Below are 43,268 nucleotides of genomic sequence, written 5' to 3'. Positions count from 1 at the left end.
GAGTTCCCGCACCTCAAGAGCCGTATGCCCACCCTGTGGTCGTCGTCGTTCTTCGTCGCCTCGGCCGGCGCCGTCAGCGCGGACACGGTGGAGAAATACATCAACACCCAGTGGGAACGTCCCTGGACGAAGAAGCAGAAGGAGGAACGGCCTTGATACGTGCCTACAAGTTCCTCCTGCGGCCCACCGTCCGGCAGAGCCAGGCGCTCGGCGAGATGCTGCGCGATCACTGCTCGCTCTACAACGGCGCGTTGCAGGAACGCCGCGACGCATACCGGCACAGCTCGAAGACCTCAATCAAGTACGGGCAGCAGTCCGCGCAGCTCAAAGAGATCCGGGCGTTCGACCCCGAGCGGCAAGGCCGCTGGTCGTTCTCCAGCCAGCAGGCCACCTTACGCCGCCTGGACAAAGCGTTCCAAGCTTTCTTCCGGCGTGTGAAGGCCGGGGAGAAGCCCGGATATCCCCGCTTCCGTGGCGTGAACTGGTTCGACACCGTTGAGTTCCCCAAGGACGGCGACGGTTGCCGCTGGGACTCCACCCCGCACGACCCCGTCACCCGCGTACGGCTGCAAGGCGTCGGGAACGTCCGGGTGCACCAGCACCGGCCCGTGAAGGGCCGGGTCAAGACCGTCAGCATCAAGCGCGAGGGGCGACAGTGGTACGTCGTCCTCGCCTGTGACAACGTGCCCGCCGAGCCGCTGCCGGCCACCGGTGCCGTGACCGGAATCGACATGGGCGTCACGCACTTTCTCACCACGTCCGAGGGTGCCCACGTCGAAAACCCCCGGCACGGCAAGCGCAATGCCGATGTCCTCGCCGACGCTCAGCGCGCACTCAAGGCGTTCCCCCGCAGGAAGCGGGAGAACCGCACTGCCAAGCACCGCCGGGCCGTGGAGAAGGTCGCCAAGCTGCACCGCAAGGTACGGCGTCAGCGTCTGGACCACGCGCACAAAGCCGCGCTCGCCCTGGTCCGCGACTACGACCAGATCGCTCACGAGCGGTTGAACATCGCGAACATGGTTCGCACCCCCAAGCCGAAGCCCGACCCCCAGGCACCCGGTGCGTTCCTGCCGAACGGCGCCGCCTCGAAGGCCGGGCTGAACCGCAGCATTCTTGACGCGGGTTGGGGGGTGTTCCTGGGCATCCTCGCGCAGAAGGCTGAAAGCGCCGCTCGCGCACTGATCCCGGTGGACCCCCGCAACACCTCGCGCACCTGCCCCGAATGCGGGCACGTGGACGGCGAGAACCGCGACGGCGAAAAATTTCAGTGCACCGCCTGTGACCACCGCGACCACGCGGACCGGGTAGGCGCATGGAACGTCGCACTCAGGGCCGGGCTGGCCCTTCCCGACGTGGCCTAGCCACCGACAGGAGAAGCCCCCCGGATTTATCCGGGGGGAGGAGTCACGTATTTGCGTCGCCCGCGCCGCCTAGGGCCTGGCAGCGCGGCCGCCCCGCCCCACACGCAACACACCGGCAAGCGCGCACCACGTCTGCACCGCGCCCGCCTCGATCTCTCCCCGCCTGACGTCGCCGCTCTGACGGCGGCGCATCGCGGCGGCTCCAGCCGACGCGCGAGGAGCAGCGGGCGCCCGGTCCCCTCGCCCGCTGCCCGGGGCCTGTCCCACCCACCCACTTCTCTTTTCCTCCTACTGGGGGGCGTGGACTCGGGGGCGTTGAGGGGATGTCGGGCTTCCGCCCACGGCCGGACCAGCGTGGCGACCTGCGGATTCGCGGACAGGCGCGGCAGAGGGTGCGGACGGTTGTCGGTGGGGATTTGGGCCTGGTCGACGGAGGCGTTGTCACTCCGTAACTACAGAAACGAAATCCTGCTACTGGCGCACAAGCGGCGCGTCACAAGGGGCATGAGCGAGGCTTGGCGGACCCGGCACCAACCAGGTACCATCGCGTGTATGCCATCACTGAATGTGTCCTTCTCCGAAGAGGAACTGGAAGGCGTCCGTGCGGCCGCCGCTGCCGAGGGCAAGAGCCTGAAGGCGTACCTTCATGATCTCGGAGTGCGTGAAATGCACCGCAAGGCTTTTGTTGCCGGCGCGTCCTCCTGGGCTGAGAAGTTGCGCGGCGAGTTCGACGAGGCGTTCCCCGAGGAGATCCCGCCCTCCCGTCGTGGCGATGAGGCTGCGGCTGCCTGATGGATCTGCGCATCGACGTTTCCTGGCTCCTCGACGTCCAAGAGGCTGCCCTGGGGCATGAGGACGTGACGGTCGCTGACTACTCTGCGTTGGTGGCGGCCGTCGCGCGGCACAAGACGCGGATGCCGACACTTGAGACGTCCGATCCGGACGTTCCTTGGCGTGCGGCAGCCCTTCTGCACACGATTGTGCGTCTTGAGCCGCTACCGCACCGGAATAGTCTTTTTGCTGCTTTTGTCGCGGCTCAGTACATGGCTCAGTCCGGTGAGGGCATTGACCCGCCTTATGGCGCTCTGTCTGATCTCATCCGAAAAGTCCGCGACACCCGGCTGAGCGTGTACGCCGTCGCCGACACGCTGCGCTCCTGGAAGGTCTGACTCCGGCGCGCGGCGGAGGCCAGGCGCCTCGCGAAGCCTCGGGTTGACAGTGCTCGCCCGGTGCCTGTACTCAGATGCGGGCGGCGTCCACCGCTCCTGCGTTGATCAAGGCCTCGCGCAATGCTCCGACCGCATCCGGGTGTTGGTGGCCGGGTCGGGCCGCCGCAGATGTGAGCAGGACGCGGGCGTGCCGGAGTACGGCTTCCTGGTCCCATACGTGCGCGGACCGGGTGGCCAGCCGGGCCGTCAGGAGCAGGGCGTCCTGGTTGTCCGGGTGGGCGGCCGCGCGTTCGGCGGCGGTATGGGGAAGGCCGGTGCGCAGCGCAACATCTGTCGCATCGGTGCGCCGGTCAGCGGTCCAGTGCGGGCAGGTGGGCCAGGCCAGTGTCGAGCATGATGCGGTCGGTGGTCTCGTGCAGGGTGCTGTCGGCGCCGATGACGGTCTCGATGCCGCCGGGCAGCAGATCGCGCGGCCGGTACCAGTCGCGCAGCTGCGTCTCGCTGACGTCGTCGGCGATCGGCTTGGTGGCGTGCCGGGCGAGGGTTTCGCCGAACGGCACGTCCAGGTAGTAGCCGTGGGTCGGGCCACGGTGGTCGGCGCGCAGCTGGGCGAGCATGTCGCCGTAGTGGTCGGCGTAGAGGATGCCTTCGACCACGACGTGGAATCCGGCGTCCAGGGCGTAGCGGGCGGTCAGGTCGATCAGGCCGATGCTCGCGGCGCCGGGCCGGTCCCGCTCTCGGAGCACGATGCGGCGGAGGTTGTCCTGGCCGACCAGGGCCAGGCCGCGGCCGAACCGCTCGCGCAGACCGGCCGCGACGGACGACTTCCCCGAGGCGCTGTTGCCGCGCAGAACGACCAGCCGGGTTTCTTCGGTGCCCACCATCACGGCGGTCACGCTACCGACGGCCGGTGACAGCGCCTGGGGCGTTCTGAGGACGATGCCCGGCATCGTCACCACAGCCAGGCGGTGGAGTGCCGTACCCGGGACAGGGCGCGCGCGTCGCGGCGCGCGGCCGCGTTGCCGATGCGGTTCTGCCGGGACCGGGTCCGGCGGGACTGTCCGGCGACGAAGCGGCGGCGACCGGCGTCCTGGAGCCGCCTGCGCTGCTTGCGCAGCTCCCGCTTCTTCTCCCGGTCGTTCTTCGGTGTCCGGGGCCGCCTCCAGATCGGCTCCCACGGCGGAGGCTCATCGAGCACGGCAGCCCGCTCCTGGACGGCTACGCGGGCGAGGGCGAGGGCGTCCTCAAGGCTGGGTTCTTCCGGTGTGCCCACGCGACTCCTCCTGTGGTCCGGCCCGGCGCGTGCTGGGTGCGTGCGGCGGCGGGGCCGTCGCCGGGGCGGGCTGTGGTCGGGGACCGTGGGCGACGGCGCGGTCCCGGATCCCGTCCTGGAGCTTGGCGGCCATCTTGGTGGCGGCGGCCTCGAACGTCCGGCGGGTCTGCTCCACCGTGGCGACGTCGGTCGTCTGCTCCTGGCCGCGACTCGCCTTCCGCTCCGTACGGGACGGGCGCGGGCGGGGCCCCGGGACGGCGGGCACGGCGACGGTGTACGGCCGGGAGCGGGAGTCCAGGCGGTCCGAGCGGCGCACCGCGCGGACCCGGGCGGTCAGCGCGCCGGCGGCGAGGCGGGCCCCATCCGTCGGCTGGCCGGGCGGGTGTAGTCGTCGACGACGGTCTGATGCGCGCCGCGCGGCGGCGGGCCCCATATCACACAGCTGCCCGGCTGATGAACCGCGCGGTGCACACCCCGCGTCGGATCGCGCCGGTACGGAACGCGGCCATGCGACTGTTCCTGACCATCGGCAGGCCACCGGCCTGACCCCCGCCAGGCACACCCTGCACCACCGCCTCCGAGTCCGGGCCCACGCCTGCCACAGGCCGAGGCCGGCGCCTACGCGGACGTCTGGGAGCTGCCATCGGGGCGGCCGCGCAGGTGCCCGCGCCTGCACCGGATGCGCGCCTGCGCTCCTGGACACCTACGAGGACGAGCGCCTTCCGGTCGCGCGGACCACGCTCGACACCGCGATGCGTTCTCCGGCCGCCACGAGGGCGGGTGGGCCGTCTAGCCCGAACGAGCGATGGGTCGCCGACTTCACCTATGTCGCGACCTGGTCCGATCGTCGGCTGGTCGGCCGCCACCAGCAAGCGCGCCAAGCTCGTCCTCGACGCCCTCGACATGGCCCTGTGGCTCCGCGACCGGGCCGGCATCCCCGCAGGTCCCCGGCGCGGCGGGATGGCAGACCAGATGCCGCAGAACGGGAGGCCAGGATGTGCACACTCCCGTAAGGTGGTGTGCATGACGGAGACGACCTACTCGATCGTGGAAGCTCGCGCCCGCCTGGGCGCCATCGCGCGCGAAGTCAGCGCCACCCGTGAACCGGTCGCCATCACCGACCACGGACAGACCGTCGCCATACTGGTCAGCCCCGCCGACGCCCTGGAACTGCAGGAACTGCGGGCCCTGGCCGCCTACCGCGCCCGCCAGGCCCGCGGCGAGGACGCCGGCGTCTCCCATGACGAGGCGTACCGGCGCGTGTTCGGCGGTACTGAGGCGTGAACTACGAGGTCATCTGGGAGCCCGAGGCCCTCGCCCAGGCGGAGCGGTTCGCCAAGGACGACCCCGACGGAGTACGGCAGGTGTTCACCGCCATCGACCGCCTCGCCGACAACCCCCGCCCCGACGGCGCCTTCGGCAGCGCCGACCTGCTCCGCATCCACGTGGCCCGCTACCGCGTGATGTACGAGATCAACGACCAGCAGATCCGCGTCAGTGTCATCCATCTCGGCCGCGTGCGCTGACCAGGCCCATCCATGCGCCAGGCCAGGGCCCAGTCACGCCCCTGGGACACCTGTCCTCACGTCTTTCGTCAGACGGCCACCGGGTGTCACGGTCAGGCAGAGGGGCGCCGCCTGGTGCCGCCGCCGCTTCCGTTCAGCGGGATCAAGGTTTCCAGATGAGCGCCCTTGACCCAGGAGCCCAGCAGGTCGCGGTGCAGGGCCACGATCTCCTGGCGCAGCGCCAGGCCCAGCGCTGCCTTCGTGAACGTGCGGCAGGTGGTGACGAACAAGGCGACGTCCGCGCCGTGTTCGAGACGGGCGGTGCCGACGAACTTCTGCATGTCCTGCGAGGACACACTCCGCTGCGGCGCATACTTCTTGCACTGGACGACCAGCTTGCGGCCGTCGGCCAGGTAGCCGACGGCATCCGCGCCCAGGTCGCCGCTCTTGCCGCTGACGACGACCTTCGTGCAGCCGTCCCGCCGGCACAGATCGGCGACGTACGTCTCGAACTCCTGCCACGACAACGCGTCGACCTCGGCCATCGACAACTCCCGCGCAATGGCCTCCTCCTGCGCCCGCCACGCGCGGTCCTGGCCGACCGCGAGACGGTGCGCCCGCAACAGCGCCCAGATGGCTCCCACCACCACGGCGACGGAGAGTACGACCACCAGGACGGGCCACACCGCTGCCCAGTACCCGGCCACCCACACCGCGGCGGCCACCGCCGCCACCGCACCTCAGCCCTGTAACTGCCTGCGCGTCCGCTTCTTCAAGCGCCAGCGCCGTCGACGTGCTGCCATCACTCCCCCACTCCCCAGACCCGTGATCCGCAGTGGGCGCCGACTGGCGCCGTCCGGCCCTTGCGTGTGCGGGGGCTCATCGACCGGCCTGGGTAACGCCGCCCGCAAGCTGTCCCAAGATGTTCAAGATCCCCTGGCCCGCCGGGGTGGGTGCGATCAGGACGCCCAGCGCCAGGACGATGACGACGCTCAGCTTCCAGTCAAAGCGGCTGCGGGCCTCCGTGCGCCGCCGCAGCCGGAAGAACACGATGACTGCGAGCAGCACCGCCACATTGATGGTCAGCAACTGTCCCAAGCCTCCCCCGACCACCGGCCATCACCACGCGGGGACAGCAGCACGCCGCCCCAGCCTTCCTGTGTAGCGGCGCCGCGGTGATGTTGGAGGCGGGTTGCCGACGAATGGCACAAAGCCATCGGACCTGGCCGAATACCGCGCGGTGGATCAGTCGTGGACGGGCACGGCGACGGATGCGACTTTCATGTAGCCGGGCCCCGTCTCAAGGCTGCCGCTGTGGGCGCCGATCTCCGCCCCGCTCGCTGCTCCTCACCGTCCCCGGGCCGTACAACGTGGCCAGGAACGTCTTGGAGCGGTGCGCCGACTGGTGGAGCACGCAGCACAGGCCGCGCCCCAGCGGGCCGCTCACATCCGCCGCGCCGCCGCCGACCGCTGCACCGCTGGCCCCGCCGCCGACGGCGGCGGGGCAGCCGACCGCGGTCTCCCCCGCCCCGCCAGCGCCGACATCCCCGCCCGGTCCGGTCGAACCGGATGCCGTCCCCGCTGAGGCCGCGCCCCCGGCACGCCCGCTTGTGCCGCCGCGGCCCCCGGCACCATGACGACTGGCTGCCCCGCCTCGCCGCCGCACGCGCCGGGGCTGGTGGCCGTTCGGCCGCCGGCGCTGAACCGTGCGAGCCGACAGCCGGTCGCTGTAAACCCGCGGTGTCTGGGCGCCGACAGCCAGCCCCGTGCTGTGTCAGGTGCGGATCTGATGAGGCAGCGCGCCCGCCCGGGACTGCTTCAGGTACCAGCTGATCTCCATGGGGCACTGGTCGGCGAAGGTCAGGAGCGGGCCGAGGACGCCGTGGTACAGCGAGTCTGTGTACAGGCGGTCGAACTGGGTGAGGCGCCCGACCCACAACGCGGCCGCGTCCTCCGGTACGCCGTCGCCGATGCCCTCGATCGAGCAGGGCGTGTCGTTCCGGCCAGGCGCGCGGTTCGGCCCCAACTCGATGCGCCGGGCCTCGCGGGAACCTACGGCCGACATACAACCCGGCCCAGGACGTGAACCGGCGTTGTCACGTTGTCGAGGGTGTTGGCGCTTGGCGGGGCGTCGGGGCGTGCTGGGGTCGGGGTCCGGCTCCGCGCTCAGGCAGTCCCCTCCTCGATACGACCTCCACGAAGATCATCCCACGTCGCGGCGGCCGCGGCTTCGGCGGCGAGCAGTTGCGTGATGCGCTCCCACTCCGCGTGCTCCGCCCGGCCGCGGACGTCGTCGGCCAGGTCCTCGTGCAGCAAGTCCTGCCGCGCGTCGAACCGGGCGTCCTCGAGGGCCGCCGCGACGGCGCCAACGTCCATGCCCTTCGCCCGGCGCCGTACGACGCGGCGGCCGATGCGGGCGGGGTCGACCGGCTCGTGGGGCGCGGCAATGCGAGGGGCGAGCGGTCGGCGAGTATCGCCGCCGGTCGGCCACATCCTGGTCATCGTCGGCCTCGCATTCGTGGTGGTACGTCCACACGCAGACCGCCTGCTGAGCCGCCGGCTCAGCAGGCCCTGTGCCACACCCCAGGTCCGGCTTCTTCCGCATCGGCGACAGCCCCAGCCTGTCGACTGCGGACAGAAGCCGGGGCTGGCACCGCGTACTCCACGTGGCAGACCGCAGGACAGGCGGTGTTCGCCCTCGGCGCCAGGCACGCCGCGACCGGCGAATACACGGAGATGCCGGACGGCCGGATCAGCTCTACCACGACAGCCGCGCCGAGGCCCTGCGTCTGCTGGGTGTGGAGGTAACGGATGGCTGACCTGCCCTACTGGCGCAACGGCCCAGCGCTGACCGAGGCGCACGAGCTGGAGCTTCCCTGACCCGGAGTTCACCCCGGAGCCATCATGGCATCGTCCCCGCGTCGCCCACCCGGCGGAGCATCCCGGCCGTACGTACCGCGCAAGCGGATCCTGCCCGGAAGGAACCAGCATGGTCAGCAGGGGAAGAAAAGCAACTATACGGAGCCTGGGAGCGCTCGCGGGTGCCGCCGCCCTCACGGTCCTCGCCGGCAACGCCCCGAGCTGGGCCGCAGACGACCACGGACGCTCGTCGACCGCCACGCCCATCGAGCACGTGGTCGTCCTCTTCGACGAGAACGTCTCTTTCGACCACTACTTCGCCACGTACCCGAAGGCTGCCAACACCGACGGCACGACGTTCACGGCGGCGAAGAACACCCCCAAGGACATCGACACCCTCGCGCATGCCGGGCTGCTGACGAAGAACCCCAACAAGTACGCACCCAAGCGGCTCTCCCCCGCGCAGGCCATGACCTGCGACCAGGGCCACAACTACGGGCCCGAGCAGTACGCCGCCAACGGCGGCAAGGCCGACAAGTACGTAGAGAACACCGAGGTCGAGTCGTGCAGCGGCGGCCTGTTCGGTGAGCCGGGCCTGGTCATGGACTACTACGACGGCAACACCGTCACCGCCCTGTGGAACTACGCCCAGCACTACTCCCTCAGCGACCGTGCCTTCAGCTCCACGTACGGTCCCTCCACCCCCGGCGCGCTCAACCTGATCTCCGGTCAGACGCACGGCGTCATCTCCGTCGACGCGGCCTCCGGCACCGAGAACCCCCGCCAGACCGCCACGCCCGACGCCTACACTGTCCAGTCGCCCGATGCCAAGGGCGTCGGCACGGTGATCAACGACCCGGACCCGGCCTTCGACGACTGCTCGGGCAAGAACCACACCAGTCACTACGCGCTCGCCGCGATGCAGGGCCGCAACATCGGCGACCTGCTCAACTCCAAGAAGGTCAGCTGGGGCTGGTTCCAGGGCGGCTTCCGGCCGTCCACCGCGTGGAGCGGCAAGCAGGGCGAGTACGCCAAGTGCGACACCGCCCACGCCAACATCGGCGGGGCCTCGGTCGTCGACTACAGCCCGCACCACTCGCCGTTCCAGTACTACAAGTCGACGTCCAACCCGCACCACCTGCCGCCCAAGAACGTCGACGAGATCGGCCACGCCGGCCAGGCCAACCACAACTACGACCTGACCGACTTCTCCACCGCGCTCAAGGCGGGCAAGCTGCCGGCCGTCAGCTTCGTCAAGGCCTCCCAGTACCAGGACGGCCACGCGGCCTACTCCGACCCGATCGACGAGCAGAACTTCCTCGTCAGCCAGATCAATGCGCTCCAGAGCTCGCCGCAGTGGAAGTCCACGGCCGTGGTCATCGCCTACGACGACTCCGACGGCTGGTACGACCACGCCTACGCCAAGGTGCGTAACGGCTCCAAGGACACCACGCCGAGCAGCGACGGCAGGGCCACCGACAGCCCCGCTTGCCAGGCCGGCCCCAAGGCGTCCGGCGGCTACCAGGACCGCTGCGGCCCCGGCACCCGCCAGCCGCTGCTCGTCATCTCCCCGTACAGCAAGGTCAACAACGTCGACCACACGCAGACCGACCAGGCTTCGATCACCCGCTTCATCGAGGACAACTGGCACACGGGGCGCGTCGGCGACCACTCCTTCGACGCCACGGCCGGCTCCCTCGGGGGCATGTTCGACTTCCAGCACCCCAACAACAAGCAGGTGCTGCTGAACGCGGACGGCTCGGTAAAGTCGGTCGACCCGATCCGCCCAGTCAAGGCGGTCGCCATGCAGAACGCCGCCGCCATCACCGACTCCTCCTCGTTCCCCACCCTCGGGGCCGGCATCGCCACGGGCGCCCTGCTGGCCGCGGGCGTCACGGGCACGGCCTTCACCCTGCGGCGCAAGGCGCGCAGCACCGCCTGAACGGCCAGCCGCTGAGAGTGGGCGGACCCGGACGCCGAGCCACGTGCCGGGTCCGCTCACCCCAAAAAGCGCACCGCCATCGAAAAGCACGCCGAGGACCACGCCGCCGCCGGTCGGCCTGTTCGCGGGGAAGTGAGGAGATCGGCGGTGTCGCTGCATCCTGTCCCTGCCCCCGAGATCCCCGAGACCACCGCGCGGGTGGCCCGGGCGGCGTTCCCCAAGGGCTGCCTGGCAATGCGGGTCCGCGACGAGCTGGGCGTGCTGTTTAGGTATGCGGACTTCGCGGCGGCGTTCCCCACGCGGGGCGGTCCAGGTCTTGCCCCGGGGATGCTGGCGGCGGTGTCGGTGAGGCAGTTCGCCGAACGGCTGACGGACCGCCAGGCGGCGGACGCGGTCCGTGGCAGGATCGACTGGAAATACTTGCTGGGTCTGGAGTTGGAGGACGAGGGCTTCCACTTCTCCGTGCTGTCCGGGTTCCGCGAGCGCCTGGTCACCCGCGGCCAGGAACAGGTCGTACTGGACCGGCTGCTGGCGAGGCTGTCCGAGCGGCGCGCGGATGCTTGCCGAGGGAGCGGATGTGGGCGGCCATGTCATTGAAGTAGGTCTTGTAGCGGGACTTGTCGGCCTGGTACTCGTCGGCGCCGAAGTGCACGTCCGGGCCGCGGAACCACGGCGTGAACTCGTCGAACACCGACTTCATGAAGGCGGTGGTCTCCAGCTTGGACAGGTCCAGGTGGTCGGAGTCGCCGTTGTTGAGGCCCAGGGACGGCTTGAACCGGATGAACGCCAGCGAGTGGGCGGGAGCGTCGAACTCGGGGACGATCGTGACGCCGTTGGCGGCGGCAGTGTCCTCGAAGGAGTCCCAGTCGCGCCGGTCGTACGCTCCGTCCTTCGAGGCCAGGCCGGACAGCGCGGGGTTGTCGGTCTTGAGGCGGAAGCCTGCCTGGGCCTCGCTCCAGGGCCGGTCGCCCTTGAACCCGTTGTCGTTGAGGTGGATCTGGAACTCGTTGAGCTTGAACCAGCCCGTGAGGTGGATGTAGTCGCGGATGAAGTCCGCGGTGAAGAAGCGCCGCCCGACATCCAGCGTGAAGCCCCGCACCTTGTAGTTCGGCCAGTCCACGGCGGTGCCCACGGGGACGGAATCACGGCCGTCGTCGAGCAGCAGGATCTGCAGGAGCGTACGGGTGCCGTAGTAGACGCCGTTCGCGGTCGGCGCGGTGATCCGCACGTTCTCGCCAGTGACCGTGAAGGTGTAGCCCTCTTCCTTGAACCGGGCGCTGTCCACCGCTTCGGGCAGGGTGGGATCGATCGACAGCACGATGTCGCCGTAAGTTGGTGATGGTTCGGCATGATGGCCGGATGGCGAGGGCGGGACACCAACGGATGTCGCTGGCGATCGAGGCGGTCACCCGGGTCGCCAGCTCCTTCGCCTGCCTCTCCAGCCAGGTGCCGGGCGACAGACACGCGCTGGCTGCCCGCCAAGCCGACGCTGCGGACACCTGGATTCAGGCAGCGCGCTCGTCGAGGCGCTGGACCGCCGAAGAACTGGCCGCGCCGGCCTCGTCAGACCGGCGGTACTTGTTCCGCTGCTTCGGCCGCATCAGGCGCATCACACTGGGGAGGAAGGACAGGACCATCAAAGCCGGACTCCACCTGCGGCCTGTGCGCCGATCCGGTCAAGGCCGGCGACCTCATCGGCCGGATGCGCGACCCCAAAGACGTTCCTGCGCCGCGTTGCCCATCTCCAGCCGTGAGGTCTCCTCGCCGGTGTCCCAGGTCCGGCTGATGCGGTAGGTCGGGCGGGCGGCCGTCTCACGCAGCCGGTCACCGACGTCGCGGCCGTCCAGGGCCCGGACCGCGTTCGGGGTGAGGTCGATGTCCGCCCCCACCCGCCCGAAGAGTGGCGCTTGCTCGTAGACAACGACGTCGTCGCGGCCCGCCGCGCGCAGAGCGATCGCCGCGGCCAGGCCGCCAATCCCCCCGCCACAGATTCCAATCACGATTCCGACCTCCTGATCCGGGCTGTCACGTCGATCTCGACTGTCGCGCCACGCCGTACGTACGGCAGCGCCGTCACCCCGACGAAGGTGCGCGCCGGCCAGGGCTCGGCGAAGAGGTCGAGGAACTGCGCGTTCGCCCCATCGCGCAGCGATATATCGGTGACGAAGTACGTGGCCTTCACGATGTCGGCCAGCTCACCGCCAGCGCCGGCCAGCCGCTCGGTCATCCGCGCGACGGCCGCGTCAAGTGCCGCCCGCCGGCCGGGGACGGCCACCCCCGACGGGTCGACGCTGAGCGCCCCGGGGACGTAGACCGTCTCGCCGGCGCGGACGGCCGGGCTTTACGGGTACTCGACGGCGCTCACCCGGCCACCGCCGAGCCGGGCACCTCGACCGGTGGCACGAACGGCTTCGGCATCGGGCCGAGCGCGGCCAGGTCGACCTCGACCAGGGTGGGGCAGTCGGCCGTGGTCGCGGCCCGCAGCACCGGGCCTGCCTGCGCCGGGTCGTCGATCCGGCCATACGCGAGTCCGACGGCGGCGGGCCTCGCGCGATTCGGAGGAGACCAGTGCTTCGCGGCGTTGCTCCCACAATGTGGAAACCCGCACGCCCCTTCCCTGGACGCAACCGAGTGGGACACGCCGCATGACCTGCAGGAACGTGGTCCTCGGTGCCTACGAGGCACGTCTCTTCGGCGAGCCGCGGTCGCCCTCATCCTTTCTGCGATACTTGTGCTAATCGCGAGCGCTGGAAGGCGATGACGGCGGTGGCAGAGCGGTTCCTGGGCGGTGACGGGGGCGCCGCGGGGATGGATCACGCCGCGCTCACCGCAGCGCCCGTGCCCACGGCGGTGATCGCGCTCGATGGCCCGGACCCGTCCAGGATCCTGCTCGCGTCGAGGAGTCTTTTGGATCTGCTGGGACGACGTGAGGAAGGGATCGTCGGACATCACCTGATGGATCTTGTCCAGCCGCACGCCGGAGAGGACGATCCACTGCGGGCACTGGCTGCAGGTGACGACGCCTCCGCCGTCTGCACGGCGATGCGGTGGCCGGGCGACGTTCCTCTGGTCCTGGAGTTGAAGGCGGCTCGCCTGCCGGGCGAGTGTGCTCTGGCCGTCGTACAGCTGTATGACCAAACCGAGCGAGAGCAGGGCCAGCGATCGCTGCGGAAGAACCTCCGCTGCCTGCAGGACATCGCGGACTACTCGTCGGCCATCATCTACGCCAAGGACCTCGACGGCCGCTACATGCTCATCAACAGGCAGTTTGAGCAGCGAGTCGGTATTCAGCGCGAGGAGGTGTGGGGAAGGACCGACTTCGACATCTTCCCCCGCGAATTCGCCATCGTGTACCGGGAACACGATTCCGAGGTGCTCGCCAAGGGTCGGCCGATCGAGATCGAGGAGCCTACGGCGGACATCCCCGGCAGTTGGCTGTCGACCAAGTTCCCGTTGCTGGACGGGTCGGGGCGGCCATACGGCATCGGCGGTATCTCCACCGACATCACCGATCGCAAGCAGGCCGAAGCCGCTGCCGAGGAGGCGCGCGCCGAGGCCGAGCTGGCCAAGACCGCCCTGGCCCTTCAGCGCAGCCTGCTGCCTCAGGGGCTGCCCGAGCACGTCGCCGTCGAGGTCGCGGGGCGCTACCTGCCGGCCGGTGCGTACGCCGAGCCCGGCGGTGACTGGTTCGACGTGATTCCGCTCTCCGGCGCCCGGGTCGCACTCGTTGTCGGCGATGTGGTCGGGCACGGCATCCGCGCGTCGGCCGCCATGGGTCAGCTGCGCATGGCGGTCCGCACCCTCGCCGACGTCGATCTGACGCCCGACGAGTTGCTCGCGCACCTGGACGATCTCGTCATCCGGCTCAGCACTGGGCCGGAATCCGAAGCGGAGGCGCCCACCGGTGATCTCGGGGCCACGTGCCTGTACGCGGTCTACGACCCGGTGTCCGGCCGGTGTTCGATCGCCAGCGCAGGCCATCCCTCCCCCGCTCTGGTGAGCCCCGACGGCACGGTGGAGATCCTCGACGTGCCCGCCGGTCCACCGCTAGGCGTGGGCGGGTTCCCGTTCGAGTCAATCGACCGCGATGTGCCCACGGGAAGCCTTCTCGTGCTGTATACTGACGGGCTGATCGAGGCCGCCGACCGCGACGTCGATCTCGGCCTGGGGGCCCTGTGCACGGCCCTCGGTGGTGCCGTTCCCTCGCTTGAGACCACCTGCGACCTCGTCCTGAGGGCGCTGCTCGCGGACTTGCCGACCGACGATGTCGCGCTGCTCATCGTCCGTACCCACAGGCTGGACGCAGAACAGGTCGCCAGCCGACCCATCCCCGCCGATCCGGCCGCCGTCGCCGCGGCCCGGACATGGGTGACCGACCAGCTCCACGCCTGGGACCTGGACGAGCTGGCCTTTGTCACCGAACTCGTGGTCAGCGAGCTGGTGACCAACGCGATCCGCTACGGGGCTCCGCCCATCCAACTGCGGCTCATCAAGAGCCAGACCCTGATCTGCGAGGTCTCCGACGCCAGCAGCACCGCACCACACATGCGCCGGGCGCGTATCTTCGACGAGGGCGGGCGCGGCCTCATGCTGGTCGCCCAGCTCACCAAGAGCTGGGGCACGAGGCACACCGGCACCGCCAAGACCATCTGGGCCGAGCAGCCCTTTCCCACAGAACGTGCGCGGGCTTGACCCGAGAACGTGGTGTCTCGGGCCATGACCGAGCTGCTGCGCTTCGCCCACCTCGCGCTACGCGGCCTACATCTGATCGCCTCCCCCCGACACCGGACAGCACCGGCACCCCGACCTGATCCGGCTGAGCGCCGACATCCGCACATGCTCTGCCAGCCTGGCTCAGGGGCCAGTTGACGTGTGCGGCGGGGCCGAACGACGACCCCGACGCCACCCAGGGAAGCTGGGACAGGCGGCCTTGGAGGCGTGGATGTCGAAGCGCTCGAGCTTCCGGTAGGTGTGGTCGGAGCCGACGGTGAGGTAGTAGCGGCCGTTGGCTCGGATAAGGACGGGCTCGACCTCGCCAGACGTGGCGGTGCCGTCGACCTCGATCTCATGGTTGGTGCTCAGCAGGTTGGCGTCGAGCTCGTAGAACGCCGGGATTTTATCGGGCTCCGGTACGCCGATGGCCGCAAGCTCCTCGATGTGGTGGCGGACGGCCGTCAGGTCACGGCCGGTGTAGCCGGCAACCACCAGATGCGTCGGCGCGACGGTCACCTCATCGCCGGCCTCTGTCCGGAACCTGAGCTGAGTGAGTGCGGTGGTCATGAGAGGACCGTCCCTCCTGCAGCCCTCACGGGGAGGGTTGCGACCTCGCGGTCACAGCGGGTGCGCGCTCTGTGGCTCACGCCGAGCGATGGCTGGCCTGCGTTATGGTGGCATCGCCGGGTCGAGGCCCTCTGACCGGCTTCAGGAACACGCCCCGTCGAGGGCTGATTTATGAGCTTCCGGCGGACGTCCTCCACCGAGTGGTGCTCCTTCATATGCGGGCGGGGAGTGCAACGTAGCACCCCGCAGCCGGATCGGGGCGGCGACGAAGCACAGCTCGGTTACCTTGTCCCGGGACAGCTCCTCAAGGTTCACCAGCTCGATCATCGGCACACCTGCCTCGGCGAGGAAGTGGCAGTGACCCGGCAGCCAGTTGTCCTCGTGCTGGGACGGCCCGACCTCGACGCACTCCTGGTCGGCCGCGACGGCGATGACCTCCTGCTCGGCCAGCCGCTAGCTGACCCCGCACGACCGGATCTGGCGTTCCTGACCGCCACCTGGACCGAGCACACGGCAGCCCTCGGCATCGGATGCGTTCAGGTGCCCGGCCGCTGTCTCCCGCTCGCCGCCCCCCGCCCTGGTGCGCCTATGAACCCAGCCCACCGCTTCCGTGCACTCGGTCAGACCTCGCCGACGACAATGCAGTGACCGGTTTACGAATGGCGGCGTCACCGCGCCCGGGGGGGGGCAGACCTGGGGCCGTATCAGGCAACATTTGCCCTGTTGTGAAGTGACGCGTGTCGATCTCGCGGGTCAGCCTTCGGAGGGACGCGGGGCGCGCAGGTGCGCCCGTTCCCTCAGCTCCTCCTCGTCGACCACCGTGAGCATCGGCTGACCCGGCGCGCACACCATGGTCACCACGAACTTGGTCGATGCGTCCGACAGGGCGTTGCCGTCCTGGTAGTGGATCACGTCACCGCCTGGCTCCCAGAACGTCCCACCGGCCTCGACCACACGCTCCGGCTCGCCCTCAAGCTCGAACCGGACCGCGCCCTCCGTGACGTAGCCGAACGACGGGCCCGAGTGGCGATGCGGAGGGAGACCGGGGTGACCGGGAGGCCACTCGACGAGAATGGTCATTCCCGAACCACCTTCGGGAAAGAAGGGCGGAGTGACTTCCTGCAGCAACTTGACTTCGGGCGGCAAGGAGACCTCGTTGGCGGTCCCGTGCTCTGGGTTCTTCTCTGACATGCACCACACCTCCGTAAGCCTGCCCGGAATGGACGATCTTGCGTCGGCCAAGCATTCCGCAGGTGTACCGACCCACTCGTTCGGCGGTGACCAAGTTCGCCGGTTCCTGGCTCACACAACTCGCTTCGCAATGAGGACAAGCCACAGCCCGTATCCGTGACAGGCGGTGTGCCTTCTGCCTGGCCCGAACGGTCTCGAGACCACCCTGCCTTCCGTCGGCAACCGCCACAATCCGGGAGCCAGCGGCATCGAGACCGCATCGCACCATGCCATCGACAGGCATCTCGTGCCGTATCACGCAACGTTTCCTCTGTTCTGATGTGACGCGCCGCTGGGTGCTGGTGCAGGCGGTGCGTCACCATGAGTCTGTCCGGGTGGCAGAGCCGCGCCCAGCTCGACACCGTCGCCGACATGCTGGGACGACAGTTCCCCAAGGTCCAGGCCATGCTCCTGGAGGCCCATGAGTGGTGACAAAGCGCTCGATGCCGTGCAGGCGGCGCCTGGACGGGTCGCTGGGGGAGCGTAAAGATGCCCGTGCCGTCGTTGTCGCCCGTGAGCAGGTCCTTCTCCACGCCGAGGCAGCCGTTGAGCGGGCGAGGTCCACTTCCCTGTCCCTCGACGGTATGGAGGAGAGCCCGCCCCGGCGCACCCCGTCGCGCAGCGGGTGTCCCAGCCCCGGACCCTGACGGTCGAGGTGTGCATTGATGGCGATGAACACGATGCCGCGGTCGGCGCCGTCGTCGTCCAGGGCGCCGGCCGGCAGAGGCGGCCCGTAGCTCGTGCTCCGCCGAATCAGGCGGTGGAGGTCGACGTCACCGATGATCTCCGAGTCACGCGGATTGGCACGCCTGGCGTGGGCGCCATGGGAGCAGACCGCGCCATGCGGATCACATGAGCGGCCGATTTCGGCGCTGACCTGGGCGAACGGCCGGGGCGCAGCCTCGCCGGGTTCCGTTGCTTTCACCGTGATTCCCCGCTGCTCCCCGCTCGCTCTGGTGCGCTTGTGGTGCGGCAGCGGTGCTGTGTCAGAAAGGGGCAGTGTCAGTGAGCAGCTTTGACCGCCGGTTCGATGGCTGCAGCGTGAGTCAGGATGTCAGTGGCGTGATGTTCACTGAGTCCCATGGAGGATTCGGAAGTCGCTGCCGCCATCTGGAAGATCATCGACTCGTCCGTCGTGGGCGGATCACCGGTCATTCTTGAGGCGCCGGGGGGCACCAGTCTGAGGGAACTGCTTGCCGAAGTGGGCCGGTGGGCAGGCAGGCCCCGCAACCTCGCCGCGGACGGCTTCACCGACCCGTCACTCACTGAGCGCACTGGACTGCCGCTCGTCGAGCCGTTCGGGGACGAGCTGCTCGAGATGCGGGGCTGGGCCTACAAGGCTCACTGGATCGGTTGCGGCAGCGTCGGCACCTCACACCGGGAGCGTGTGGTCGTGGTGATTGCCCAGCGTGAGGACCCTGCGGTCGCCGGGTTCCCTGAGGGTGCCTCCTGGGCCGAGAAGCTGCGCATCCTCACCGGCTGGGAACCGGTGCCGCAGCCGGCCGTCGACTGGCCTGCCGTCGAGGCCGATCTGGGCACCCCGCTGCCGAGGGATTACAAGGAGATCGTCGACCTCTTCGGTCCGGGCGGCTTCGACGACTACGTCGACCTCCTTGTCCCCGGAGCCCTGGGCATGGACCTCGTGGTGTGGGCCAAGAGCGATGGCGATGCCACCGACCTGTGGGAGCCCCATGCCGGCTACCCGGCACCGGGGGGTCTCCTGAGATGGGGAGCGTCAGAGCAAGAGCTCGACTTCGTCTGGCAGACCAGGACGGCCGATCCGGACGACTGGCCCATCCTCGTGGGCGACTTCGGCGACTGGGAGCGATTCGACTGCGGTCTGGGCGAGTTCCTCTTCCGCATGCTCACAGATGTGCAGTACGGGTTCCCCACAAGCCACCTGCACGCTCACTTCTTTCAAAGGCACGATCTCCGATCCGTTGAGGGATGACTCAGCCGCAGCACTCCCCGTGCAGGCATGCCGCGCTCTCAGCTTGGGAAGCTAAGGGCATCTGGGGCTGGCTCCGAGGCTGACCTGCGGCCGATCGGTGTCAGCGCCTGGTGCGAGGTCGGCTGATTCCCCGGTGTTCCCCGTGGTTCCCCGCACGATCTGGCACGGCTCTGGCACGACCTCTTCGTCCCGAACCATGGGCACGGTGGTCTCGGCAACGGGTGAATCATTTCACCCGTTGACGACAGAAGGTGCCCGTGCCCCATCCGTGTCGTGCCGGGAACCACGGTGGCGAGCGGGCGCGGCGCAGCGCAACGGCCCCTGACCGATTCGCCTCGGAGTTCCGGGCACGGCACGCCCAGATAGGCCCCGGGGACAACCCGCAGGCCACCGTATTCCTGTGCGGCGCCTACCCGTTCTCCGGCGATGTCGGCGGCGGACTGCTCGACGCACTGCCCCAGGTCATGACCCTCTCGGCGGCCGACGACGACCCCCCGCGGGACGTGATCACTTTGCTCTCCCGCGAACTGGTCCGGAACGAACTCGCCCAGCAGATCGTCCTGGACCGCCTTCTGGACCTGCTCCTCGTCCTGGCCATCCGCAGCGACTTCCGCCGCAGCGCGACCGCACCGCGCTGGTACCGGGCATCCGCGGACCCGCGGCTGGGTGCCGCGCTGGAGGCCATGCACGAGAACGTGGCGCACCCGTGGACGGTCCCCGAACTCGCCGCGATCAGCGGCCTGTCCCGCGCCGCCTTCACTCGGGCGTTCCGGGACGCACTCGGCCAGGCCCCCATGCAGTACCTGACCGAATGGCGCATGACCCTCGCCCGCGACCACCTGCGTGCCGACGATCTCAGCCTGGCCCAGATCGCCGACGCCGTCGGCTACGGCTCGCCCTTCGCGTTCGCCGCAGCCTTCCGCCGACATCACGGAGAACCACCCGGAACCTGGCGGCAGAGGGAACGAACGACCGCAAAGGCGCGACTGCTGACCACGCACCCTGGCTCGTGAGCAGTGTTCGACCCAGTTTGCCGGGCGGCAGGACTCCGCCGTCCGCCGCGGCTATTCCATAGGTGGTCGCTCTGCGTATTCAGCTGTGGGGCCCGGTCGCCGAGCCGATCCGGCGGCCGTTGCTGCCGGGCCGGACTGTGGTCTCCGGCTCGACCGGTCGGATATATCGGTTGCTCCGTCCCGCGCTCGCGTTCTGCCAGGGCCTCTGTCATGCGTCCTGGCAGGGTGATCGGCGATGGCTCCACATGAGATCTCACGTTCTGCGGGCGGCGTCCGTCTACCGGGTGAGAGAGGGGAGACGTGGATGAGCACCCGACACGTCGTGATCGAGACGTACCTGGGGCCGATCACGATCGTCGCCAGGGACGAGGCGATCACCGGCCTGTACTTCAGGCACCATGTCCGCCGGCCTTCGCAGGAGGCGTTCGGGCCCGAGGTCGGCGACTCGACGGACTCGCTGCTGAACGAAGCGGTCCGTCAGCTGTGCGATTACCTGGCGGGGCGGCGCAGGAACTTCGATCTTCCGCTCGAGGCCGAGGGTAACTCGTTCCAACATGCCGTCTGGGACATCGTGAAGAGCATCCAGTGCGGGGACACGACCACCTACGGCCGTATCGCCGAGCAGGTCGGAGACCGCGGTCTCGCGCAGAAGGTCGGGCAGGCCGTGGGTGCGAACCCGCTGTGCATCTTCGTCCCGTGCCACCGAGTCGTCGGTGCCAGCGGGGCCCTGACCGGGTACGCCGGCGGGATGAAGCGCAAGCAGGCGCTGCTGGAGCTCGAGGAGCCGCCCGCGGGCGACGCCGGACGGTTGTTCTGACCGGGAAACTCACGTTTGCCGCCGCACGTACGTCTTCAATGGGATGGACATGAAACAACCGTTCGAGAGTGTGGTGGCGCAGCACGGCGCGACCGTGCTGCGCGTCTGCCGGGTCGTCCTCGGCCCGCACGATGCGGACGACGCGTGGTCGGAGACCTTCCTGGCCGCCATGCGCGCCTATCCCGATCTGCCGGAGACGGCGAACGTGGAGGCGTGGCTGGTGACGATCGCGCACCGCAAGGCGATCGACGTGCTGCGCGCCGCGAAGAGGAGCCCCCTGCCGGTCGACGAAGTACCGGAAGCGCCGGCAGGGCAGGGCGTCCCGGACCCCGAGGCCGCCGGTTTGTGGGCCACGGTGAAGGAACTGCCCAGCAAGCAACGCCAGGCCATCGCCTACCGGTATGTGGCGGGGCTGACCTACGCCGAGATCTCGGAGATCCTCGGCGGCACCGTCGAGGCGGCCCGAAGAGCCGCCGCGGACGGGCTCAAGAATCTCAGGAAACATTATCCGGGCGCGATCACGAAAGGAGCATCGTCGTGAGCGACATGCGCAACGATGACGACATGGCCGTCCTGCTGTCGACAGCCGTGGACGCCGACACTCTCAGTCGCCTCCACCGCCGTCTGGAGCAGGCCGCAGAGCAAGCCGACCTGATCGATGTCGCTTACACGACCATCGACTCGCCCGTCGGCAAGCTGCTGCTCGCCGCCACCCCGAAGGGGCTGGTCCGTGTGGCGTACGCGGGCGAGGACCACGACCGGGTCCTGGAAGCCCTCGGCCAGAAGCTCGGCCCGCGCATCCTGCGCGCCCCCAAGCGACTGGATGAGGCGGTTCGCGAGATCGACGAGTACTTCGCCAGGCGCCGCCAGGTCTTCGACCTGACGCTGGACCTGTCGCTGTCGCGCGGATTCCGGCGCCTGGTGCAGACGCATCTGCCCGAGATCGAGTACGGCCAGACCCGTAGCTACCGCGACATGGCCGAGCTCGTCGGCAACCCCAAGGCCGTCCGGGCGGTGGGCACCGCCTGCGCGACCAACCCGCTGCCGATCGTCGTCCCGTGCCACCGCGTGCTGCGCACCGACGGCACCCTCGGCGGCTACATCGGTGGGCTCGAGGCCAAGACCACTCTGCTGGACCTGGAGGCTGCGGCATGAGCACCACGACAGCGACCGGGCAGAAGACGGACCGGTGGCGCCGCCGCGTCGAGTCCGGCGACTGGGAGGCGATCACCGCGGAGGTCAACGAGTACGGCGGCGCGTTGCTGCCGCAGCTGCTGACCTCCGAGGAGACCGCGGAGATCAGGAAGCTGTACGAGCAGGACGGCCTGTTCCGCAGCACCGTCGACATGGGCCGCCACCGCTTCGGCGAAGGCCAGTACCGGTACTTCAACACGCCGTACCCGGAGCCGGTCGAACGGCTCAAGCAGGCGCTGTACCCGAGGCTGCTGCCCATCGCCCGCGACTGGTGGACCAAGCTGGGCAGGCCCGCGCCGTGGCCGGACTCGTTCGACGAGTGGCTGCAGATGTGCCACGACACCGGCCAGACGAAGTCCACGGCGATCCTGCTCCGCTACCGGGAGAAGGACTGGAACGCCCTGCACCGCGACCTGTACGGCGACCTCGTGTTCCCGCTGCAGGTCGTGATCAACCTCAACGAGCCCGGTGTGGACCACACGGGCGGCGAGTTCCTGCTCCTGGAACAGCGCCCGCGCGCTCAGTCCCGGGGCACGTCCACGCTGCTGCCGCACGGTCACGGATACCTGTTCACCACTCGCGACCGGCCCGTCAGGTCCGCCCGCGGATGGTCCGCCGCGCCGGTTCGCCACGGCGTGTCCGCCATCCGGTCCGGCGAACGTCACACCCTTGCCCTCGTCTTCCACGACGCCGCATGAGCGACGCGATGAACACCTACACCCTCCTGGGGGCCGACGGCCGGTCCTACCGGTCGCCGGTCAAGGGAGAGTGGGGCGGCCACCGTGGCTCGAAGATCTACGGACGGCTCGACTGCCCCGCCGCCCTGCACGCCATCGCCCGCGGCGGCTACGTGAAGCACCGGGTCTTCTTCGCCGACGAGGCCACCGCGGTCGCCGCCGGGTTCCGGCCCTGCGCCGCCTGCTGCAAGGACCGCTACCAGCGGTGGAAGACAGCCCGAGAGAACGGCCGACCATGGACCCCCTGACCAGCCCCTTGCTGAAGAGGCCGGCGAGCTACGACGCGGACCTGACGGCCACGGCCGCCGAGGTCGCGGCCATCGTCCGCCTGGCTCGCGAACGCCGCGCCCACACCGTCGTGATCGGCTCCGGCCGCACCCCGCACGCGCTTGAGACCTCACGCCTGATCGAATCGGCCTGGGACCACGCGGGAGGCACCACCCTCGTCACGATCACCTGGCCCGAGACCGGGGCCTCCTGGCTGCGCCACGCGTCACGGTTCGCCGATGCCAACCCCGACCTGTGGGTGATGACCGGCCCGGCGACCGGCTGGGCTCAGATGACCCGGCGGCTGCTGTGGTCGACGCCGTGGCGCCCCGAACGCACCCTGGCGAACGCCGCGATCGGTGACCCGCGCACGCTCGCACTCGTCGGCCTGATCAACCTGAACGGCCTGGCCGGCGCGACCGCCCACGGCACCACCTGGCTCGTCGAGGACGACACCCTCCAGCACCCCACCCGCACGGAGGACCGGCCATGACAGCGCTGTTCACTCCACAACTCCCCGAGCGCGACGCGCAGGAGATCACCCCGGGCGCCACCCATGTCCCGAACTGGCTGACCCTGGAACAGCAGCAGTGGATCGCACACCGGTTCCACGAGTGGGCGCGAGGCCCCGTCCCCCTGCGCGCCGCAACGGTCCGCGGACACCAGATGTCCGTGCGTACCGTATGCCTGGGCTGGCACTGGCAGCCGTACCGGTACACGAGAGCGGCCACCGACGTGAACGGAGCCCGTGCCCTTCCGTTCCCCGACTGGATGATCCGACTGGGGCGCCATGCCCTTCAGGCCACCGGACACGACACGGCCACGACCGGCTCGTACACGCCGGACACCGCGCTGGTGAACTACTACGACACCAACGCCCGACTGGGGATGCATCAGGACAAGGACGAGGAATCTCGCGCCCCGGTCGTGTCGCTGTCCATCGGCGACACTTGCACGTTCCGCTTCGGCAACACCGAAAGCCGCACAAAGCCCTACTCGGACCTGCTGCTGGCCTCCGGTGACCTCTTCGTCTTCGGCGGACCCGCCCGCCTCGCCTTCCACGGTGTCACCAAGGTGCATGCTGACACCGCCCCCGCAGGGTGCGGCATCAGCAGTGGCCGGATCAACATCACGATGCGTATGACAGGGCTCGACGGGTGATCGCGTGACACAGGAAGCCAGCCACACCACTACCGCCGACCCCGGCGTCGTCGTCGGAGAGGACGGACTCGCCCGGCCCGCATGGGCGGCCGTCGACCCCCTGCTGCGTGACTACTACGACTCCGAATGGGGCATGCGGGTCACCGACGAACGCGGCGTCTTCGAGCGCGTCAGTCTCGAAGGCTTCCAGGCGGGTCTGTCCTGGGCGACGATCCTGCGCAAACGACCCGCGTTCCGTGCGGCGTTCGACGACTTCGATCCGGACGTGATCGTCGCGTACACCGAGACCGACGTCGAACGGCTGATGGGCGACGCCGGCATCGTGCGCAACCGGCAGAAGATCCAGGCGGCCATTACCAACGCCCGCGCCACCATCAGGCTGCGCGAGGACATGGGCCTGGCCCGCCTGGTGTGGTCCTTCCGGCCCGAGACCACCCCCCGCCCCCGGACCTTCGCGGAGATCCCCACGAAGTCCGCCGAGTCCATCGCGCTGTCGAAGGAACTGCGACGGCGCGGCTTCGCCTTCGTCGGTCCGACCACCATGTACGCGCTCATGGAGGCGATCGGCATCGTCGACACCCACCTGCTGGACTCGCACCGGCGCGGCAGCTCCGGAGTCTGGACATCGTGACCCTGCTCCGCCTCTTCCCCCAGGGCCCCACCGACTGTGGGACCGCGCTGCGGATGCTGGCCGCCCACGCGATCCCAGGAGCTGAAGAAGCAGACGTCGCGGGCCGCACCCACACCAGACTCCTGCACCACGCAGGGGCGCCTGTACGAGTGACGGTGACCTTCGCCGAGGACCAGGTCACCGTCGACCTGCCCGACGAGATCCCCGACCCCGACGGCCTGGCGGTGCCGATTCGTCGCTGACTGGACCTCGACTCCGACACCGCACGGATCGCCGACGCCCTCGCCACCGACCCGCTGATCCGCCCGCTGGTCGAGCACCGGCCCGGCATCCGGCTCATCGGCTACCCCGACGAGTTCGAAGCGGTCATCGCGACGGTCGTCGGCCAGCAGGTCTCGCTCGCCGCGGCCCGCACCTTCATGGGCAGGCTCGTCGCCGCCTACGGAACGCCGGCAGGCGGGCTGAAGACTCTCCCCGCACCACGAGAGCTCGCGGCGATCCCCGACGCGGAACTACAGGCGGCCGTCGGCCTCACCCGCGCACGGACCCGCACCCTTCGGGCCGTCGCCCAGAGGTGGGCGGACGGATTCACCCTCGCGCACCTCACCGCCAACGAGGCACGCCGAGCCCTGCTCGAACTCCCCGGCATCGGCCCCTGGACCACGGACTACCTCACCGTGCGCGCACGGCAGCACCCCGACACCTTCGCCCCCGGCGACCTGGTCGCCCGCAGGGCACTCGGATCCGTCACCGCCGACCAGGCCCGGACCACCGCCGAGCGGTGGGCGCCATGGCGCTCCTACGCGCTCATGCACCTGTGGGCAAACGCCGCCTACGCACCGCCCGGGAAGGAAAGGACGCGCGCCTGAAGCCAGATCCGGATCTCACACTCCTGCGCGAACCGACGTCTTCCTTATGCCGGGAGGCAACCTCCCGGCGCCGCTGACCCAAGTCAGCTCAGCGTGTCCGTGGCCGTCACGCGCCCGACGGCCAGGGGCACCGCTGCAACAAAAGGCGTGCAGGAGGAAAACGAATGGCCGATCGACAGGGCAAGACATACGACCTGACCGATTTCGACGCCTCCAAATTTAGGGCGGAGAGGCGGCGCGCGACCGCTGCCACCTACTCCTTCCCGAACCTCTCGGAGGAAAGATCCCGGTCGGCCCAGCTCGGCAGGGCGGTCGGAGATCTTCTCCAGTCCGCCATGTTCTTCGGTGGAATCGACGTGCTGCCCTTCACGATCCGCGACGAAAGTCTCGTCGTCGTAGCGCGCCAGGGCAACGAAATGGTCGGCATCTCGGTCATCGACCCGACCGGCGATATCGCTCGTGATGTCGTGACGTGGATGGAACCTACCCAGGAGACGTGGGTGGCGCACGTGCTCAAGATCGAGCTTCTGCGCAACGCCCGCGCTGCAGGCATCGACCGCGTGATCGTCCAAAGCGGTACAACGACAGAGGCCATCTACGAGGCCCTCGGCCTGCACTCCAGCGAGGCAGCCGCCTGACCGGAGGCATCAAGACCCCTCGCCGTGCAGTCTTCGACCCCGCCCCTCTCATCACCGGCCAGCCCGCCGGCCTTGCCACGGCCGGCCCACGAAGGCGCCACGGCCGCCCCGCGACCGCCATGAATGCCCATCCCGGCATGACCCCGCAGAGCCTGCAGCAGTGCGCCCTGAACTCTCCGAAAAGACTCGCACGCACATACCACTAGCCCTTCAGTTCGATCCCATAAATCTCCATCTCCGATCTCACGTTTCGGATCCGGCGAACGTCTTCGGAATGTCATAACGCCGATGGCGAATCGGTGACAACAACAGAAAGGACAGACCCATGTCGCTCGAAGAGAACAAGGCCATCGTCGGCCGGTGGTTCACCGAGTTCTGGGGCAACCCCTTCAACCCCGGCATCATCGACGAACTCGCCGCCCCGGACATCCGGTTCGAGTACTCGCTGCACAGGCCCATGCGCGGCCGGGACGAGGTGCGCGCCTTCGCGACCAACTTCCGCACCGCGTTCCCGGACCTCAACTTCTGGGGCACCGCGGACCTCATCGCCGAGGGCGACTACGTCGTCGGACAGTGGGAGGGCGGCGGCACACACACCGGGCCGATCGTCTTCGACGACCTGCCCATCGGCTCCGCGCCGGCAGCGTCCGGCAAGACGCTCCGCTTCACCGGCAAGACGGTGATCAAGGTCCAGGACGGCCTCATCGTCGAAGAGCTCGGACTCGACGACGGCGTGAAGGTCCTCCAGCAGCTCGGCATCATCCCGACCGCCTGAGCCTGAGCGCCAGCAGCGAGCCGGAGGGGCCTTGCTCTGTACGGCAGACCCCTCCGGCAGTTCCAAGATGCCAGCCGGGGGCGTGAAGAACGTGATGCCGCACGCCCTCGGGGTTCACCCGGATCAGCTTGGCAGTGAAAGCCCCCTCGCCCCCGAACGCGATCGCGTTGGCAACTCGCCACCGAACACTCCGGCGAAGGGGGCCGGTCCAAGAGCAACAGCTCAACCCGTCTCCACTGCACGACCGAGAAGAAGTGCCACGCTAAAGACTGTCCCGTATAAGGGTGTGAGCTGGGGGTTTGCCTGACGGTATGGCGGCTGCTGACCACGCACCCCGGCTCGTGAACGGTGTTCGGCCCAGCTCGCCGGGCGGTAGGACCCCGCCGTCCGACCGCAGCAGCATGGAAGCGCGGACTTCCGACCGTGACTGTTTCATAGTAGGGCTCCGTTAGGTCTTCTCGGCCCTGTTTGGGGCATGTTGGACGTTGTGGACGCACATGAAGTGAACCGTGCTCGGGCGAAGTTGACGTTATTCGTAGCGGATGTCTTCGCATCGGTGCCACGCAAGGATCAGCGGGCGAAGGGTGACTGCTACCTGCGAGGGCTGATGCTGGATGGGCGGCGCAAGTCGATCCAGCCGATGGCGGAGCGACTGCCGGACGGCAACGAGCAGAACCTGCAGCAGTTCGTGAACCAGTCGACCTGGGATCCGATGCCGGTGCTCCGGCGCATCGCGGAGCGCATGGTGCCGCTGATCGGCCCAGATGCCTGGGTGGTCGATGACGTGTCGTTCCCCAAGGACGGGAAGATGTCGGTGGCGGTCGCGCGCCAGTACTGCGGGGCGTTGGGCAAGCAGGCCAACTGCCAGGTCGCGGTCAGCGTGCATGCGGTCTCCGATGCCGCGTCCTGTCCGCTGCAGTGGCGGTTGTTCGTCCCCCAGGAGTGGGTCGACGATCCGGGACGGCGGTGCAAGACCGGAATTCCACCGGAGGTAGGGCACCGGGAGAAGTGGCGCCTGGCCTTGGACAGCATCGATGAACTGGCCGGGTGGGGCATGGTCCCGCCGGTGCTGGTGGCCGACGCCGGCTATGGGCAGAACGCCGACTTCCGCGACGGCCTGGACAGCCGGGGCATCGGCTATGTCGTCGCCATCCGCTCGGATGTGACCGTCCACCCGCACGACGCCGAGCCGGTCACGCCGCCCTGGTCGGGCAACGGCCGCAAGCCGCAGCCCCGCTACCGGGACAAGCCCTCCCCGGTGGCCGCGCTGGCGGCCGGCCGGGGACGGCAGGCCTTCACCGAGGTGACCTGGCGGGAAGGCTCCCGCGGACCGGTGCGCTCACGCTTTTTGGCCCTGCGGCTGCGGCCGGCCGGGATCCGATCCCGCCGCCTGGCCCGGGCCACCGCCACCGCGCGGGAGGGCTGCTGGAACGGTGTCCTGCCCGAGGTCACGCTGCTGGTCGAATGGCCCGAAGACGCCGAAGCACCCACCGACTACTGGCTGTCCAACCTGCCCGCCGCCACCTCGATGGCTGAACTGGTCCGCCTGGCCAAGATCCGCTGGCGCATCGAGCACGATTACCGGGAACTCAAGCACGGCCTGGGCCTGGACCACTTCGAGGGCCGCTCCTGGACCGGGTGGCACCACCACGTCACCCTGGTCACCGCCGCCCACGCGTTCCTCACGGAACAGCGCCTGATCCCAAAAGCCGATACAGCGGACTCACCCTCTACCAGATCCTCGACACCATCCAAGACCTGCTGAACTGCTGGACCGGCACCTGCACCACATGCCACCGCCCGCTGCCCAGAACGTCCACCACCAGCCCAAACCCAAGAGCCAGAGCAACCTAACGGAGTCCTAATAGGTGGTCGCTCGTGAAACACCCGGCCACGCGGCGGTCCACCTGCGGCGATCATGTTTCATGAGTTGTTGCAAACGACTGGACGTCTGAAACGCCCTCATGAAACACTCCGAGGTCGTGAGCGACGACTTCAAGCGCGTGGAATCGCACGACTGTCCGATGTCCACCTGCGCCGCCCCCGCGGGCTCCCCGTGCCGGACCGGCAAGGGCAAGGTGGCGATCCAGTACCACACCGCCCGCTTCCGCCTCGTGCCCCAACTCGCCAAAGCCCTCAGCGTGCCGATCCCCGCCGTACGCAAGCCGGGTTCGGCGTGGACCGAGCTGCCCCGGCCGGTGAGCGCCGGCACCGAACCGGTCGGGCACGTCCGCCTCGGGTACGCCCGCGCCTCGACCGCCCGGCAGTCCCTCGACGCGCAGCTCGACTCCCTCGCCGAAGCCGGGGTCTCCCGGGTCTTCTCGGAGAAGATCTCCACCCGCGCCACCAAGCGCCCGGAGCTGGACGCCGCCGTGAAGCTCGCCGGGGAGATCCGCTCCTCCGGCGTCGCCGTCACCCTCGTCGTCCACGAGCACAAGCGACTCGGCCGCGGCATCGAACTCGCCATGCTCGCCGAGGAGCTAAAGGCGAGCGACGTCGGCCTGGAGTTCCTCACCGGGGAGCTGAAAGGCTCGCACGACCCCTCCGGCATCGTGTTCACCGTGCTCGCGGCCATGTCGGGCATGGAGCGTGAGTACATCCGGGACCGCACCCTCGAAGGCCACGAGTCCGCCCGCAAGCGCGGCAAGACCATCGGCGGCGCGGGCGTCACCGACGAGTCCATGCTGTCCATGGCCCTCCACCTGCGCGACCAAGAGATGAGCCTGCGCGACATCGCCAAACGGCTCGTCATCACCACCGGCGCGAAGAAGGGACAGCGCCCCTCACCCGCCACCGTCATGCGGATGCTCCGCGAACACGACGAGCAGGCCGCCACGGCGGTGACCAAGTGATCACCCGGCTACTTTGCGGCTGGTGTCTGAGCTAGGACACCAGGTCCTAGCCAGCGCGTCCGGACACCGCCACGGGAACCCACCACTGACACGCCATCCACTGACACCAAACCGAGCGATCGCAGCCAGCATCGCTTCGTACCTCTTGGCCTCCTGCCGCTCGCGCCAGTCCCACTCCACATGGCCGGGCCTTGGCGGCGGGCGGCGGGCGGCGGGCGGCGGGCGGCGGGCGGCGGGCGGCGGGCGGCGGGCGGCGGGCGGCGGGCGGCGGGCGGCGGGCGGCGGGCGGCGGGTGCAGCCTAGCCGTCTCCGCCACGCATAGCAGGTGCGCGCGGTCTCCTGGCGCGGCGAGCAGTTCCTGGTCCTCACCGGATACGAGCCGGGCGAAGCAGGCCGCAGCCCGCAGGAAGACGCCCGCCCAGGGCGGTACGGGGTAGGCGGCACAGCCGTCGGTGTAGCGGGCGCGGTCGTGCAGGGCGAGCGTGGCCGCGGCGTCGTCGTAGTCGCGAGGACGTGCGGTAGCGAGTTGTTTCGAGGACGGCAAGGTCGTCCTGGTCGACGGCAGCCGGATCGAGCCCGACGCCGTGATCGCCGCGACCGGGTATGTCCGCGCCCTGGAGGGGCTCGTCGGTCCTGGACGCCCGCGGCAGGCCGGTGCTCCACGGCGCCGCTGCCCGCAACGCCCCCGGCCTGTACTTCACCGGCTTCACCAACCCGATCAGCGGGATGTTCCGCGAACTGGCCAACGACGCCGAGAAGATCGCGAAGGCGGAGGCGCGTCGCGCGGAGAAGACCCGCGCGACGCGCAGAGACAAGGGTGCCTTTCGGGGCGCTGGTGTGCGCTAGTTCACGGTGAGTACGGCCGTGTTGTTCCTGGGGTTCGGGTCGTGGCGGAACTCGCCGAACTCGGGATGGATGCTGACCTCACCCGTCGCTCCGGGCACCACCGTGTCGATCCGGAGCTTGAAGGCGAAGGAGCGCTCCGTGTTCTCCAGCACCCAGTAGGGCAGCGAGCAGTCGTAGCGCGGGGCGCCGGTGCGGTTCGGGTAGTAACTGCCGGAGAGGGTGCGCGGCCCGCAGCCCTCCGGAACACCGGTGACCGTGGTGCCGGGCGGAACGATCAGCCGGACCGCGGCGACCGGGTCCCCGGAGCCCAGGTTGCCCAGCCAGCCGGGACCGTTGTTCCTGAAGGTGAGCGACGCGGTGACCGTCTCGCCCGCCGCGCCCTGGACCGCAGCGCCGGTCACCGAGAAGTCGGCGGTGTTGTCCGCGCCGATCTGTAGCGCCACATAGCTGTTGTAGCCCCCCAGGTTGGTCGCGCCGACCGGGTCCGCCGAGATGTCCACCCGCTCCTGGAGCGCCTGCCGGGTGAGTGCGACCCGCAGCGGCTGGGGCAGTTTGAAGGAGGCGCCCGGGGCCAGATCCTGTGCGAAGGTGCAGTCCGCGTACGACATCGGGGCGTACTCGTCCCCGCTCGACGTCGTGTAGGTGCAGGCGTCGTACCGGTTGAGGTACTGCACCCCGTACGAGGCCATCATCCTGATGGTGAAGCCGTGCGCGGTCTCGTTGCCGTGGTTGGTGAGCGTGAGCGGGAGCTTCTGCTTGCTGCCCGGCCGGGCGTGCTCGATGTCCTTGCCGGCCGTGAGCGCGAGGTCGGGTCCCGACGCGACTGTGACCGTGGTCTCGAAGCTGTCCCGGGGCGCGGTGAGCGTGCCGTCCGGGCCGCCGGTGGCCGTCGCTTCGAAGGTGATGCGGCCCTGCGCGCCGACCGACGCCCCGTCGGCCGCGCGGACCTTGAGGTGCACCTCGCCGCCGGTGTTCCCGGTCCCCGGCACCTCGGGCACGTCGCACACCGCGGTCGCGCCGCTCGGCGTGCAGTTGTCCGGCCAGGTGATCTCGGCGACCCCGGCGAGACCGGAGGCGTCCACGGTGAGCCGACCGTCGGTCACAGTGAAGTGGTCGTTGTCGTGGCTGAGCCTGACATCGAGCGTGCGGGTGAGCGGTGTCCCGCCGTTGATGCCGAGCGGCAGGGTCGGCTCGTACGGGGCGTTGATCCAGAGTTGGTCGGTCTCCGGCTCGGTCTCGGCGAACGCGGGAGCGGTGGTGAGCCCCAGGGTGACGAGTCCGGCAGCGAGCGTCGTACAGGCTCCGAGCCGCAGTGCGCGGCGGACGGAGTCAGCTCTCATTACATCTCCAGGTGAGAGACGGTCAGGTCACGCGGCTGGCGTGGTCGCCGATCAGCGGCCCACGCCGGGCCACATCTCCTTGACGATCAAGGAGGGTTGAGGGTTGTACGACGATGCTGACGGATGGTCAACGCTGCGAAATTCATCGCAAGACACCTTCCCGAGCCGCACGAGACGGAGCTTGGCGGGGAGCCGGCTCACGAACTGCTGGCCACAGTGCACGCAGATCTGCTGTGTCCCCCGTCGGGACGCAGCATCAGCTGGGCAGACTGCTACCCGAGCGCGGACATGCTTCCGCTGCCCCGTAAGGCCGATTTGCTGTTGGAGCCGAACGGCAAGCCGGGCCCACTCCCAGAGCACCTGGTGGGCGACGAGCAAGCGGAGCGAGCCCGTCGGCTCGCGGTCCGGATTCGACAGGAAGCCAGCCGCCGCGGCATCGGCTGACGTTGCAGCCGGACCCTCTTCAGGCCTTGGCCAGCATCGTGCTGGCCGGACGGGCTGACGGTCCAATGCCGACGCCCACCCCTGAGTGCCTGGGGTGGGCGCCGTGTTCGTTCGTATGGCCATGGCCAGGCCCTCCCTCGGATGCCTCCTGAGGGGGGCCGAAATGTGGGCTAGTGCTCTGACCGCATAGGTTCACCGGGTTGTTCAGGCTGCGCCGTGAGCGGGCGTCCGCCCCAGCGGATGGCTTTCTCGCCGGATGCGGTGCGTTCCTTGCGTTCGGTGGCCAGGACGTCGCGGTGGCGGGCGTTCGCGTTGCGCCAGCGCAGGTAGGCGAGCAGGGCTCGGAGCTGCACGGTTGTGGTTGGGATAGTGCCAGTTCAGGAAGTCCCAGGGGCAGGCGTCCGGCGTGAGGTGGCGGGGAGTCGCTCCTGCAGCGGCCTCAGTGCTGTGGTCGGTCAGGCAGTGGGCTCAGGAGTGCGACAGCGCATAGCACGGGGATCAGCGCGGCGAGCGTCCAGGTCAGGCCGGCGAGCTGAGCGGCCCAGCCGATCACGGCGGGGCCGAACAGGGTCCCCGCGTAGGTGAAGGTGGTGAATCGGGAGATCAGTGTCGCGGCTTCCGGGCTGTCGGCCTTCGCCTGCCCGACCGCGCTGTAGGCCAGCGGGATCAGGACCGAGGCGCCCGCGCCCGCGACGGCGAACCCGCCGATGGCCGTGACCGGGTTCGGCGAAAGCAGCGCCATCGCCAGGCCGCAGGCCGCGACGAGGCCGCCGGTGCGGAACAGGGCCGGGGCGGCGTAGCGGAGGGCCAGGCGGTCGCCGATCACCCGGCCGACCGCCTGAGCGCCGGTGTAGGCGGTCACCGCCGTCGCCGCGAGACCGAGCGACGCGTCCCGGGAGTCGTGCAGGAAGATCGCGCTCCAGCCGAGGGCGGCGCCTTCACAGACCATCAGGGCGGTGCCGGTCAGGCCGAGTGCCACGTCCTGGCGGCTCCAGCCTCCCCGTCGGCGTCGGCCCCGGCGGCGCTGTGCGGGCGAGGACGTGGGGGCGCGGCCCCGCGTGCCGGTCTCCACCAGGAGCCGTCCCAGCAGCAGGCCCCCCGCCAGGAGCACGGTGGCGGCTGCGGCGAGGTGCGTGGCGAACGAGACACCCGCACGCTCCAGGACGGCCGTGGCGAGTGAGGCCACGACCGCGCTGATACTCCAGGCAGCGTGGCAGCCGTTGAGCATGGGACGTCCGAGGCGCCGTTCGACGGTGACGGCGTGAGTGTTTATGGCTGTGTCGGTGGTGCCGTGCACGGCACCGAGCGCCGTGACGACCACCACGAGTTCGACGACTCCGCCCACCAGGCCGACCAGCGCCAGCAGCACGGGCATGACGACGAGCGAGATGCGCAGCACCGGCCGCGTCCCGACCCGCGCCGTCAGAGGGCCCACGCCCTGCATGCAGGCGAGGGCCGCCACGGAAAAGACCATGCCGATGAGGCCGAGTTGCCCATCGCTCAGATGGTGCTTGCCCTTGAGCGATCCCAGCCGGACGACATACGTCGACAGCGTGAGCCCGTTGAGAAAGAAGACGGCTGTGGCTGGCCACCGTCCGGCGTTTCCCGGTCTGTCTGGATCCTCTGATGTGGTCGAGCTGGCCCGGACCGGGTCGGCAGCCGTTGGTGTCGCGTGCGCCGTGGTCTGTTCCTCGGCAGTCATCGTGCGCGCTCCGTCGCGTTCCCCCCGTGATCCGAGGATGCCCGGACGGCGGGTGAGAATCAGATCGACACTAGCACCGCCGCACACTGCCGGGCCGCTCCCCCAGCGAAGCCTCCACCTGGACCCGCTCGGTCAGGCCGATTTGACCTGTGCCGCCGTGCCGCAGCGGTATCGATGGTTCGGGCGAGTTTGCGACTGGTTCTGACCGCATAGGTATGCCGGGCTGTTCAGGCCGCGGCGGCGAGGAGGCGTCCGCCCCAGCGGATGCCCTTCTCGCTGCGGATGCGGGCGCGTTCCTTGCGTTCGGCGGCCAGGATGTCGCGGTGGCGGGCGTTCGCGTTGCGCCAGCGCAGGTAGGCGTGCAGGGCCCGCGTCTGCATGGTGTGGTTGGGGTGGTGGGAGTTGGCGATGGTGAACTGCCGCAGCGGTCCGAAGTGCGCCTCGATCAGGTTGGCCCAGGAGGCGTAGGTCGGGGTGAAGTACAACTCGACCTTGTTCTTCTTCGCCCAGCGGCGGATGTCGGCGCCCTTGTGCGCGGCCGACTGCGGAGGGCAAGTGGCAGCTGGCCGTTGCCGAGATGGATAGAGCTATGCCGGTGGTTGCAGAGTTCCGGGCCGCGTGCTGCCGCCAGGGGTGGATGCGTGTTCTGCGGGGCGAGCAGGCGACGGGGGTTATGTCTGCCCGCCCCGGGGGCGACCCGCACAACGGAGGGAGCGGGCCTTGCGGCGCCGCAGACACGGCACACCGGTTACAGCGGCCCGGGCGTCGCAGGTGTCACACCCTTCCGGTCCTGTCACAGCGCAAGGCATTACGACGCTAAAACGTCAGCGCCCCCCTCAACGAGCGGATGACCTACCTGGACTGCCAGTACACAACATTCCGGCGCGTACTGGCCTCCTGTCACGACCTACCTGAAGAGGCATGGCGTCGGCTGGACAACGACCTGAACTCCTGGTCCGTCGTGCTGCTGCCCGTCGGCCAGACACACCACGGGAGGTCCTGGAAGGGCTGGTACACGCACACGGCGACGTGTTCCACATCCGACCGCTACTCGTCGACCACCCCAACTTCCCCCGTCACATGCTGCGCACGTTCGTTGACGAACCAAGCCTGAACGTGCGCTACCTCGCCCTGCACGACCCGGAACTACCTGTGCCAGACCTTCAGCAACTCGCCGCCGCTGCTGAGTTCTTCCTGCGCCGCGGGGTCGCCCGTCACCCCAACATCACGGACGCGTTGCTGGAGCATCTGCTCTCTGACCCAGACCCCCAGGTAGTCGACGATGCCGCTGCCAACGCCGCGCTGCGGCCGACCCAGATGTACCGAATGCTCACCGCTGCTGGCTTGTGACTCCACGAGAGCATCAGGCCCGGGCCCCATGTTTTCCCGGTTCTCGCGGAGGCGGCGGTGCAGGATCGGTGAAGACGAGCTTGGCGATGGCGGCGTCCAGGCTGACCTGGAGTCCTTCGACCACGCCGAGCCAGCCGTTGCCGCGGGCTTCGCGGATGCGTTCGCGGAGGTTCTGGATCTCTTTCTGCTCTTCAGGAGCATGACCAGACAGGGGAAGCCAGCGGTGGTGCTGGATGCCGGGTGATGTCCATCCGGCTGGCACCCGTTCGGGATGGGGCGTATGCCGGTTGGCCGGTGACCCTTGCTGTTCCTAGCCTCAGGTCATGATCTTTCGTCGTTTGTGGTTATCAGCTGCGGTGCTGGCGCTGGCTGTGTCATCTCTGCCGTCCGTTGCGGCTTCGGCCACGCCACGCTCATCCGGCATCGTTTGGTCTGTGCAGCGTGACGCCGACGCGCTGCGGGATACCGGGGTCACCGGGGTAGCGGTCCGCCTGGAAACCCCGCGCGAGACGGTCACGGCCCGCTCCGGGGTGGGGAACCTGGTCACTCGCCGCCCGGTTCCGAAAGATGGCTCCCTGCGTCTGGGCAGTACCACCAAGACGTTCGTCGCCACCGTCATGATGCAACTGGTGGGCGAAAAACGGATCTCCCTCGACCAGACAGTGGAACAGGTGCTGCCGGGGGTCGTGTCCGGTGCTGGAAACGACGGCCGGACCATCACCGTCCGTAACCTGCTGCAGCACACCAGTGGCTTGTCCGACTACATCTATGACGTCTTCCCCGACCCCAGTACCCAGACCTACTTCGCCAACCGGTGGCGTGCCTACAAGCCCGAAGAGCTGGTGGACCTGGCGATGCGCCATGAACCGGCCTTCCCGGCAGGCACCCGCTGGGCGTACTCCAACACGAATTACGTGCTCGCCGGAATGATCATTGAGAAGATCACAGGCCGCACCTGGGAACAGCAGGTCCACGACCGCATCCTGCGCCCCCTCGGCCTGCAGCACACCGACACCCCCGGCACCTGGCCATTCCTTCCGTATCCGCACACGGCCAACTATCAGCAGTTCACTGTGGACAGCCGGATGGTCGACACCACGATCCCCTACCGTCCTTTCGACAGCGGGGCCGACGGATCGATGACCGGAACGGCCCGCGACCTCAACCGCTTCTTCGGTGCACTGGCAAGTGGACAGCTGCTGAAGCCCGCTGAACTCGCTGCCATGCAGAACACTGTGCCGGTGCCGCAGGACGGCGGCCACCCGGAAGGCACCCGGGACGGCCTGGGCCTGTTCTTCACACCCCTGTCCTGCGGCGGCGGCTACCTCGGGCACGGAGGCAGCGGCTTCGGATATGTCATCCGGGCAGCGACCACCGTGGACGGTCGACGCACTATCACCGTCTCCGCGCACAGCCGCTCTGCGGACCCGCAGACTGCGGCCCGTCAGGAAGACGCACTGCGCGATCTCATCGACCACGCCCTTTGCCGCACCACCTGAACATGCACTCGGCACCGCGACGGGTCCTCGATGCCGAGCTGCGCGGCCAGGCCAGGGGCTGTGCGGATCGGCGAAGTGGACCGGGACGCCGGTCTCGACTGTGAACTGGGCGTGCGCCGACAGCTCCTTGCCCCGACCGCGGTGCGGGACCTCAATCCGTTGCGCATCGTGCTGTCTGCCGAGCAGCTCGCCCCGCTGTACTTGTTCCTTGCCTCGCCCGAGGCCGCCGGAATGACCGGCGAGGTCCTGCGCCCCGACGGCGGACTTTCGCTACGCGCAGGCGCACGTTGAACCCAATTCCCCCGCACCGCAGGCCAGTAGCGAGGAGTGACTGGATGACCACCATCGACGGCCCCACCCAGATACCGCGCACGTACTACCGCGACGGGCATGTGCTCGAAGAGGAGCTGCATCGCGTCTTCGGGGTGAACTGGGTCTTCGTCGGCCATGAGTCCGAGGTGCCGACGCCCGGCGACTATGTGACCCGGCGCCTGGGCGGCGACCCAGTGATACTTTCCCGCACCGAGGACAACGGGGTCCAGGTGATGCTGAACTCCTGCACACATCGGGGTACCCAGGTGTGCAAGGCCTCCTACGGCAACACCACGACCTTCCGCTGCGGCTATCACGGTTGGGTCTTCGGCAACGACGGCGCGCTCAAGGGGGTGCCGGGGCGCCGCGCCCTGTACGGCCCCGACTTCGACCTGTCCAGACGTGGACTGCGCCAGGCGCGCGTCGAAACACTGCACGGCTTCGTCTTCGCTACCTGGCGCCACGACGGGCCCTCGCTGCAGGAGTACCTCGGCGACTTCCGGTGGTACCTCGACGCACTGTTCGACTTCTTCCCCGGCGGAATGGAAGTGCACGCAGGCATGCACCGGGTCGAGGTCCGCGGGAACTGGAAGATCCATGCGGAGAACTTCTCGGGCGACGGGTACCACCTGCGGGTCGCGCACCGCACCATGTTCGAGCTCGGGGTGATGGGCGCGCAGGCAGGCGCCGTCGAAGGGTTCGTGGTGAACGAGCCGCATGGGCATGCGCTCCGCAGCCAGTATCTGGTCGACCCCGAGGTCCCGGATACCGTCTTCGGCTACGAGGAGGACCTGCTCGGCCCGGCGCTGAAGCAGGCCGACTCGCAGCACCGCAGGTTCCGTGAGCGCACCTCGGTCATCCACGGCCTGGTGTTCCCCAACCTGCTGTTCATCACCACGGCGCCCGTGTCCTACGGCGAGGACGCCCAGGGGCAGACAGCCTTCACCCAGATCCGGGCGCTCACACCGATCGACCAGCACACGCACGAGGTGGCGTACTGGAACCTGGTGCCCCGCGACGCCTCGGACGCATGGAAGGCACGCTCGTACCTGTTCGCGACCAGGCAGCATGGCGCCCCGTCATTCTTTGAAGCCGACGACCTGGAGAACTTCCGCCGGATCGACGCGGCACTCGGTACGGTCGCCGGAGCGCAGACGCCCTACACCTACGAACTCGGCATCGGGGTGAGCACCCGGTACACACCGCCCTGGCAAGGGCCGGGCCGGATCGTGCCCCAGGACTTCACCGAATCGAACCAGCGGAACTTCGTGAGCCGGTACCTGGACCTGATGGAGGGCAACCGATGAGCAGTACGTCGGCCGAACGGCACCTGGGTATCGAACAGCACCGGCAGATCGAGCAGTTCCTCATCGAGGAGGCCTCCCACCTCGACGCCGGCCGCTACGACGACTGGCTGACCCTGCTGCACGAGGACTTCCACTACCGGGTTCCGGTGCCGCTGTCGCGTGAGGATCCCGCACTGGGCCGATACGACGAGGCACTGGAGTTCGCCAACGAGTCCAAGAGCTTCCTGGCCATGCGCTTCGGCCGCATCGCCTCGGACCACGCCTGGGCAGAACGCCCCGCTGCCTACGTCCGCCATTTTGTGACGAACTTCCGCATCCAGGACGCCGAGCCGATCCCCGGATCGGACAACCCTAGGTGGACGGTGCACACAAACGTCCTCGTCGTCCGCGCACGGCTCCCCGAACCCCCGGTGCTGGCCTCGGCGGAGCGGCGGGACATCATCGCGCTGATCCAGGGGTCCCTGCTGTTGCTCCGCAGAGACGTCTTCCTGGACGCCGAGGTGCCCACCGACGGCCAACTCGCGGTCATCTTCTGATGGACGGCACAGAGGCCGCACAGGGCCGCTTCCATGTCCGCAACGAGTTCGCCGTAGTAGAGCTGCAGGTCATCCCCTACGGGCGGGGATCCCGGCTGCACATCAGCGCAGGACGTATCAAGAGCACCGGCGCCATCGACGCAACCGTACTGGAGGCGCTCACGCTCCTCACGGAGAGTGAACTGATGCAGATCGTCGCCACAGCCACCGACCCCGGACGTCCGGACGATCGATGAACGGGGCATCACGCTGTCACCGGAGCTCCGCGATCGCCTCCCGCAGCCCGCGCCTGCTCGTTGTCCCCTCGTAGCCCGCGGGGAGCAGCGAGGCGCAACGGCCCGGATGCACCCGTTCCGGGCCGCTGCGCCGCCGTCGCCGATCGACGAGTGCCGTCACTCGGTGCTGTGCTGCGGCGGTTCGGGCTGCCAGGGCGGGGTCTGCCCCCACTCCCAGTGCGGCATGTCCGCGGCGTCCACCGGGGGTGGACTCTCCCCTGAGTAAATCAGGGCCATCCGGGTGCCCCACTCGATGTAGTACGCGAACACCGCCCGAAACTCGGGGTCGCGGGGCAGGCCGACTTCGTCGGCCGCGTCCATGAGGAGACCTACCCAGCGGCGCCGCTGCTCCTCGGTGATGCCCCGGCCCAGGTGCTGGGTGGCCATGTGCTGGTGGCCGCCGCGGAACGCCGAGTAGTGGGTCGGACCCCCGAAGACCTCGCCGAGCCACAGGGCCACAAAGTGCGGGTGCTTGTCGTCCATGTGGGCAAAGACCGGGGCCAGAAGCGGGTCCTTGCGCACATGGCCGTAGAAGACCTCGGTCAGCCGCTGCAGGGCGAGTGCGCCGCCCGCCCACTGGTAGATGCTGGGCGTCCCCGGCCTGTCGGTCGGGTGCTTTGCGGTGTCGTCGCTCACAACTGCTCCTGCCCGGGGGCCTTACCGGTGCCTGCGACGCCGGTGGGGAGGTAGTGCTGCATCTCCTCGATCGCTGGCACGTACGGTCTAGGTGTGCTGTCGCTTCTGCGCTGCGTCGCAGCACACGCACCGGACTGGTACGCCGCCAGAAGGGGCGCGCAGGCCGGCTGGAGCTACACCGACACGCTCGGCTACGCAGACCGGCTTCGCTCTGCGTTGCTGGCCCCCGATGACGCCCGGACCTCGGCAGTCGAGTTGTTCCGCACCTACGCGACTGCCCGGCATGAATGCGACGTGCTGCCCTACCCGCGCTGTGACCGAATCTGTCCGGACCACACCTGTCTCTACCATGGTGCGGTCGCTGACATCGTAGAAGCGGGCCGCTACGAAGCCACATGGAGCCAGGCAGATGACTCCGACCGGGCCGACGGCACCCGCGACGCGACCTGGCATGCCTGCGACCTCGCAGCGTACGAACTGCTGGAATATCCGCCCGACGACGCGACACCCGAACAGATCGCCCAAATCAACGACAGCAGACGGCGAGCCGGGCTGTGTTTCGCCCAACAGATGCTCGCCGCCGACAGCAATGAGCTCCCGCGCTCGTCCCGCAGCATCATCGACAACCTCCCGACGACATCGACTGGTGAGGGTTAACAGGCCGGGCTCGGGTTCGGCCCTGTCCGCCTAACAGCCGCGCAGGTCGCCGCTTCGCGCGTGGCGACCTGCGCGGTCGGCCCCGCCGTGTGGGTCGGCGCGTCAGTGGTCAGTGCTGCCGGGCGCGGGCGTCGTAGCGGTCCTGCAGCCGCAGAAGCATGGTGTGGCAGAGCACCGACACCAGGCCGAAGCCGCCACACGGAGCCCTCTGAGCAGCCCCTGACCAGCGCAAAGTGGGGTGCGGTGATCGCGCGCCAGCGTTCCTGGGCGGACTCGACGAGCTTGTAGACCATCGCGATCTCCAGCCACCGGTCGTCGACCTTGACCTGCCACTTCCGCAGGCCTCACGTCGCCGAACTCATACCGCGACCCTGCCACGCGCCACCGACAGCCCCGGGCCATTGCCACCCGGCGCCACCCGAACTGGGTGGCCGCCCGCGGTCTCCGTGGACGCGTCCTCATCTTCTTGGACTCGGACTCATCGCCCTCGTTCACGCCGTACGGCCCGAATGGGCCCGCGACGTCGTCGCCGGGACGGATGCCGGCCATCGGGCCGCCACCCTTCGCACGATGAAAGCCAGGGATCATGCGTTCACCGTACGAGCGAGCACCGACATCCTCCAGCAGGGGCGCGGACTTCACGCTCCTGCGACCTTTCGAGGTAGATGACACCCGCTCTTCAGCGCGACTTGGACTACGGGAGCGGACGCCCGAACGGCCTCCGCGCGCACTCGCCGTGCGCAGAATCAGGGCCTGAGCAACACCTTGATCGCGGTGATCATCGACTGTCCGGTACCGACGCACGAACGGCGCGCCACAGGTCGGAGCCACAGATGCAGGAGGCAACGACCTTAAGTCAGGCCGGCACCGGCGCGGGCTGGATCCGCTTCGCGTCCCAGGCCAGCCACACGCAGGCGGCCGCAAGCAGTACGCCGTGCGCGATCCGCAGCGCGGGCGGACCGAAGAACTGCGGCAGGAACAGCCCGAACCCGACCGCGAACAGGATCGCCGGCACCGTGCGCATCCGGGCTGCGACGAGGATCGCGCCCGCCGCCATGGTCAGCAGCCCGAGCCCGAACATCGTCATCGCGAACGGGTTGTAGCGCACGTCCTCGGCCAGGTCGAGGACGTTCGACTGGTTGGCCATCGCATGCAGGCCGAAGTCCTCGGCGCCGTAGTACGGCAGCGTCAGGCCGGCGCCGATCCAGAACACGATCGCCGCCACGCGGTTGATCGGCAGCAGTGCAATCGCGACCAGGATGAACCCGATCATCGCGCACAGGTGCGCGACGATCCACGCGGTGGAGCCCATCGCGGCGGCGGCACCCGAGGTGGTGGACTCGTCCTCCCATGGGCGGAGGGCGGGGTAGAGCAGGAACAGTACGCCTGCGACGGACAGCGGGATCCTCATGATTCGCTCCTCAGGCTGGCGAGATACATCTGGATGAGCTGGTCGTAGGTGTCGTCGAGGTCTTCCGGCAGGCCGAAGCCGCCCGCGGATTCGATGGACGCGAAGCCGTGCACGAGCACCCGCAGGCGCCGGGTCGCGTGCACGGCCGCCAAGCCCTCGAGTCCGTAGCCGCGCAGCGTGGCGTACATGACGCCGACGAGCTTCGCGCCGGCCGCCTCCTGGATCGGGTCGTGCAGCGGGTCCATCGGCAGCGCGGCGTACCGCTTCGGGTGCGCGGCGACGTACGCACGGTAGGCGTGCATCAACCCAGTGACCGCCTCGTTGCCACCGGTGCCCAAGACGGTCGTCGTGAACCGGTCGGTCATATCCTCCAGCACCCGCACTCCGACGAGCGCCTTCAGTTCGCCGAGGCTCGCCACGTGCTTGTAGAGCGACGGCGTGGCAACCCCGCAGCCGTGCGCCACGGCGGCGAGCGTGAGGCCGTCCGGCCCGTGCTCGTCCACGATGCCGAGCGCCACATCGACCACGGCGGCCGGCGTCAGCGACCTCTTAGCAACCATAGCCCAGAGGCTATTGCCATTAGCCAAGGACGTCAATCGGCACCGGAGCCGGCGAGTGGATGATTCAGACCGTGGCGTAGCGGCCGCGACGGTGGACCAGGGCCGGTACGTCGTCCGCGCCGAACTCCACGTGCGCGATCTCGAGCTGTATCTGCAGGCCCCACCGACTTCGGGCGGGTCCGGATCGACCAGGGTGCAGCCGACCCAGGTGGACACGCCGACCGGCGCCGGACCCCAGGCGGTGTCCGTCCAATCGATCAACCGGAACGGCCCGCCCGGAGCCGGTGCGACGTACCCGAAGGCGTCGGCCAGCTGGCGATGCGGTTCGCCGAGCAGCGCACCACCGCGGCCCCTTTCACGATGCCTGTCACCACATCGGCGCACTCACTCCCTGAGCCAAGTAGTGAGCAAGGACCATCGTCCGCCCCGCGGGCTGGGGTGTTCGGCAAGCTATTGGGATCCCTTTGGAGGTGGCCGCAGCCGCGGTTCCGGATCAGTGCCGGAGCAGCCACCAGATCCGGTCGTACGCAGCAACGTGATAGAGGATCACGACGGCAAGAAGCCAGCGAGCGCCCGCTTTGGCCGTGTGGTCACACGGGCGGTGGCGCTACGCCCCGATCTTCCCTGTCAAGTAGATCTGTTCAGATCCAATTGCAAGGGGACTTTCGACTTGGGGTCGACGCAGCGCGGTGCTCGATTTCGCCGGAGGCGACCCGGTCACCGCGAAGGAGGAATTCTGGGATGGATGCAAGTGGGCTGAGGTCTCGGTGCATGCCAGGGCTTGATCAAGTTCCCTCGGTTCCCGGGTTGTTGGTGATGCCCAGGAGTGGAAGTGCTCGTTGGGGTTGGTCGCGGATTGCGCGGGTGGT

The 43,268-nt window shown here is 69.0% G+C and carries 50 protein-coding genes and 5 pseudogenes; 34 read left to right on the top strand and 21 right to left on the bottom strand.

Annotation, left to right across the window (positions count from 1 at the left end; translation table 11 throughout):
- The 4 genes from ACIQFZ_RS36860 to ACIQFZ_RS36845 all read left to right on the top strand — a co-directional run.
- Positions 1-156 (top strand): transposase (locus ACIQFZ_RS36860; RefSeq protein ID WP_402693271.1); only part of this gene is annotated, 156 nt, incomplete at its 5' end.
- Entirely contained in the window at positions 153-1,361 is a 1,209-nt protein-coding gene (locus ACIQFZ_RS36855; protein WP_402693264.1) for an RNA-guided endonuclease InsQ/TnpB family protein, read from the top strand. The genes ACIQFZ_RS36860 and ACIQFZ_RS36855, both read left to right, overlap by 4 nt.
- A 552-nt stretch (positions 1,362-1,913) precedes the next feature.
- Positions 1,914-2,153, top strand: coding sequence for a hypothetical protein (locus tag ACIQFZ_RS36850; protein WP_383064551.1), 240 nt, complete (start codon positions 1,914-1,916; stop codon positions 2,151-2,153).
- Positions 2,153-2,530 (top strand): toxin Doc, encoded by a 378-nt coding sequence (locus tag ACIQFZ_RS36845; protein WP_365436077.1) that lies wholly within the window; start codon positions 2,153-2,155, stop codon positions 2,528-2,530. Before ACIQFZ_RS36850 ends, ACIQFZ_RS36845 begins: the two co-directional genes overlap by 1 nt.
- Before the next feature lie 350 nt (positions 2,531-2,880).
- Here the strand turns inward: ACIQFZ_RS36845 and ACIQFZ_RS36840 are convergent, their stop codons facing one another.
- The 3 genes from ACIQFZ_RS36840 to ACIQFZ_RS36830 form a co-directional block, all read right to left on the bottom strand.
- Positions 2,881-3,414 carry an AAA family ATPase gene (locus tag ACIQFZ_RS36840; RefSeq protein WP_402693270.1) on the bottom strand — a complete coding sequence of 178 codons (534 nt, stop codon included), beginning with the start codon at positions 3,412-3,414 and terminating at the stop codon, positions 2,881-2,883.
- 68 nt (positions 3,415-3,482) lie between these two features.
- The gene (locus tag ACIQFZ_RS36835; RefSeq protein ID WP_383062989.1) at positions 3,483-3,803 is read right to left on the bottom strand and encodes a hypothetical protein; all 321 of its coding nucleotides are present in this window, start codon (positions 3,801-3,803) and stop codon (positions 3,483-3,485) included.
- Positions 3,775-4,119: a hypothetical protein gene (locus tag ACIQFZ_RS36830; protein WP_402693263.1), complete on the bottom strand. Its 345-nt coding sequence runs from the start codon at positions 4,117-4,119 to the stop codon at positions 3,775-3,777. The genes ACIQFZ_RS36835 and ACIQFZ_RS36830 overlap by 29 nt, the downstream gene beginning before the upstream one ends.
- 509 nt (positions 4,120-4,628) lie before the next feature.
- Between ACIQFZ_RS36830 and ACIQFZ_RS36825 the strand changes: the two genes are divergently transcribed.
- Both ACIQFZ_RS36825 and ACIQFZ_RS36820 read left to right on the top strand, forming a co-directional pair.
- A complete protein-coding gene (locus ACIQFZ_RS36825) occupies positions 4,629-5,087 on the top strand; it encodes a type II toxin-antitoxin system prevent-host-death family antitoxin (protein ID WP_402693262.1) in 459 nt (152 codons plus the stop codon).
- Positions 5,084-5,329 (top strand): type II toxin-antitoxin system RelE/ParE family toxin, encoded by a 246-nt coding sequence (locus ACIQFZ_RS36820; RefSeq protein WP_402693261.1) that lies wholly within the window; start codon positions 5,084-5,086, stop codon positions 5,327-5,329. The genes ACIQFZ_RS36825 and ACIQFZ_RS36820 overlap by 4 nt, the downstream gene beginning before the upstream one ends.
- Positions 5,330-5,421: 92 nt before the next feature.
- On the opposite strand, the gene ACIQFZ_RS36815 is transcribed toward ACIQFZ_RS36820, so the two are convergent.
- From ACIQFZ_RS36815 to ACIQFZ_RS36800, 4 genes are all read right to left on the bottom strand, one after another.
- Positions 5,422-6,033, bottom strand: a complete 612-nt coding sequence (locus ACIQFZ_RS36815) for a restriction endonuclease (protein ID WP_402693260.1) — start codon at positions 6,031-6,033, stop codon at positions 5,422-5,424.
- A gap of 154 nt (positions 6,034-6,187) precedes the next feature.
- Positions 6,188-6,397: a hypothetical protein gene (locus ACIQFZ_RS36810; RefSeq protein ID WP_402693269.1), complete on the bottom strand. Its 210-nt coding sequence runs from the start codon at positions 6,395-6,397 to the stop codon at positions 6,188-6,190.
- Between the two features lie 685 nt (positions 6,398-7,082).
- Positions 7,083-7,373, bottom strand: coding sequence for a hypothetical protein (locus ACIQFZ_RS36805; protein ID WP_365429389.1), 291 nt, complete (start codon positions 7,371-7,373; stop codon positions 7,083-7,085).
- 101 nt (positions 7,374-7,474) lie between these two features.
- Positions 7,475-7,801: a hypothetical protein gene (locus ACIQFZ_RS36800; RefSeq protein ID WP_402693259.1), complete on the bottom strand. Its 327-nt coding sequence runs from the start codon at positions 7,799-7,801 to the stop codon at positions 7,475-7,477.
- A 496-nt stretch (positions 7,802-8,297) separates the two neighbouring features.
- Between ACIQFZ_RS36800 and ACIQFZ_RS36795 the strand changes: the two genes are divergently transcribed.
- The gene (locus ACIQFZ_RS36795; protein ID WP_402693258.1) at positions 8,298-10,109 is read left to right on the top strand and encodes a phospholipase C; all 1,812 of its coding nucleotides are present in this window, start codon (positions 8,298-8,300) and stop codon (positions 10,107-10,109) included.
- Positions 10,110-10,256: 147 nt separating this feature from the next.
- Positions 10,257-10,706, top strand: coding sequence for a transposase (locus ACIQFZ_RS36790; RefSeq protein WP_402693257.1), 450 nt, complete (start codon positions 10,257-10,259; stop codon positions 10,704-10,706).
- On the opposite strand, the gene ACIQFZ_RS36785 is transcribed toward ACIQFZ_RS36790, so the two are convergent.
- From ACIQFZ_RS36785 to ACIQFZ_RS36770, 4 genes and pseudogenes are all read right to left on the bottom strand, one after another.
- The gene (locus ACIQFZ_RS36785) at positions 10,600-11,430 is read right to left on the bottom strand and encodes a family 20 glycosylhydrolase (protein WP_402693268.1); all 831 of its coding nucleotides are present in this window, start codon (positions 11,428-11,430) and stop codon (positions 10,600-10,602) included. The genes ACIQFZ_RS36790 and ACIQFZ_RS36785 overlap by 107 nt on opposite strands.
- Positions 11,431-11,800: 370 nt before the next feature.
- Positions 11,801-12,109, bottom strand: coding sequence for an NAD(P)-binding protein (locus ACIQFZ_RS36780; RefSeq protein WP_365429401.1), 309 nt, complete (start codon positions 12,107-12,109; stop codon positions 11,801-11,803).
- A pseudogene (locus tag ACIQFZ_RS36775) lies at positions 12,106-12,438 on the bottom strand (RidA family protein); the annotation flags it as partial. The pseudogene ACIQFZ_RS36775 and the gene ACIQFZ_RS36780, both read right to left, overlap by 4 nt.
- 32 nt (positions 12,439-12,470) lie before the next feature.
- Complete coding sequence (locus tag ACIQFZ_RS36770; RefSeq protein WP_365429404.1) at positions 12,471-12,596, bottom strand: hypothetical protein; 126 nt, start codon at positions 12,594-12,596, stop codon at positions 12,471-12,473.
- Between the two features lie 270 nt (positions 12,597-12,866).
- Here ACIQFZ_RS36770 and ACIQFZ_RS36765 point away from each other — a divergent pair, with 270 nt between their 5' ends.
- Positions 12,867-14,801 (top strand): SpoIIE family protein phosphatase, encoded by a 1,935-nt coding sequence (locus ACIQFZ_RS36765; RefSeq protein ID WP_402693256.1) that lies wholly within the window; start codon positions 12,867-12,869, stop codon positions 14,799-14,801.
- 162 nt (positions 14,802-14,963) lie between these two features.
- Here ACIQFZ_RS36765 and ACIQFZ_RS36760 read toward each other — a convergent pair whose 3' ends face one another.
- Positions 14,964-15,389, bottom strand: coding sequence for a DUF2848 family protein (locus tag ACIQFZ_RS36760; RefSeq protein WP_402693255.1), 426 nt, complete (start codon positions 15,387-15,389; stop codon positions 14,964-14,966).
- A gap of 753 nt (positions 15,390-16,142) precedes the next feature.
- Positions 16,143-16,580, bottom strand: a complete 438-nt coding sequence (locus ACIQFZ_RS36755; protein ID WP_402693254.1) for a cupin domain-containing protein — start codon at positions 16,578-16,580, stop codon at positions 16,143-16,145.
- Positions 16,581-17,700: 1,120 nt separating this feature from the next.
- On the opposite strand from ACIQFZ_RS36755, the gene ACIQFZ_RS36750 reads away from it, so the two are divergent.
- The 17 genes and pseudogenes from ACIQFZ_RS36750 to ACIQFZ_RS36670 form a co-directional block, all read left to right on the top strand.
- Complete coding sequence (locus tag ACIQFZ_RS36750; RefSeq protein WP_402693253.1) at positions 17,701-18,570, top strand: hypothetical protein; 870 nt, start codon at positions 17,701-17,703, stop codon at positions 18,568-18,570.
- 257 nt (positions 18,571-18,827) lie between these two features.
- Positions 18,828-19,583, top strand: coding sequence for a helix-turn-helix domain-containing protein (locus ACIQFZ_RS36745; RefSeq protein ID WP_402693252.1), 756 nt, complete (start codon positions 18,828-18,830; stop codon positions 19,581-19,583).
- 304 nt (positions 19,584-19,887) lie between these two features.
- On the top strand, positions 19,888-20,400 hold the full coding sequence (locus ACIQFZ_RS36740; protein WP_402693251.1) for a methylated-DNA--[protein]-cysteine S-methyltransferase: 513 nt from the start codon (positions 19,888-19,890) through the stop codon (positions 20,398-20,400).
- 49 nt (positions 20,401-20,449) lie between these two features.
- Positions 20,450-20,941, top strand: coding sequence for an RNA polymerase sigma factor (locus ACIQFZ_RS36735; protein ID WP_376607598.1), 492 nt, complete (start codon positions 20,450-20,452; stop codon positions 20,939-20,941).
- A gap of 5 nt (positions 20,942-20,946) precedes the next feature.
- On the top strand, positions 20,947-21,555 hold the full coding sequence (locus ACIQFZ_RS36730; RefSeq protein ID WP_402693267.1) for a methylated-DNA--[protein]-cysteine S-methyltransferase: 609 nt from the start codon (positions 20,947-20,949) through the stop codon (positions 21,553-21,555).
- Positions 21,552-22,292, top strand: a complete 741-nt coding sequence (locus tag ACIQFZ_RS36725) for a 2OG-Fe(II) oxygenase (RefSeq protein WP_376654592.1) — start codon at positions 21,552-21,554, stop codon at positions 22,290-22,292. The genes ACIQFZ_RS36730 and ACIQFZ_RS36725 overlap by 4 nt, the downstream gene beginning before the upstream one ends.
- Positions 22,289-22,579 (top strand): Ada metal-binding domain-containing protein, encoded by a 291-nt coding sequence (locus tag ACIQFZ_RS36720; protein WP_383061529.1) that lies wholly within the window; start codon positions 22,289-22,291, stop codon positions 22,577-22,579. Before ACIQFZ_RS36725 ends, ACIQFZ_RS36720 begins: the two co-directional genes overlap by 4 nt.
- Positions 22,567-23,091 (top strand): hypothetical protein, encoded by a 525-nt coding sequence (locus ACIQFZ_RS36715; protein WP_376406789.1) that lies wholly within the window; start codon positions 22,567-22,569, stop codon positions 23,089-23,091. Before ACIQFZ_RS36720 ends, ACIQFZ_RS36715 begins: the two co-directional genes overlap by 13 nt.
- The gene (locus ACIQFZ_RS36710) at positions 23,088-23,759 is read left to right on the top strand and encodes an alpha-ketoglutarate-dependent dioxygenase AlkB (RefSeq protein ID WP_376654594.1); all 672 of its coding nucleotides are present in this window, start codon (positions 23,088-23,090) and stop codon (positions 23,757-23,759) included. Before ACIQFZ_RS36715 ends, ACIQFZ_RS36710 begins: the two co-directional genes overlap by 4 nt.
- A gap of 4 nt (positions 23,760-23,763) precedes the next feature.
- Entirely contained in the window at positions 23,764-24,390 is a 627-nt protein-coding gene (locus tag ACIQFZ_RS36705; RefSeq protein WP_376654595.1) for a DNA-3-methyladenine glycosylase I, read from the top strand.
- The gene (locus tag ACIQFZ_RS36700) at positions 24,387-24,632 is read left to right on the top strand and encodes a hypothetical protein (protein ID WP_402693250.1); all 246 of its coding nucleotides are present in this window, start codon (positions 24,387-24,389) and stop codon (positions 24,630-24,632) included. Before ACIQFZ_RS36705 ends, ACIQFZ_RS36700 begins: the two co-directional genes overlap by 4 nt.
- Positions 24,633-25,259: a DNA-3-methyladenine glycosylase family protein gene (locus ACIQFZ_RS36695; RefSeq protein WP_402693266.1), complete on the top strand. Its 627-nt coding sequence runs from the start codon at positions 24,633-24,635 to the stop codon at positions 25,257-25,259.
- 164 nt (positions 25,260-25,423) lie between these two features.
- Positions 25,424-25,897 carry a hypothetical protein gene (locus ACIQFZ_RS36690; protein ID WP_383061532.1) on the top strand — a complete coding sequence of 158 codons (474 nt, stop codon included), beginning with the start codon at positions 25,424-25,426 and terminating at the stop codon, positions 25,895-25,897.
- 325 nt (positions 25,898-26,222) lie between these two features.
- Positions 26,223-26,672: an ester cyclase gene (locus ACIQFZ_RS36685; protein WP_402693249.1), complete on the top strand. Its 450-nt coding sequence runs from the start codon at positions 26,223-26,225 to the stop codon at positions 26,670-26,672.
- A 487-nt stretch (positions 26,673-27,159) separates the two neighbouring features.
- Positions 27,160-28,437, top strand: a complete 1,278-nt coding sequence (locus ACIQFZ_RS36680; protein WP_402693248.1) for an IS701 family transposase — start codon at positions 27,160-27,162, stop codon at positions 28,435-28,437.
- A gap of 217 nt (positions 28,438-28,654) precedes the next feature.
- Positions 28,655-29,524: a recombinase family protein gene (locus tag ACIQFZ_RS36675; RefSeq protein ID WP_402693247.1), complete on the top strand. Its 870-nt coding sequence runs from the start codon at positions 28,655-28,657 to the stop codon at positions 29,522-29,524.
- Between the two features lie 530 nt (positions 29,525-30,054).
- A pseudogene (locus ACIQFZ_RS36670) lies at positions 30,055-30,370 on the top strand (NAD(P)/FAD-dependent oxidoreductase); the annotation flags it as partial.
- Here ACIQFZ_RS36670 and ACIQFZ_RS36665 read toward each other — a convergent pair.
- The 4 genes and pseudogenes from ACIQFZ_RS36665 to ACIQFZ_RS36650 form a co-directional block, all read right to left on the bottom strand.
- Entirely contained in the window at positions 30,367-31,710 is a 1,344-nt protein-coding gene (locus tag ACIQFZ_RS36665) for a hypothetical protein (protein WP_383061534.1), read from the bottom strand. The pseudogene ACIQFZ_RS36670 and the gene ACIQFZ_RS36665 overlap by 4 nt on opposite strands.
- Before the next feature lie 614 nt (positions 31,711-32,324).
- Positions 32,325-32,519: pseudogene (locus tag ACIQFZ_RS36660) on the bottom strand (hypothetical protein); the annotation flags it as partial.
- A gap of 74 nt (positions 32,520-32,593) precedes the next feature.
- Positions 32,594-33,856, bottom strand: a complete 1,263-nt coding sequence (locus ACIQFZ_RS36655; RefSeq protein ID WP_402693246.1) for an MFS transporter — start codon at positions 33,854-33,856, stop codon at positions 32,594-32,596.
- A gap of 227 nt (positions 33,857-34,083) precedes the next feature.
- A pseudogene (locus tag ACIQFZ_RS36650) lies at positions 34,084-34,395 on the bottom strand (IS630 family transposase); the annotation flags it as partial.
- 382 nt (positions 34,396-34,777) lie between these two features.
- Here ACIQFZ_RS36650 and ACIQFZ_RS36645 point away from each other — a divergent pair.
- Both ACIQFZ_RS36645 and ACIQFZ_RS36640 read left to right on the top strand, forming a co-directional pair.
- Positions 34,778-34,870: pseudogene (locus ACIQFZ_RS36645) on the top strand (hypothetical protein); the annotation flags it as partial.
- 66 nt (positions 34,871-34,936) lie between these two features.
- Positions 34,937-35,206, top strand: coding sequence for a hypothetical protein (locus ACIQFZ_RS36640; protein ID WP_383061551.1), 270 nt, complete (start codon positions 34,937-34,939; stop codon positions 35,204-35,206).
- 13 nt (positions 35,207-35,219) lie between these two features.
- On the opposite strand, the gene ACIQFZ_RS36635 is transcribed toward ACIQFZ_RS36640, so the two are convergent.
- Positions 35,220-35,468, bottom strand: a complete 249-nt coding sequence (locus tag ACIQFZ_RS36635) for a hypothetical protein (protein WP_402693245.1) — start codon at positions 35,466-35,468, stop codon at positions 35,220-35,222.
- 61 nt (positions 35,469-35,529) lie between these two features.
- On the opposite strand from ACIQFZ_RS36635, the gene ACIQFZ_RS36630 reads away from it, so the two are divergent.
- The 5 genes from ACIQFZ_RS36630 (at position 35,530) to ACIQFZ_RS36610 (ending at position 39,096) form a co-directional block, all read left to right on the top strand.
- Positions 35,530-36,705 (top strand): serine hydrolase domain-containing protein, encoded by a 1,176-nt coding sequence (locus ACIQFZ_RS36630; RefSeq protein WP_402693244.1) that lies wholly within the window; start codon positions 35,530-35,532, stop codon positions 36,703-36,705.
- Between the two features lie 111 nt (positions 36,706-36,816).
- The gene (locus ACIQFZ_RS36625) at positions 36,817-36,996 is read left to right on the top strand and encodes an SDR family oxidoreductase (RefSeq protein ID WP_402693265.1); all 180 of its coding nucleotides are present in this window, start codon (positions 36,817-36,819) and stop codon (positions 36,994-36,996) included.
- 44 nt (positions 36,997-37,040) lie between these two features.
- On the top strand, positions 37,041-38,324 hold the full coding sequence (locus tag ACIQFZ_RS36620) for a Rieske 2Fe-2S domain-containing protein (RefSeq protein WP_365432679.1): 1,284 nt from the start codon (positions 37,041-37,043) through the stop codon (positions 38,322-38,324).
- Complete coding sequence (locus tag ACIQFZ_RS36615; protein WP_383061540.1) at positions 38,321-38,860, top strand: aromatic-ring-hydroxylating dioxygenase subunit beta; 540 nt, start codon at positions 38,321-38,323, stop codon at positions 38,858-38,860. Before ACIQFZ_RS36620 ends, ACIQFZ_RS36615 begins: the two co-directional genes overlap by 4 nt.
- Positions 38,860-39,096 carry a hypothetical protein gene (locus tag ACIQFZ_RS36610; RefSeq protein ID WP_365432685.1) on the top strand — a complete coding sequence of 79 codons (237 nt, stop codon included), beginning with the start codon at positions 38,860-38,862 and terminating at the stop codon, positions 39,094-39,096. The genes ACIQFZ_RS36615 and ACIQFZ_RS36610 overlap by 1 nt, the downstream gene beginning before the upstream one ends.
- Positions 39,097-39,252: 156 nt before the next feature.
- Here ACIQFZ_RS36610 and ACIQFZ_RS36605 read toward each other — a convergent pair whose 3' ends face one another.
- Positions 39,253-39,771, bottom strand: a complete 519-nt coding sequence (locus ACIQFZ_RS36605) for a group II truncated hemoglobin (protein ID WP_383061541.1) — start codon at positions 39,769-39,771, stop codon at positions 39,253-39,255.
- 93 nt (positions 39,772-39,864) lie between these two features.
- On the opposite strand from ACIQFZ_RS36605, the gene ACIQFZ_RS36600 reads away from it, so the two are divergent.
- A complete protein-coding gene (locus tag ACIQFZ_RS36600; protein ID WP_402693243.1) occupies positions 39,865-40,428 on the top strand; it encodes a hypothetical protein in 564 nt (187 codons plus the stop codon).
- An 856-nt stretch (positions 40,429-41,284) separates the two neighbouring features.
- Here ACIQFZ_RS36600 and ACIQFZ_RS36595 read toward each other — a convergent pair.
- On the bottom strand, positions 41,285-41,839 hold the full coding sequence (locus ACIQFZ_RS36595; RefSeq protein WP_141364062.1) for a hypothetical protein: 555 nt from the start codon (positions 41,837-41,839) through the stop codon (positions 41,285-41,287).
- A complete protein-coding gene (locus ACIQFZ_RS36590) occupies positions 41,836-42,399 on the bottom strand; it encodes a WHG domain-containing protein (RefSeq protein WP_365433924.1) in 564 nt (187 codons plus the stop codon). Before ACIQFZ_RS36590 ends, ACIQFZ_RS36595 begins: the two co-directional genes overlap by 4 nt.
- Positions 42,400-43,268 lie beyond the last annotated feature (869 nt).

It is taken from the genome of Streptomyces sp. NPDC093064 (genome assembly GCF_044754605.1).
Lineage (GTDB): Bacteria > Actinomycetota > Actinomycetes > Streptomycetales > Streptomycetaceae > Streptomyces.
The sequence above is the reverse complement of the archived record's forward strand: the minus strand, read 5'-3'. Positions and strand labels throughout refer to the sequence as shown.

Coding starts and splice junctions, on each gene's coding strand:
- ACIQFZ_RS36850 (WP_383064551.1), top strand. CDS start 1,914: ATGCCATCACTGAATGTGTCCTTCTCCGAAGAGGAACTGGAAGGCGTC.
- ACIQFZ_RS36845 (WP_365436077.1), top strand. CDS start 2,153: ATGGATCTGCGCATCGACGTTTCCTGGCTCCTCGACGTCCAAGAGGCT.
- ACIQFZ_RS36840 (WP_402693270.1), bottom strand. CDS start 3,414: ATGGTGGGCACCGAAGAAACCCGGCTGGTCGTTCTGCGCGGCAACAGC.
- ACIQFZ_RS36825 (WP_402693262.1), top strand. CDS start 4,629: ATGTCGCGACCTGGTCCGATCGTCGGCTGGTCGGCCGCCACCAGCAAG.
- ACIQFZ_RS36805 (WP_365429389.1), bottom strand. CDS start 7,373: ATGTCGGCCGTAGGTTCCCGCGAGGCCCGGCGCATCGAGTTGGGGCCG.
- ACIQFZ_RS36800 (WP_402693259.1), bottom strand. CDS start 7,801: ATGTGGCCGACCGGCGGCGATACTCGCCGACCGCTCGCCCCTCGCATT.
- ACIQFZ_RS36795 (WP_402693258.1), top strand. CDS start 8,298: ATGGTCAGCAGGGGAAGAAAAGCAACTATACGGAGCCTGGGAGCGCTC.
- ACIQFZ_RS36765 (WP_402693256.1), top strand. CDS start 12,867: ATGACGGCGGTGGCAGAGCGGTTCCTGGGCGGTGACGGGGGCGCCGCG.
- ACIQFZ_RS36760 (WP_402693255.1), bottom strand. CDS start 15,389: ATGACCACCGCACTCACTCAGCTCAGGTTCCGGACAGAGGCCGGCGAT.
- ACIQFZ_RS36755 (WP_402693254.1), bottom strand. CDS start 16,580: ATGTCAGAGAAGAACCCAGAGCACGGGACCGCCAACGAGGTCTCCTTG.
- ACIQFZ_RS36750 (WP_402693253.1), top strand. CDS start 17,701: ATGGAGGATTCGGAAGTCGCTGCCGCCATCTGGAAGATCATCGACTCG.
- ACIQFZ_RS36740 (WP_402693251.1), top strand. CDS start 19,888: ATGAGCACCCGACACGTCGTGATCGAGACGTACCTGGGGCCGATCACG.
- ACIQFZ_RS36735 (WP_376607598.1), top strand. CDS start 20,450: ATGAAACAACCGTTCGAGAGTGTGGTGGCGCAGCACGGCGCGACCGTG.
- ACIQFZ_RS36730 (WP_402693267.1), top strand. CDS start 20,947: ATGCGCAACGATGACGACATGGCCGTCCTGCTGTCGACAGCCGTGGAC.
- ACIQFZ_RS36725 (WP_376654592.1), top strand. CDS start 21,552: ATGAGCACCACGACAGCGACCGGGCAGAAGACGGACCGGTGGCGCCGC.
- ACIQFZ_RS36720 (WP_383061529.1), top strand. CDS start 22,289: ATGAGCGACGCGATGAACACCTACACCCTCCTGGGGGCCGACGGCCGG.
- ACIQFZ_RS36715 (WP_376406789.1), top strand. CDS start 22,567: ATGGACCCCCTGACCAGCCCCTTGCTGAAGAGGCCGGCGAGCTACGAC.
- ACIQFZ_RS36710 (WP_376654594.1), top strand. CDS start 23,088: ATGACAGCGCTGTTCACTCCACAACTCCCCGAGCGCGACGCGCAGGAG.
- ACIQFZ_RS36690 (WP_383061532.1), top strand. CDS start 25,424: ATGGCCGATCGACAGGGCAAGACATACGACCTGACCGATTTCGACGCC.
- ACIQFZ_RS36685 (WP_402693249.1), top strand. CDS start 26,223: ATGTCGCTCGAAGAGAACAAGGCCATCGTCGGCCGGTGGTTCACCGAG.
- ACIQFZ_RS36665 (WP_383061534.1), bottom strand. CDS start 31,710: ATGAGAGCTGACTCCGTCCGCCGCGCACTGCGGCTCGGAGCCTGTACG.
- ACIQFZ_RS36655 (WP_402693246.1), bottom strand. CDS start 33,856: ATGACTGCCGAGGAACAGACCACGGCGCACGCGACACCAACGGCTGCC.
- ACIQFZ_RS36640 (WP_383061551.1), top strand. CDS start 34,937: ATGCTGCGCACGTTCGTTGACGAACCAAGCCTGAACGTGCGCTACCTC.
- ACIQFZ_RS36630 (WP_402693244.1), top strand. CDS start 35,530: ATGATCTTTCGTCGTTTGTGGTTATCAGCTGCGGTGCTGGCGCTGGCT.
- ACIQFZ_RS36620 (WP_365432679.1), top strand. CDS start 37,041: ATGACCACCATCGACGGCCCCACCCAGATACCGCGCACGTACTACCGC.
- ACIQFZ_RS36615 (WP_383061540.1), top strand. CDS start 38,321: ATGAGCAGTACGTCGGCCGAACGGCACCTGGGTATCGAACAGCACCGG.
- ACIQFZ_RS36610 (WP_365432685.1), top strand. CDS start 38,860: ATGGACGGCACAGAGGCCGCACAGGGCCGCTTCCATGTCCGCAACGAG.
- ACIQFZ_RS36595 (WP_141364062.1), bottom strand. CDS start 41,839: ATGAGGATCCCGCTGTCCGTCGCAGGCGTACTGTTCCTGCTCTACCCC.
- ACIQFZ_RS36590 (WP_365433924.1), bottom strand. CDS start 42,399: ATGGTTGCTAAGAGGTCGCTGACGCCGGCCGCCGTGGTCGATGTGGCG.